The organism is Chitinophaga sp. 10T418, assembly GCF_056394125.1.
The window spans coordinates 288,358-344,668 of record NZ_JBFTHG010000001.1; the positions used below are offsets into that span (position 1 = coordinate 288,358).

The window sequence follows — 56,311 nt, forward strand, 5'->3', positions numbered from 1 at the left end:
GGAGAGTAGTACCGCCAGCAGTAGCCACACAAAAAATACCGGCCATTGGATAGAGAAAAATATCCCCAGCACTTTAGTGCTTTTGTGCAGAGAGTTTTTTAATACCGGGAAAAATTCAAGCGGATTAATACTGTCCCGGTGCGGCTTCCAGAGGTAGCGGTAATCGCGGGTAAACATGTTGGCAGAATATTGTTGCAGCCGGTAGTCCATGTCTTCATATAAATTGGAAACATCTATGTACCGGTTGGCGACTTTATTTTGCAACAGTCCTATTTTAATCAGGTTGTACTTATCGGCGCTGTCTACTGCGCGGAACTTAAGTATGAGGTTGGTCATCTGCCCCAGGTAAAAGCCGTACAGCTCATCTTCTGCAGGTATATTCCGCATGGCGGTATCATTCCGGAGGGAATGAATGGTGTCGTTGATGTTGACCAGCTTATCATAATAAGAGAAAAGGTTGCTTTGCCAGGAGGTGAGTCTGCGTTGCAGCTGTTCCAGCATTACTTTGTTGGTATAAATATCATTGATGTTAGGTGTGCGCCCCAGACTGGCAATGTTGTATTTAACGAGGGCAATAGAGGTATCTGTCAGCGGAAGACCAGCGCTGATGCTGGCGGTATCAAACCCGCGTCTGAGTGAACTCATCAGGTCATTCAGCATCAGGGTGTAGTTTTCAATACGGTTAATCAGGATGGCTACAGCCGTATCGGATTTTTTTATCCGGTTGGTGTCTTTAGACAGGGCAGCAATGTTTTTCCGGATAGTGGCGCTGTCTATGGCGACCAGGTGAATGGTGTCCGGAACTTTTTTCTGCGCAGCTGTGGAGAAGCTGCCGCTGATAATAGCCACCAGCAATATGATTTGTAGCAAAAATGGTTTAACCTTCATGAACATAAGCAACTGCATATAATTTCCTGCGCCGGCAGAAATGGATAATCCTTTTGGAGGAACATTTTTTCACGCCTAAATGTTCCTGAATTTAAAACTTTTAACCGGCTAGACCGTTAAGTTTTCTGGAATCGGCCGTTTAACTTTTGCTCGGTATATAATTCCGCTGTATTTTGTAAGTAATTGCCAGACCAATGAAAACTCGCTTATGAACAGAGAAATGCTCGTTACTGCACTTAGAAAGGATCTCGAACCCTGGGATATAGTCGTGATTGGTGGTGGTGCCACGGGGTTGGGAGCCGCTCTGGAAGCGGTAACAAGAGGCTACAGGACTTTGCTGCTGGAGCAGGTGGATTTCGCAAAATCCACATCCAGTAAAAGCACCAAATTGGTGCATGGCGGGGTGCGTTACCTCGCACAGGGAGATGTGTCCCTGGTAAGGGAAGCCAGTGTAGAACGTGGATTGCTGGCTGCTAATGCGCCTCACCTGGTACGTAACCTGGCATTTGTAATTCCTACTTTTAATTTCTGGGAGAATTTAAAATACACCATCGGCCTCAAAATGTACGATTGGCTGGCAGGACGACTCAGTCTGGGTAAGTCAGTGCATATTTCCAGGTCAGAAACGCTGAAGCTTTTATCTACGCTTAAGCAGGATAAACTCGCCGGCGGCGTACTGTATCACGATGGCCAGTTTGACGATAGCCGTCTGGCGATCAACCTGGTGCAAACCATTGCTGATAAAGGAGGTACCGTATTGAATTACATGCGGGTGACCAGCCTGAATAAGGATGCTGAAGGAAATATCAGCGGTCTAACGGTAAAGGATACACTGGATGGTGGAGAGGAGATCTATATCAATACAAGGGCGGTGATTAATGCCACCGGTGTTTTTGCGGATGATATTCTGGAGATGGATAACCCGCAGGCCCCTAAGTCTATTGCGGCCAGCCAGGGCGTGCACCTGGTGCTGGACAGTGAGTTTCTTCCCGGCCATAACGCCCTGATGATTCCTGCTACCAGCGATGGCAGAGTACTGTTTGTAGTGCCCTGGCATAATAAAGTAGTGGTAGGAACTACGGATACGCCGGTAAATCATATCAGCCTGGAGCCAAGAGCACTGGAAAATGAAATTGCCTTTATCCTCAGTACTGCCGGGCAGTATCTTTCCCGGCCACCTCAGCGCTCCGATGTGCGCAGCGTATGGGCCGGCCTTCGCCCACTGGCGGCTGCTAAAGCAGAAGGACATAAAACCAAGGAAATTTCCCGCAGCCATAAAATTATTGTCGCTAAATCAGGACTCATCACTATTATCGGTGGCAAATGGACTACCTACCGCCGTATGGCGGAAGATGTGGTACATAAGCTGGAAGAAGTATTGCGCTGGAAAGAAACGGTCACCGCTACGCCTCATCTCAAAATCCACGGTGCCACAGATAATGTGAACTGGGATGATCCCTGGTATTTTTACGGCAGCGATGTATTACATATTCATCAGATGGTCGCCCGTCAGCCGGATCTGCAGGAGGAGCTGAGCCGGGACTATCACATTATTAAAGCGCAGGTAGTTTGGGCCGTGAGAGAAGAAATGGCCCGTAATATTGAAGATTTTCTGGCTCGCCGTACCCGGCTTCTTTTCCTGGATGCAAAGGAGGCACTACGTATAGCCCCCGCCGTAGCCAGGATTATGGCAACAGAATTACATAAGGACGAACATTGGGTAGCCACACAGATAAGCAGCTTTGAAGCGGAGGCAAGAGGCTATCTATTAGTGGAAGCGTAAAGCTGAAGGCATAAAGTAAAAAGCTATAGAAGCGTATGATGAACAGTTTATCGCTAACATCATACGCTTCTATAGCTTTTTACTTTATGCCTTCAGCTTTCTGCTTACTTCCAAACAAACTTCTCAGAAGATGGCTTTACCCTTCTTCCAGGTTGCGGAGGTTCGTCTGTATAACCGAGGTAAAAGAAACCCAGTACCAGGTCTTCATCTCCCAAACCCAGGTAGTCCTGCATAGCAGGGTGGTAGGTCATACCACCGGAGCCCCAGTAGCCTGCAAGGTTAAGTGCAGTAGCTCCCAACCAGATATTTTCCACTGCGCAGGATACTGCCGCAATTTCTTCCATTGCCGGAATCTTTGGGTTGTTGCCTCGTTTCATGCAAATGGCCAGCACGTGCGAAGCGAGGTTGCCCTGGTTTTTCAGTTTGTCGTAGTTGCCCGGAATATATTTGTCTGCCGGGGTGTATTGCTTATACAGGTCCGCATGATCCGAACAAAACTGCTGCACTTTATCTCCGCTGTATACCACAAAATACCAGGGCTCCGTATAGCCGTGGGTGGGAGCCCAGTCGGCCAGATGCAATAATTGCTGAACGGTTTCATCTGCTATCTTCCTGCCGTTCATGCTGGTAGGTTTCACCGTACGACGTGCTGTAATCACTTGCTCCACAGATGTGGCTAATGTTGTTGTATCCATCATATGTTGTATTTATTTTCCTGTTTCCAGGCTGGCCTTCATGTCGGCCGGTAACTTCATTATTTTGCGAAGATGGTAATCAAAACAAATCATGCCGGTTTTGGCCTCGGCAATCGTGATCGTTTGTGCATTTCTGTTAGTAGTGATGCGATAAAATAATTCAAAGCCAAAGGCATTGAATTCTCCCGCGGCTATCGCTACTTCAAAAATATCTCCATGAAATCCTTCTCCTTTGTAAGCTACTGCCACATCTGCCATAATCAAACCTTTACCGGCTTCATGATCCAGTTCTTTGTAGCCGATGCTGTTGAGGAACTGAATCCTTGATTCGTGCATGATAGACAGTATAGCATCGTTGCCTACGTGGTTACCATAATTAATGTCCTGTATGCGCACAGGTACTTGTATAATAAAAGGAAATACTGCCGGTAAGTCTATCTTAATCCTTGCCATTATTAATTTTTAGGGAGATGCTAAACGTTTGTTGTTTGTTTCAGGAAGGCCACAAATTTTTCAAAGGCCCTGGCCCGGTGGCTGTATTTATTCTTTTCTGTCAGGTCCATTTCTGCAAAAGCCCTTGTTGTTCCTTCGGGAACAAAAATGGGATCATAGCCAAATCCTTTTGCACCTTTCGTTTCCGTAGTAATATGACCTTTGCTCACGCCTTCAAACTGATGTTCTTTACCATCCAGTATCAGGGAAATCACCGTGCGGAATTGTGCGGTGCGGTCACTTTGTCCTTCCAGCTCCTGTAATACTTTTACAATATTATCGGCTGCTTCCTTTTGTTCACCGGCGTAGCGGGCGGATAAAACACCCGGTGCGCCGTTTAATGCGGCGATTTCCAGCCCGGTGTCTTCTGCAAAACAGTTTTGTCCGGTCATCTGGTGAATGGTAGCCGATTTCTCGGTGGCATTGGCTTCCAGTGTATCGTGTGGTTCCGGAATATCGATGTCTATGCCGGCTTCCAGCAGGGTGATGATCTCAAACTGATCTCCCAGCAATGACCGGAACTCTTTTACTTTGTTTTGATTGTTGGTAGCAAATATCAATTTCATATAGTCGGATGAGAAAGCGGTTTATTGTATTAAATACCTAATAATTGTTTTAATCCTGCCCATAGTCTCGCTTTCAGCGCTTTGTCGGTGCCAATGAGTGCTAATTCATCGGAAAACAGGAGGGTGGTACCATTTACGGTTACCAGCTGATAAAGTGGAATATCGCTGAGTCCAAGTTGTTCCGGTGCAATCCCAAATACAACGCTCCGTTCTATCTTCACCGCTGTTTGCCAGTCAGGAAATGCAAGAGAAGGGTGGTGCGACACGTTAAAAAGCGACACATCCTGCATCCCCAGTTTACAGGCATTTAATATATTGGTGAGGAGGTTGAATAATTCTTCGTTTAGGTACGCTTCGTTTTCGTTTTGTATGAAGAGCGCAATGTTTTTTTGATTTTCTCCTAAATATTTGACTTTGGGCACCACTTTTTCCGCGACCTCAGCCGGCATGCTTTTCCCGGGAATGATTGGCTGGGTAAAGATTTTAGCCAGAAAGTAAGGATCCAGTTGGAATTGCTCAAGCGACATATTTATTACCGTTTAATTTAATATGAAAACCCCGGCTGGGGAAAAATCAGTTTATTTGCACTGCCTTACCGTAAAGGTTTCGGCGACACAGCGATTAAAAATGTAAAAATATTGAGATAAAATTGATTAACCATGATGGTAGATAAATCAACAGTTAAGGAAGAGGCACTAAAGAAGATCAAAGTCACCGGAACTACGCATAGCAGGCTGAGTGAAGTGGATTTCAACAACCTGGCATTTGGTAAAATGTATGCCGACCATATGCTGGTGGCTGATTTTGATGGTAAAGAGTGGAAAAATGCGCAGATTTTACCTTTTCAGAACCTGTCTGTAAGTCCTTCCAATGCCGCCTGGCACTATGGGCAGGCAATTTTCGAAGGCATCAAAGCCTATAAAGATCCTCAGGGCAACCCCATGATCTTCAGGCCATATGATAACTACAAACGCTTTAACACCTCCGCAGAAAGAATGGGAATGCCCCAGGTACCTGAATGGCTGTTTATTGGCGGTCTGGATATATTAATAGATATGGACCGCGACTGGGTACCTACCGGAGCGGGCTGTTCTCTCTACCTGCGTCCATTTATGATCGCTGCAGATGAGTTTATAGGCGTACGTCCTTCTGATACTTATAAGTTCGTTATCATCAATTCTCCTTCTGGTCCTTATTTTAATAAGCCTATTAAATTATTGGTGCAGGACAAATATGTACGTGCTTTTCCGGGCGGCGTGGGTTATGCCAAAGCTGCCGGTAACTATGGTGGTACTATGTATCCTACTATGCAGGCTAAGAAACAGGGGTATGATCAGATTTTGTGGGTAGATGGATATGAACACAAATACCTCCAGGAATGCGGTACCATGAACGTTTTTGCGATCATAGGCAATACTGCCATTACTCCGGACCTTACACAGGGAACCATCCTGGAAGGGGTTACCAGGGCCAGCGTAATGGATGTTCTCACCGATATGGGCCTCAAAGTGGAAGAAAGACCTATTTCTATTGATGAAGTAGTGGCTGCCCATAAAGATGGTACCCTTAGAGAGGTTTTTGGAACAGGAACAGCTTCCAGCGTAGCTTATGTAGAACAGCTGGATTACCTGGATACGCAAATCAAACTGGATACCACCAAATACGAAATAGGAGCAGAAGTGATCCGTCGTTTGGATGATATCCGCACCGGACGGGCTACAGATACCCGTCATTGGAATTACATAATCGACAAGAAATAAGTACTTTATATATTATTATCATCGAAAGAATAGGGTCAATAAAAAGACCCTATTTTTTTATGGTTGTTTCTAAGGGAAATCATACCTTTGCAATCCGGTTTTTGGTAATCCTGAGCTGCTACCAGAATAATAAGACCTTTCCCTGTTTATACAGAAGATCATCCCGGTAAAAATATTTTCGAAACAATTTTGTTATTCACACATATAGTTTTACCTTTGCCGTCCCAAAATCCCTTTGTGGGGAATTTGGATGTCATTGTAAACCGACATAAAAAAACTAGGTAAAGAATGCCTACTATACAACAATTAGTAAGAAAAGGAAGAGAAATTATCCGGGCTAAGTCTAAGTCCAGGGCATTAGATAGCTGCCCTCAGCGTCGTGGCGTTTGTACTCGTGTATACACTACCACGCCTAAGAAACCGAACTCCGCTCTGCGTAAAGTAGCGAAAGTGCGTTTAACCAACAAAGTTGAGGTGATTGCCTATATCCCTGGTGAAGGTCACAACTTGCAGGAGCACTCTATCGTACTGATCCGTGGTGGAAGGGTAAAAGATTTACCAGGTGTTCGTTACCACATCGTTCGCGGATCTTTGGATACTGCAGGTGTGAAAGACAGAAAGCAGAGCCGTTCCAAATATGGTACTAAAAAGGAAAAGGCTAAGAAATAACAATTATAAATAGTCGTAATTTTCAATAAATGAGAAAGCAAGCTGCAAAGAAATTGCCTCTGGCTCCAGATCCTAGGTTTAATGACAAGCTGGTAACCCGCTTTGTTAATAACGTTATGGAACAAGGAAAAAAGAGCATTGCCTATAAAATTTTCTACGATGCTGTGGATAAGGTAAGCCAAATGACCGGCGAGAACGGTTACGAGGTTTGGAGAAAAGCATTAACCAATGTTACTCCTGGTGTAGAAGTTAGAAGCCGTCGTATTGGTGGTGCTACCTTCCAGATTCCTGCGGAAGTTCGTCCTGATAGAAAGATCTCCCTGAGCATCAAATGGTTAGTACGCTTTGCCGGCGAAAGAAACGGTAAGAGCATGGCTGACAAGCTGGCGAATGAAATCGTAGCAGCAAGCAAAGGTGAAGGCGCAGCGTTCAAGAAGAAAGAAGACACGCATCGTATGGCAGAAGCGAACAAAGCTTTCTCTCACTTCAGAATCTAGTTATAGCCTTAACAGGCAACTCAATATATTCGGCAAACAGTTCCTTTGGAGCTGTTTGCCTTTTTGTGTTTATACCTTTCCGGAACGTGATACCGGGTTATCATCTCTTCACTAACCCCATCCCTCAAAAAGAGCATTTATTACAGCACCGTCAATTAGAAAGGGGATGCTGTTGAAAGTATAATCTGATCAGTTGCGCCCACTCAGCCTATCTCAAAAAAAACAGGCACCCATAACGGATGCCTGCCAATTGAAAATACCTGGATATTTAGGGAACACTGGATTACTATTTCACATTTACCAGCACGTTAATCTTACCGGCTTCACCATCAAACTCCTGTAATGCCTTGCCAATTACCTGTCCTGGCTTCACTTTATCAATATCTGCTTTCATGGCATAACCTGCTTTACTGGAAGTTACCAGTAAATCACCCCGGTGAATAATGCCATTTTCATTACATACTTTAGTCGGAATCACGCCAACTACTCCCATCGGAACTTCTGCAGAAAGGTCTGTTTCTATATCATGTTCAGTCAGCAATACACCTGGTCTGGTGGCAAATACACCTGCCACAAGGGTAGAATAGGGCTCAGCTGATTTTTCCACCATACGGTCTGTATGAGTCGAAATCACCAGTACATCCCCTGCTTCATAGGTAGCCCGTGCGCCTGATACAGCAAATGATTCCGCTAAATCCGCTCCGCCGGTTTGTGTACCGCCGTTAAAGAAACCACGTCCGGCGCTGTTGATCCTGGCCACATTTACAGTACCCGGGTCGCCGCTTTTGAATACGGCAAGATTGCCAGTACTGTGTGTTTCTACCCGTAGTACGTCAGTTGTATTTGCGTTATTGAAATTGACGAATCTGGCAGCACGACCAGTACCAAAATTAGGTACCCAACCGTAAACGGCATTACCGGAGCCATTAACGGTGCTTTCTACGCCATCACCCAGGTTGGCAGCATTGGCAGTAATACCATTTCCATTTCCCTTAGCTATAGCAACGAGTGCAGGTCCATTACCAGTTACACTGGAAGAATAGAACAATCCGCCAAATCCACCAGTCCCCGCATTTTCACCATATATGGCCGCAGTACCAAAGTTGGAAAACTGTGAATTCACCTTGCCATGTACCGCAGGAGAAGTACCGTTAGTGTTGTCCACTTCAAAATAACCCGCTGTACCATTACCTAATGTTTTAGCCGTCACTACATTGTTGGTGTTGGCATCATTGAAATTCTCAAAATCCGCCGCCTGTCCGGTACCGAAGGTAGGCACCCAGCCGTAGATTGCTTTGCCCGTACCGTTAACATTGCCTTCTATGGCATTGCCATTCTTTTTAACATTGGCCACAATAGCATTACCATTACCGTTATTGATAGACACCAATGTATTGCCGCTGCCTCCTGTATTGGAGGTATAAAATAATCCCGCAAAGCCGCCAGTACCGGCCGCTTCGGAAAATACGCCGGCAGCCCCGAAATTGCCAAATATGGTATTTACTTTAGCTTTTACAGCCGGTGCTACAGAGTTGGTATTATTTACCTCAAATGCTCCGGCAGCCCCGATGCCTACAACACCAGGATCACCGTTGGAGGTGGTGTAGGCCGTCATATTATCAACAGTGTTAGCCGAATTGTTGTTTTCAAAACGTCCGGAGGCGCCTGTGCTACCGCTTAGCCCAATCTGGCCAAATACGCCTATGGCGGTACCGGCGGCGTTGCCAGCCACAAAGCCACGTACGCCGTAACCGCCACCATCATTGCGTCCTACTACTGCACCAGCTATATCAGAGGTGGTGCGTCCAACTACGGCTTCCCCGGCACCAGTATTATCACCAATTACACCGGCAGCCGTTTGTACGCTCGTGCTACCATGTACGCCTGTGTTATTCGTGCTGCTGGCATCGATACCGAACCCTCCGCCGGCGGAGGCTGTGATCGCGGAGCCATTCCCTAAAGTGCTGACATTGAGTGCATTATTGTTATTTGCATTATTAAAGATTGAGATGGTAGCTGGTATTCCGTTGTTACTGGTGGCAGTTAAACCGGTACCACTGTTACTGTTGGCATATACGCCGGTTCCTGCTGCACTGGAGTTGCCATATACACCAAGTCCATTGGGCGTTACACCATAAACACCCCAGCCTGAACCAGCCTGGGATCCCCACACACCGATTCCCAATCCACCAGTACCATTGTTGATACCTCTTACTGCAGAGGAAAAACCGCCCGGAGAGGCGGAGCTCACAATGCCCCGTATAGCCGCGATAGAAGAAGTAGCAGTATTATTGATGCCCTCAATCGAGGTCCCATCTCCATCGTTAGTGATGCTGAAAAGGGTAGCGGCATTATTTTCTGTGGCTACAAAAGGAAGGGTAAGTCCGCCTCCGGGTGCTGCAGTTGCCAGCCACTGTGCTCCATCAAATTTTAATATCTGGTTAGCCAGCGGCGCTACATTGCTAACTGGTTTACCTTGCAATCCAGCTACTACAGGGGCGGGGTAGGTACCACTCAGATCTCCGCCGGCAGGGCCGTTAGGAGGTAAGGTAGTTGGTATAACGCCCGGAGCTATTTTTGCCAGGGTAACTTTTCCGTTTCCAATCAGGGGATTAGGGTAGGTGCCTGACAGATCTCCTCCTGCTGCAATACCATTGATGTTACCGGCAGGGCCTTGTATCCCCTGAGGCCCGGCTGGTCCCATTGGTCCGATCGGTCCTATTGGACCTATTGGTCCGGCTACACCCGCAGGTCCAGCTACACCGGGATCGCCTTTAGCACCTTGTATACCGGCAGGCCCGGCTACACCAGGATCGCCTTTAGGACCTTGTATGCCTGCAGGACCGGCTACACCGGGATCACCTTTGGCACCTTGTATACCGGCAGGACCGGCTACACCAGGATCGCCCTTAATACCCTGTATTCCGGCAGGTCCAGCCGGACCTACTGGTCCTATCGCTCCTGCCGGTCCAACGGCACCAGGGTCTCCTTTGACGCCTTGAATGCCCGCAGGACCTGCAGGTCCGGTGGCGCCGACAGGTCCGGCTGGTCCGATGGGTCCAATTGGCCCCACTGCGCCCGGATCACCTTTGGTACCCGCAGGTCCTACTGGTCCGATTGGTCCGTTAGGTCCGATGGGCCCCACTGGTCCCACTGCGCCAGGATCACCTTTAGCACCGGCAGGTCCAGCTGGACCCGGATTTCCGTTTGCTGCAAATAAAGCGTACGGTACACTCATTAATTGTGAAGTACCCAGCTCGCTGAAATTGCTTCCGTTAATGGATATTTCTACTTTCAGATATTGATTGGCATTTGCCCAGGGAACAGTACTATAAGTGCCTGTCAATGGAGTACCCTTTCCTATTTGTAAAGTAAATAAACCTAAATTATTGGTGGTAGCATTGTGTGTTTCCTGGTATTGCACAGGTCCGGCAGCAGAGCCACCCAGTACAGAAAAACGTACGGTCAGCGATTGATTGCCGAGAACAGTGCCATTCGCATTACGTGCCACAGCCTGGTAATTGGTTCCGGCAAGCCCGCTCTGAGCCTGCACATATTGGGATGATACTGCTAAGAGTAATATTGCCAGGTAGAATATCTTTTTCATAATAATCATTTTAATAGGTTACAGCAGGCTTAGCTCTTTTTCTTTACAGGTGCGCTATTTACTTCGCTGCCCTGATTGGGGATGACAATTGGTTTTACTGTCTTCGCTGCCTGCGCAGCTTTCAATTTATTTGCTGCGTCCGTAGCAGATAGGTCTGAAGACATGGGAGACGGAGTAGCACTGGTTTTCAGTAACCGCGCATTCGAATTGTTATGAACAACCGGAGCCTTGTAATTCGTGAAAAGCCGGTTTTCAATAGGTGCGGATATGATCGCCTTATCTGGTTGAGGCTTTATCTCTTTGGCCTGCAGTTTTGCAAGATCCGCCTGTAGATCAGGGAACAAAAAGTCGATCGGATTACGACCATCGTTAACAGTTTCATTCCTGGATGCCGGACGAACCTGTGCATGTGTGAATGATTGCATTCCTACAGTGACAAGGAATAAAGTTATGAGCAGTGATTTCATATGATTGAGAATTATAGATACATGAATGAAAAGTTGTTTTACCCTTTGGGGATAGTTGTTTTTTCCTTTTCCTGTTTGAGTATTTGCAGCGATCGGTAAACAGCTAATGAAGGCTATGCTAATGTTGTACAGCTTCATCACGTGTTCCGCCGATGTTATATACCAGTGAAAATTTCAGGGTTCTTTTCTGTACCAGGCTTTCTCCCGTAGGCATCTGGTAAGCAATGTCCAATGCCAGGTTAGATACCCGTACACCTACTCCGGCCGAGAAATGCTGCCGGTAACCTTTATAAGGGTGTTCATAGAAATATCCTGCCCGTACAAAAAATACCTGGCGATATCCGTATTCGATGCCGGAACCAATGGTAAATTCTCTCAGCTCTTCATGGAAGCCGTCAGGCGCGTCACCAAAAGAAGAAAACATCGCTTCCACTACTCCCCGGTTAGGATCTTTACCTTTCAGGATCTGGTTGGTTTCTATGCCATTGGAATCCAGTGCATACAATGGGGGGGTGGGTACCAGTAATTTATTAATATCAACGGAAAGGGTGAACTCATGCTCCTGGGTATGTACAAACGTATAGCCGCCACCGATACGAAGGTTCATGGGCAGAAAACTCTTCCTGGTATTGTCATCAGAGTATTGCAGCTTGGTGCCTATATTGGTAATACTTATACCAAAACAATAACGGTTACCGAAATCCAGCCGGTCTACGCTGTTCTGATAGTAGTAGCCCAGATCGCCTGCTACTGCAGATGCAGGTTTCTGTTGTAAGTTGTTGTAGGAGCCCTGTCCTAACTGGCTGCGGATATACCTGATGCTCAGTGCCAGCGACATGTGATTACCCAGTTTCCGGGCATAGGAACCATCTATCGAAAATTCTTTCGGATTATAATCCTGCAGTACTGTTCCGTTATCATCGCGGAAAGTGACAGCGCCGTAATTGAAGTATTTCATGGAAATACCCACGCCTTCGGACGCATTCCAGTTTTTATAGGCAGCTACATAAGCCATATTAGACTTATTGTTATTTAACTCCCACATCCAGGGGGAGTAATTGGCGCTTACGCCCCAGTCCCCGGCAAAAACTATTTTAGCTGCATTGGAAAACAGGGAATTGGCATCAGGTGTTAGTCCAATGCTGGCATCTCCGGTTCCACTGCTTCGGGCATCCGGATTAACCAATAAAAAACTGGCGCCTATGTTAGGCGGTTTTTGGGTGATTTTTTGTGCTGATAAAGGGATATCAGCTGTCAAAATACCTGCAAGAAGTATAATTGTATAACCGTATTTCATGTGTCATCAATTAAGTTGTGATGGGGGGCTACAGGAGCGTATTACTGCACAATGAGCTTTTCAAAAAAGACATTACCACTTACATTTAACATAACCGTGTATATGCCTGCTGCAAAGCGGTTAACGGGCAATATGACCGTATTCTTACCCGCACCCATTTGCAGATACTGATGATAAATGCTTTGGCCTGCCGGATTAATCACCTCAATGGTTACATTCACATTTGACAACAGATCAAATTGAATCTTGGTATTGGTAACTGCCGGGTTGGGGAATAAAATATAGCTCTTAACAGGACTTACACCGGGAGGGAGTTTGGGTAATTCTTCCGGTTGTTGAAATCCCTGGGTAAGTAGGGTCTTGCCATTGGTGATAGGCAATACTATTGCTTCTCCTATGGTATACTGGATCTGGATGTTCTGAACAACACCATTGCCGCCGGTACTGGCTACTACCTGCCGGTTCAGAATTACCTGGGCTTTTGATGAAGTACAGACACAGGTCAGTAACAACAGTGCACAGGAGTACCTGAGTACAAATGTTCTCATATAGAAAGGTTAATCAGTAAATGAAGATGCTGGAATAATGCTACAGCGCTATGCCGGGAATGCTATGGTAATAAATAACCTGGTTACCTGTTGAACAGGTATAGTGTAAAGTTTTTCATTCATGATAAATCTGTGTTTTAGGGGGAAACCGAATAATACTTTGCTACGTTTCTTGTTTTTTAGTGCTGGGGGAAATCTAACCTTTTAACAATTCGCTACGAATTTGATTGAAATACGGCAACCGGAAAACTATAATTTAACTTTTGGTTGTATTTGATAAAAAGGTGGTAGGTAGCAACTAAAAACTGGTTTTAGTCAGGATACTTATAAAAGACAATTATAATGTGATAGAACGCCCGTGCTTGTTAAAAAGAAATAACAATTTGGAAAAGCTGGTCGTTTTATTTATTGTCAAAAATAAGTTACCTTTGCCCCCCAAATTGCATTATTTAGTCACTTTAATATTATGGCAGACTTAAAATTTCAAAGGAACTTTGGTATTGCGGCGCACATCGATGCGGGTAAAACCACTACCACAGAACGTATCCTGTATTATACAGGTAAATCCCACAAAATTGGAGAAGTGCACGAGGGTGCTGCTACAATGGACTGGATGGCACAGGAGCAGGAGAGAGGTATTACCATCACATCTGCGGCAACCACTTGTTTCTGGAATTTTCCAACCTTACAAGGTAAAGCCCAACCTGATACCAAACAATATAAATTCAATATCATCGATACCCCGGGTCACGTGGACTTTACCGTTGAGGTAGAGCGTTCCCTGCGTGTACTGGATGGTCTGGTGGCATTGTTCTGCGCTGTATCCGGTGTTGAACCTCAGTCTGAAACCGTTTGGCGTCAGGCTAACCGCTACCGTGTACCACGTATCGGTTTCGTAAATAAAATGGACCGTTCAGGAGCTGACTTCCTGAATGTGGTTAAGCAGGTGAAAGAAATGCTGGGTGCTAACCCCGTTCCTTTGACTTTGCCAATCGGTGCTGAAGATTCCTTCAAAGGTGTTGTGGATCTGATCACCATGAAAGGTATTATCTGGGATGAAGAAGGAAAAGGTGCTACTTACCAGGAAATTCCTATTCCGGAAGATATGCAGGCTGAAGCAGAAGAGTGGAGAGCTAAACTCGTAGAAGCAGTTGCTGAATACGATGATACCCTGATGGAGAAATTCTTCGAAGATCCTAATTCAATCTCTGAAGACGAAATCCACGAAGCTATCCGCAAAGCTACTATCGATATCGCTATCATCCCGATGATGTGCGGTTCTTCCTTCAAAAACAAAGGTGTACAGAAGATGCTGGATGCGGTTTGCCGTTACCTGCCTTCTCCAATGGACGTTGAAGCCGTAAAAGGTACCAACCCTGACACCGGCGAAGAAATCGAACGTAAACCAGATGCAAAAGCTCCATTGTCTGCACTGGCATTCAAAATTGCAACCGATCCTTTCGTAGGTCGTCTGGCGTTCTTCCGGGTTTATTCCGGTCACCTGGATGCGGGTTCTTATGTACTGAACACCCGTACCGGTAAAAACGAGCGTATCAGCCGTATCATGCAGATGCACGCTAACAAGCAGAATCCTATCGATTTCATCGAAGCTGGTGATATCGGTGCTGCTGTTGGTTTTAAAGATATCAAAACCGGTGATACCCTGTGCGATGAAAAAGCACCGATTATCCTGGAATCAATGACATTCCCTGAACCAGTTATCCACATTGCCATCGAGCCTAAAACTCAGGCAGACGTTGATAAAATGGGTCTGGCTATCTCTAAACTGGTAGAAGAAGATCCTACTCTGAGAGCTAAAACTGACGAAGAAACCGGCCAAACCATCCTGAGTGGTATGGGTGAGCTTCACCTCGAAATCATCGTTGACCGTATGCGTCGCGAGTTCAAGGTAGAAGTTAACCAGGGTGCTCCGCAAGTTGCTTACAAAGAAGCATTGACTACCAAAGTTGAACACCGTGAGGTATTCAAGAAACAAACCGGTGGTCGTGGTAAATTCGCTGATATCCAGATCGAAATCGGACCTGCAGACGCAGAATGGTTGAAAGAAAACGAAGGCAAATCCTTCCAGTTCGTAAATGATATCTTTGGTGGTTCCATCCCTAAAGAATTCATCCCTGCGGTACAGAAAGGTTTTGAACAGTCCCTCAACCAGGGTGTTCTCGCAAACTTCCCGCTGGTGAACCTGAGAGTACGTCTGTTTGACGGTTCTTACCACCAGGTGGATTCTGATGCGATGTCATTCGAATTGTGCGCTAAATCTGCTTTCCGTGAAGCTGCCCGCAAAGCTAAACCAGTATTGCTGGAGCCAATCATGAAAGTGGAAGTACTGACTCCAGACCAATACATGGGTGATGTTACAGGTGATCTGAACCGTCGTCGTGGTATGCTGGAAGGTATGGACTCCAAAAACGGTGTTCAGGTAATTAAAGCTAAAGTTCCGTTGAGCGAAATGTTCGGTTACGTAACTCAGCTGCGTTCCCTGTCTTCCGGTCGCGCAAGCTCTATCATGGAATTCTCCCACTATGCACCAGCTCCGAACAACGTAGCTGAAGAAGTGGTAGCTAAAGTGAAAGGTAAAGTAAACGCTTAATCATAGCTTCTTTTATATCGGAAAGGTTGTCCTGCCAAAGCGGGACAACCTTTCTGCTTTTATCCCGGCAACTGACATGAACATGCTATTGCCATGAAAAGAATATTCGATATTTTACGTTGAAATAACCTACAACTGCAATTTACTTTTTGCTAACTGCCAGGGTCCTGTTCTACAGGACCTTTTTTATTTTTTATGCCACATGATAGGGGGAGGCCCTTCTTTTGACGTCATTGTATTGAATCTCATCCATTCAACCTATATTTTTTACAGATAGCCTTGAAATTATGTCAATAGAGTTATTGCAAGCACCTCCTACAACTGTGATTTCGACATCGGGAGAAATGGTAACACTCACCCCCGGCCTTGACTTGATTCTGCCCTGTTGGAACCCCTCGGGCCCTTGGGTGGAATCACTTATCAGGCACTATCACGAGGTAACAACGATCATGGGAAAAGTGCCTGTTCAGTTGATTCTTGTGAATGATGGTTCTGAGCGGAATTTCACTGCACAACATATAGCCTGGCTCGAAGCTGCCATTCCTGATATTATCATCGTTAGCTATACCCGCAACCGTGGTAAAGGATATGCAGTAAGAGAGGGTGTAAAACGTTCTCAACATGCTTACCAGGTGTATACAGACCTGGATTTCCCCTTTGGCATATATGCCGTGAAAGAAGCCTATGACCGTCTGCAACAAGGACTGGATGTGGTGGCAGGGGAGAGAGGGGCTGCTTATCTTCGTGCATTACCCCGCAAGCGCCGTACAATTACCCGCATCAGCCGGTTTTTAAACAGAATAGTGCTGGACCTTAAGGTGGAAGATGCCCAGGCTGGCCTCAAAGGCTTTAATGCATACGGCAGAAACATATTATTGAAAACCCGTATAGATGGCTTTTTGTATGATAGCGAATTTCTATATCATGCAGGCCGCCGCCCACATGTTAAAATTGGTGCAGTCGCAGTATCTTGCCGTCCCGGCATACAGTTCTCATCTTTCCGCTTCAAACTGTTGATGAAGGAGATGGTGAATTATTGCAAGATCATCATCGGCTCTAAAGCCGCTTAGTTTTTTATGGAACAAACGAACAGGATACTGATCAGTGTAGATGTGGAAGAATTTGATATCCCCGAAGAATTCGGTCAACAGGTATCATTACAGGAGAAGCTGGAAGTTTCCAGAAGCGGATTGCAGGCTACACTGGCACTATTTGATAAATATAATGTACGCGCTACCTTTTTCGTGACCGCCTACTGGGCCCAGCATTACCCGGAATTAATCAGGCAGATGGCGGCAAAGCATGAAATAGCCTCTCACGCATATTATCACAGCTCATTCTCAGAGGCTGATCTGGAAGGCTCCAGATTGGCCTTGCAGGAGATCAGCGGACAACATATACAAGGCTTTAGAATGCCCCGTCTGCGGAAAGTGAATATGGATGCCCTAAAGGCGGCCGGCTACCTGTATGACGCCTCTGTGAACCCTACTTGGCTTCCCGGCAGATACAATAACTGGCATCTGCCAAGAACTGTTTTTAAAGAAAAGGACACCTGGATCATCCCATCTTCCGTATCTCCCCTTATAAGATATCCAATATTCTGGCTGAGTGTTAAAAATATGCCCCTGTGGATAACCCGGTATTTCAGCAGAAGAGTATTGAAGAAAGATAATTATCTCTCTTTTTATTTCCATCCCTGGGAATTGATAGATATCAATGCTTATACATTGCCGGCTTATATCAGGCGTATTTCCGGTGAAAAGATGCAACATAAAATGGACGGATTCCTAAGTTTTTTACAAAAACAGGGAACTTTTTGTACGCATGCAGATCTGTTAAAATCCCGCTAGTAGTGTTTTGCAGCTGATAACGTTCACAACCGGATTGCCCGGATGTGAAAGAACCTGTTTTTTATGCAACAACATTTAACTTATAAATGTTGTAGTAATAATGAATAAGGATAAGTATTCATGTTGAGGGAATTTTCGAACTGTGCGGTATGAATTTTTTTAATATTTTTTTATAAGATTAGACTCTTATTATATTCATTTTCAGTAGTTTTGTAATAGACAAGAATCTATTGTCGTGTGATGTTTGTTTAACGAAGATCAAGACTACGTCCCCATTATCCCCCCTGCCTTTTATTTTTTTGGTGGCTGCTATCGACAGCTCAGTTGCAAATGGAAGCATTTGCCTGGAAATTTCTTATTCATTCAACATGTTAAATTGTTAAAACTAAAAATCAGACTATGAAAAGAATTCGTCTCTTAACCCTTGCACTTTCAGCTGTATTGTTTGGTTCCGCTGCTAACGCTCAAATTCAGAAAGGGAATATTATGGTTGGTGCGGATCTTACCAATCTTAATGTTGTTTTTCAAAAGGAAAGCACTGCTTTTAATTTCAATCTTACTCCAAAAGTTGGTTGGTTTATCAAGGACGGTCTGGCTATTGGCGGTTATGTTGCCTTTGGTGCAAATACCACAAAGAATAAAACGACTGACACCAGGGCTTCCAATACCAACTACGGTGTAGGCGCTTTTGCACGTTATTTTGTGGAAGATAAAAATGTTAGAAAACTGGAGTTCTCCAAAAGAACCCGTTTCTTCCTGGAAGCAAATGCTGGTTTTGCTGGCCAGAATCCGGCGAGTGGTGCTTCTACCAATGGTTTTAACGTGGGTATAGGCCCCGGTATCTCCTATTTTATTACTCCCAACATTGGTTTGGAAGGATTGTTTAAATATGATCTTACTGTAGGTGGAGGTAATTCAACTACCGCCAACAGGCTCAGCCTGGGCATAGGTTTCCAGATCTATCTGCCATCTGCCAAAGCAAAGGCGATCTATAAAGAAGAAAGAGGTAAATAAATTTACATATCAACTCACCAATGGTTACGGCTGCATTTTTTGCAGCCGTAACCATTTCTATTAGTGGTCCTAACCGGGGTGAGCAGCCGCTGAATAAAATGAATACACAAACCCGGAATGAACTAATTGAACGGAGGCTTTTCTGCAGGAACTGGTTATTTTAGTAGCTTGTTTGCAGAGATGCAGACAGGGGATTGCTGAAAACCCAGGATAGAGTAAGCGTTACGTCCATAAATACTCCGGTATGTTGAACACTATTCTTCAGGCTGTGCTTAAGTTTTTGCACACCGTAGCAGGAGCACTGTAGTTTTCTGCATTGTTACACAAGGATATTTCCTAATGGGATTGCCGAAAACCATATAAGAGAGTAGGCTAAAAAAACATCATCCAAAAATCATCGCCTTATGATCCTCGATGCATTAAACACATTCCTGACAGGGTTACTGGCATTGCTGGTATCTGCCCTTGGAGGTATTTGATTGTGCAGTAGCACAAGCGGCTACCTCTGCGGTAACTTTCAGACGATCCATTGTAGAGGTTCGGCAGGTATTTTATAATACTTTCCGTGGCCATTGATGTAAACCTGATAGGGTGCTGTTGTTGGTAGCCCACGAAACCACTCGTCAAAAGCATTAGCGTATTTTACAATCTATTTTAACAAAGAGAGCTTCGGTACTCCACTGAAGCTCTCTTTGATTTAAAGAAACCCTCACTGGAATGGGATTGAACAATTCAAAATTAGGATTCCGAACTGAACAAAATGAACGAACGGACTTTAGTGAATAGATTTTAATTTCGACAGGCACTTAAAAGAGTAGGTGTCCTGGGATTGCCGAAAACCAAATCAAGAGAGTAGGTATCACCCGTAGTAAAAACTATCTTATGGATTTACTGACTCAATTGCTGGCGACTATCATCGCATTGCTGAAATCTCTGCTGGGAGGTCTGTAAGAAGATTTCCTTTAGTAAGGGATTCATTTCGTACTTAAGTTATGCTATTTCCCTTACACTCATCATCCTTTTGGCTGTTCAGACCCTGGACAGCCTTTTTTTTGTATGTACGTTCCTAGTTGAACGGCTGTGGTGGCTGAATGAACAGCATGATTAAGTGCTGTTGGAATGAACAAAATGAACGACTGCATATTGAATGATAGCTTTTAATTTTAGTCCTGTTAACTGAATAACAACTGGGAATGCCGAAAACCAGACAATAGAGTAGGCAATATCTTATAAAAACCTTTTCCCATGGATTTAGTGAATCAATTGCTGGCGTTAATTCTTGGCCTGCTGAAATCTCTGCTGGGCGGTCTGTAAGCAGATTTCCTGTAAGGGATCATTTCGTATTTAGTTATGCTATTTCCTTACAAACATTATCTGAGGCTGTTCACAACGAACAGCCTCTTTTTTACCCGCAGATTCCCCGGAAATTGGCTGTGATAGCTGAATGAACAGGAAGGGTGACTGCTGTTGGAATGAACAAGATGAACGGCTGCATATTGAATGATAGCTTTTAATTTTAGTTCTGTTAGCTGAATAACAACTGGGGAATGCCGAAAACCAGACAATAGAGTAGGCAATATCTTATAAAAACCTTTTCCCATGGATTTACTAAATCAACTGCTGGCATTAATTTTAGGATTAATTCAATCATTATTGGGTGGTTTAGGCGGTGGTTTACCGCTTTAATCGGATGGTCGCCCGACCATAGATGTACTCAAACCACTTTAATTATTCAGCAAAGGGCTGTTCCAGGTAAGCAGGAACAGCCCTTTGTGTTGGATATGGGGCCGCATTATGCCGCCTGAGCCGGAAGATGTCATTCGATCTCTTTGGGTTTCCAATAAAAGTCAGGGATCTGAAGAAAGTTGGCAGTCCTTCCGCATCCTCCTTTCTGCCGGCTATGCTATTACCGTTATGGGAACGCCCGTAAAATCTTCCTGCCGATATTGTGTAGTAACCGTGGTCCTGCCGTTGATTTTGCCCTGGTTAAACCGGTTTTACCTATCTCCCGGAAAAAAAATAAAGAAATTTGCTTTTTTTGGTTTTGAAATTTGTTTTCCTATATTTGTCAAAACGAGCATGTGAAGTTACCTTAAGGCTTAACACACACACAATGAATGTTTTCTGAAGCCTTATTGCCCGATAATTTTGTTTTCACCCCCTTCCAACTGCCGCCGGAGCTAGCCTTTTGCCCGGGATCTTTTATTTTTTCCTGAGATTTATTTGCCAAATAGAAAAAACGGGTTACCTTTGCCCTCCCAAATTGTATTGGGAAAAAACAAGAAGAAGTTCATTGCATATGTCTCAGAGAATAAGAATCAAGCTGAAGTCCTACGATCATAACCTGGTAGACAAGTCTGCTGAGAAGATCGTTAAAACCGTGCGTAACACGGGTGCCGTGGTAACAGGTCCAATTCCTTTACCTACCGAGAAGAAAATATTTACAGTATTACGTTCTCCGCACGTTAATAAGAAAGCGCGCGAGCAGTTCCAACTGTGTACACACAAACGTTTACTGGATATTTACACGTCTTCTTCCAGAACTGTAGACGCGCTGAGTAAGCTCGATCTGCCTTCCGGAGTGGAAGTTGAAATTAAAGCATAGGACAACAGCAAGGCGGGCGAAAGGCCGGCCTTTTATTGATTTATGGTTACCTCGCTGATTTTCAGCAAGGTAACAATTTTAACAAGCAAACATAGGTCGCGCCTTCTGGGCGGCCGCCCAATAAATGTATTTAAACCGCCCATCCTGGGGATAGCACGAAATCCCCCAGGCGCTGGGTAAAATCATATAAAAAATGAAAGGTATTATTGGCAAAAAGATTGGTATGACCAGCATCTTCGAAGCTAATGGTAAGCAAACTGCTGTTACCATTATCGAAGCGGGTCCCAACGTTGTAACTCAGGTAAAAACCCTGGAAACAGATGGTTACAATGCAATTCAGGTTTCTTTCGGTGAGAAGAAAGAAAAACACACCACAAAAGCAGAAAGCAATCACTTCGCGAAAGCAAGCACCTCTCCCAAACGTTTTGTAAAAGAACTCCGCAACCCGGACGTACAGAAAGCCCTCGGTGAATCTATCACATGCGAAATCTTCGCAGAAGGTGAATCAATTGACGTTGTAGGCACTTCCAAAGGTAAAGGTTTCCAGGGTGTTGTAAAACGCCACGGATTCAGCGGTGTGGGTGAAGCTACCCACGGTCAGCACGATAGAAGCAGAGCTCCTGGTTCTGTTGGTGGATCATCTTATCCTTCCCGCGTTTTCAAGGGTATGCGTATGGCCGGCCAGACAGGTAACGAAAGAATAAAAGTGAAAGGTCTGAAGATCGTGAAAATATTCCCTGAAAAGAATTATATCCTGGTAAGTGGTTCCGTTCCCGGCCACATTGGTTCAATCGTTTTAATCCAGAAGTAACATGCAAATCGATATTTTAAATATAGAAGGTAAGAAAACCGGAAGGTCAATTGAACTTCCAGAGGAGATCTTTGGTGTTGAGCCTAACAACCACGTAATTTACCTGGCTGTTAAACAATACCTCGCTGCTCAGCGTCAGGGTACCCACAAGGTAAAAACCAGAGCTGAAGTACAAGGTGCTTCCCGCAAACTGCACAAACAGAAAGGTACTGGTGGTGCCCGTAAAGGTAACATCCGTAACCCATTGTATAAAGGTGGTGGTACCATCTTTGGACCAAAACCGCACGGTTGGGGTTTCAAACTGAACAGAAAAGTGAAAGATCTCGCTAAGATCTCCGCCCTGTCAGTAAAAGCTAAAGAAAACAGCATCATCATCGTTGAAGATCTGCAGCTCGAAACACCTAAAACAAAACAATTCGTTGGATTCCTGAAGAACCTGAACATCAACGTTGAAGGCAGAAAGACTATGTTCATCACGCCTGAATACAATGACAATGTTTATCTGTCTTTGAGAAACATCCCTACTGTAGACGGTACTGTACTGAGCGACGTAAACACTTACGACATCATGAACAGCAATTACATCGTTTTCACAGAAAGCGCTGCTAAAATCTTCACTGAAGAGCCTGCAGAAGCTGAAGCTTAGGATGTAAAAACCAATTAAATAACAGCTCGCGGCCAACGCCAACAGCTAAATGCTATAAAGAAAATGAAACTTTCTGACGTTTTAATCAAACCGGTGGTATCCGAAAAGGTTAATAAAGCAACCGAAAAATTCAACCGCTACTACTTCATCGTTGACAAAAAAGCCAACAAACTGGAGATCAAAAAAGCAGTAGAAGAATTTTACGGTGTAACCGTAGCAGATGTAAACACTGCTGTAATGCCAGGTAAAGCTAAATTCCGCTTTACTAAAGCCGGTTTCATCGCAGGTAAAAAACCGTCTTACAAAAAGGCGATCATTACCGTTGCAACTGGTGAAACTATAGATCTGTATGCTAACATGTAGTGCCGTTCCGGCCTGAACAGCCGGGATGTGGATGTATATACAGATCACGATTTATATTTAATAACATTTAACTTTTTAGGAAGTAATGGCACTGAAGAAGTTCAAACCAATGACGGCCGGTACCCGCTGGAAAATAGGCAACGCTTACGCTGAGCTGACATCGGATACCCCTGAGAAAAGCCTGCTGGAACCGATCAAAAGAACCGGCGGTAGAAATGCGCAAGGAAGAATGTCCATGCGCTACATAGGTGGTGGTCACAAGAAACAATACCGTGTAATTGATTTCAAACGTGATAAAGAGAATGTACCTGCTACAGTTAAAACGATCGAATATGATCCTAACCGTAGCGCATTCATCGCACTGGTAAACTATGCTGATGGTGAAAAACGTTATATCATTGCTCCACAGGGCTTACAAGTTGGCGGTACCGTTATCAGCGGCGCTGACGTAGCTCCTGAAGTAGGTAACGCTTTACCATTGAAAAATATGCCACTGGGTACTGTTGTACACAACATTGAGCTGCAACCTGGTAAAGGTGGTGCGATCGCAAGAAGCGCCGGCGCTTATGCACAGTTATCCAACAAGGAAGAAAAGTATGCCGTACTGAAAATGCCTTCCGGTGAGCTCCGCAAAGTATTAAATACTTGTAAAGCAACCGTAGGTACTGTTTCTAACTCCGACCACGCTCTGCAATCCATCGGTAAAGCAGGTGCTAACCGTTGGAGAGGTATCCGCCCCCGCAACCGTGGTGTGGCTATGAACCCTGTGGATCACCCAATGGGTGGTGGTGAAGGTAAATCTTCCGGAGGCCATCCAAGATCAAGAACTGGTAAATATGCGAAAGGTCTGAAAACCAGAAAACCGCATAAGAGTTCTGATAAGCTGATCATTAGCAGAAAAAACGGTAAAAAATTATAATATTTCGGAATTCGGGCTCCGGTAGCAGTACCGGATCTCGGGTTTGAAAAATCATAAATCAGTAAGACATGGCTCGTTCCATAAAAAAAGGTCCTTACGTAGACCTGAAATTAGAAACAAAAGTTGAGAAGATGAATACCGGTACCAAGCGTTCTGTTATCAAGACCTGGAGCCGTCGTTCTACTATCACACCTGATTTCGTTGGTCACACGTTCGCAGTACACAATGGCAACAAATTTATTCCTGTTTATGTAACAGAATTCATGGTTGGTCATAAACTGGGCGAATTTGCTCCTACACGTAACTTCAGAGGACACGTTAACAAGAAAATGTAAATTATAGTCTGAGGTTTGAGGTTTGAAGTATTCAGTTTCAAACCGATAACATCAAACATCAGGCATCAGACACTTAATAATAAAAGAAATTAATTACAATGGAAGCAGTAGCTAAGCTGAATAATAATCCTACATCTCCCCGCAAAATGCGTTTGCTGGCAGACTTAATCCGCGGTCTGGATGTAGAAAAGGCTTTGAATATTTTGAAATTCCATCCGAAACACCCGAGCGTACCTTTAGAAAAACTGCTGGTATCCGCTATCGCTAACTGGAAAGTTAAAAACGAAGGTGCAAGGGTAGAAGATGCTAACCTGATCGTAAAAACCGTTTTTGTTGATGGTGGCCGCACACTGAAAAGAATGCGTCCAGCTCCACAGGGAAGGGGTTACCGTATCCGCAAGAGAAGTAACCACGTAACGATTGTAGTTGACGGTAAAGCACAGTAATTAGTGCACATCGGAAACGAGATAGAAACAAAACTATTAAACTAATAGACAAATAACCAGAACATGGGTCAGAAAACAAATCCTATTGGTAACAGGTTAGGTATCATCAGAGGATGGGACTCTAATTGGTATGGCAGCAAAAAAGACTTTGCTGTTAAACTGATCGAAGATAACAAGATCAGAACTTATCTGAATGCCCGTATCAACAAAGGCGGTATTTCAAGAGTTGTGATCGAAAGAACTTTAGGTAAGTTAATCATCACTGTTCATACTTCTAAGCCTGGTATCATCATTGGTAAAGGCGGTAACGAAGTTGATCGCATCAAGGAAGAACTGAAGAAGCTGACAGGTAAAGAAGATGTTCAGATCAACATCCTCGAAATCCGTCGTCCCGAAATGGATGCTAACATCGTTGCTGAAACAATTGCAAAACAAATTGAAAGCCGTATTAACTACAAACGTGCTATCAAAATGGCAATTGCTACTGCTCTGAGAATGGGTGCAGAAGGTATCAAGGTTAAAATCAGTGGCCGTTTAGGTGGTGCTGAAATTGCCYGCTCCGAAGAAATGAAACAAGGTCGCGTGCCTTTACATACTTTCCGTATGGACATTGATTACGCTTCCCTGTTCGCTTTAACGGTTTATGGTAAAATCGGTATCAAAGTATGGATCTGTAAAGGTGAAGTACTGGGTAAACGCGATCTTAACCCGAACGTTTTAACCGGTAAAGAAGGCGATAACCGTGGCACTGGTCATGGTGGTGAACGCAGAGAACATCACGGTGAACGTAGAGATAACCGCGGTGGTGGCGAAAGAAGAGGCGGTGGAGAACACCGTGGCGGCGGCCGCAGATAGTATCTGGCGGTAGAGCAGACATTAACAATTACTATTAACATTAACAACATAGACGATGTTACAGCCAAAAAGAACGAAACACAGGAAGATGCACAAAGGCCGCATCAAAGGGAACGCTAAAAGAGGCGCTACCCTCTCCTTTGGTACTTTCGGTCTTAAAGCATTAGAACCTAAGTGGATCACCGACAGGCAGATCGAAGCTGCTCGTGTGGCACTCACAAGACACATGAAACGTGAAGGTAACGTGTGGATCCGCATATTCCCTGACAAACCTATCACTGCTAAGCCTTTGGAAGTGAGGATGGGTAAAGGTAAAGGTGCTCCTGACCATTGGGCAGCAGTAGTGAAGCCAGGTAGAATTTTATTTGAAGCTGATGGTGTTTCCTTACAGGTAGCAAAAGAAGCAATGGAACTCGCAGCTCAGAAACTGCCCATCAAAGTAAAATTTGTAACCAGCCGCGACTTCGTAGCTTAATTACAGGTACACAATAACTAAAAATCCGGTAATCCTGCCCCGGCAGCTAACCGAATCAAATTCAATACAATGGCAAAAGAAAAGCTGGAACTGAAAGGCCTGAGCGAACAAGATCTGAAAGAGAAAATCTCTGCAGAAGAACTCCGCTTGAAAAAAATGACCTTTGGTCACGCAATTACGCCAATCGAAAATCCAATGAGCATCCGCGCCGTAAGACGCGATATCGCTCGGATGAACACCGAACTGCGTAAAAGACAACTGGGCTTCTGATTCGTCAGTCCCGGTAACCCCGGGACTGCTGACATAGCATTAGTATAACACAATTTATGACCTCCTCACGGAGGGTTAAATACTTTCAACAATGACGACCGAAAGAAAATTAAGAAAAACCAGGATTGGTGTGGTTGCCAGCAACAAAATGGATAAAACCATCACCGTTAAGGTGGAGCGTAAGGTAAAGCACCCTATCTATGGTAAATTCGTGAAAAAAACTACCAAGTTCATGGCACACGACGATAAGAACGAGTGCAGCATTGGCGATACCGTGAAAATCGCGGAAACTCGTCCTTTGAGCAAGAACAAGTGCTGGAGACTGGTAGAAGTAATCGCTAAAGTAAAATAATTATTTATTTGTTTCAAGCTGTATCCGGCAATCCCGGTTACAGCCGCTGACTAAACAATATCAAATCTCATTTCGATGATACAACAAGAATCAAGACTGAGTGTAGCTGACAACAGCGGTGCCAAAGAAGTACTTTGCATCCGTGTGTTAGGTAACTCCGGTCAGGACTACGCTGGCGTAGGCGATAAGATTGTAGTAACCGTGAAGGATGCAATGCCAGGCGGTGGTGTTAAGAAAGGTATGGTTACTAAAGCTGTAATCGTAAGAACTAAGAACAAATTACGTCGTAAAGACGGTTCTTATATCCGTTTCGATGATAACGCAGTAGTACTGCTGAATAACTCAGACGAACCTCGCGGTACCCGTATTTTCGGTCCGGTTGCACGTGAGCTGAGAGACAAGGGTTATATGAAAATTATCTCCCTCGCTCCTGAGGTATTATAAGATATTATCGATTGAGGGATTCAGGATTTTTCAGATAAATTTCCTGAATCCCAAAATTCATAAATATTTCTTATCTTTGCAGCCCGTTTGCAAAACGAGAAAAAACATTAATCAAGCGAAACAACTGTTTCGCTTGGCGTTTATAAATAAATCAAAGTAATGAAAACTAGATTTAAGCCTAAATTCAACATTAAGAAGGGCGACCTGGTTGCGGTAATTGCCGGTGATGACAAGGACAGGACCAAAGCGCGTAAAGTGCTGGAAGTTCAGCCTGATAAAGCCCGCATTCTTGTAGAAGGCGTTAACATTATTACCAAGCACACAAAGCCTACCGCTCAGAATACCAAAGGTGGTATTGTTAAGCAGGAAGCTCCTATTGCTATCTCCAACGTGATGCTGTGGGACGCCAAAACTGGTGCTCCAACCAAAGTTAACAGGAAGAGAGAGAATGGTAAATTAATTCGTATCGCTAAAAAATCAGGGGAGGAAATTAAATAATGTCAAACACAAAATATACTCCGAGACTGCAGACCAAATACCACGAGGAAGTTAAATCTGCACTGATGAAGAAATTCAACTACAAAAGTGTAATGCAGGTTCCTCGCCTGGTAAAAATTTGCCTGAACCAGGGTATCAATGGTGCAGTAGGTGATAAGAAACTGGTAGACATCGCAGTAGACGAAATGACCCGCATCGCTGGTCAGAAAGCTATCGCTACTATGTCTAAGAAGGATATCTCCAACTTCAAACTGAGAAAGAACATGCCTATCGGTGCTCGTGTAACTTTACGCGCTACCAATATGTATGACTTCCTGGATCGTTTGATCGCTGTATCCCTCCCACGTGTACGTGACTTCAAAGGTGTGAACGAAAAAGCTTTTGACGGTCGTGGTAACTACACTATGGGTATCACCGAACAAATCATCTTCCCTGAAATCGATATCGATAAAGTAACGAAAATGTCCGGTATGGATATCACTTTCGTTACAACTGCAAACACCAACGAAGAAGCTTACGAGCTCCTGAAAGAAATGGGTATGCCGTTCAAGGGTATGAAAAAAGATAATCAGTAAATCGAAACGATAAATTAATTATGGCAAAAGAATCCGTAAAAGCCAGACAAAGGAAAAGAGAAGCTATGGTAGCAAAGTTCGCTGAAAAGCGTGCTGCTCTGAAAGCTGCCGGTGACTACGCTGCACTGGACCAACTTCCAAAAAATGCTTCTCCTGTTCGTCTGCACAACAGATGCCAGCTGACCGGTCGTCCTAAAGGATACATGCGTCACTTTGGTCTTTGCAGGAACATGTTCCGTGACCTGGCACTCGCAGGTAAAATCCCTGGCGTTAGAAAAGCCAGCTGGTAATTAAAGATTGACAGCATTTGGTTATTTATTCCATGAGGAAATAACCAGATCCGTAAATCTCTGAATGTAAGTTATTTTGATTCCCATCTTATTACGATTGGATATCGCATTGTAAACATTATCAAACTATTTCAACAATGGTTACTGATCCAATAGCAGACTTCCTGACACGTATCCGGAACGCGCAAATGGCCACCCACAGGATTGTGGAAATTCCGGCTTCCAAGCTGAAAAAACGTATTACAGAAATTCTGTACGACAAAGGTTATATCCTGAAGTACAAATTCGAAGAAGATACTAAACAAGGCGTTATCAAAATCGCTTTGAAGTACGATCCGATCTCTAAAGAGCCCGCTATCAAGGAAATACAACGCATTAGCCGTCCAGGTCTGCGTCAGTACGCTAAACCAGAAGAGTTTAAGCGCGTGAAGAACGGTTTAGGCGTGGCGATCATCTCTACTTCTAAAGGTGTAATGACCGATAAAGAAGCAAAAGCTCAAAACGTAGGTGGCGAAGTAGTTTGCTACGTATATTAATATATTGAATGATTGGTTGTTGCACAACCAGTCATTCACTTAAGTTATCTGACAATTAAGCTCTCTATACGGCGCTGAACACGGATAACCGGTACACAAATATCAAACAACTTTAAATTAAAGTTATGTCTCGTATAGGTAAAAGTCCTATCAAGTTGGCTAGCGGTGTTACAGTTTCTGTTTCTCCCTCCAATGAAGTAACCGTAAAGGGCCCAAAAGGTGAACTGAAAAGGAACATCGACAGGGATATGAAGATAGAAGTGAAGGAAGGCGTGCTGACTATCATCCGCCCAACTGAACAGATCCGTCACAAAGCACTCCACGGTTTATACCGCGCTTTGCTGGCGAACATGGTTACTGGTGTAACTGATGGCTTCAAGAAACAACTGGAACTGGTGGGTGTTGGTTATAAAGCCGCAAACAATGGTCAGTTACTCGATCTCGCGTTAGGTTATTCTCACAATATCATTTTCGAAATTCCTAAAGAACTGAAGGTAGCTACCCTGACTGAAAAGGGTCAGAACCCTAAGATCATGCTGGAAGGTATCGATAATCAATTACTGGGTCAGGTGGCTGCGAAAATCCGTGGTCTGCGTAAACCAGAGCCTTACAAAGGTAAAGGTGTTCGCTACAGTGATGAAGTGGTACGTAAGAAAGCTGGTAAATCAGCTGGTAAATAAAATTTTTAATTGGCTAATCAGCTTACAAAGCTGGTTAGCTGATTTTAACAGATATCCCGGCAGCATCGGGGTAATAAAATAAAACTCAAAATGAGCACAAAAGTTAACAGGAGACAGAAAATCCGCTACCGCATCCGTAAGAAAATCTCCGGTACTGCACAAGCACCAAGATTATCTGTATTTCGCAGCAACAGCGATATCTATGTGCAATTGATAGATGATACCAATGGCACTACCCTGGCTTCAGCTTCTTCCCGTGATAAGGACATCAAAGCCCAGCAAGGAACTAAAATCGAAAAATCTGCAATGGTAGGTAAAGCGCTGGCTGTTAAAGCACTGGCACTGGGTCTGACCACCTGCATCTTCGATAGAAGTGGTTATTTATATCATGGCCGCGTGAAAAGCGTAGCTGACGGAGCAAGAGAAGGCGGTCTTCAGTTTTAATCACGAAGTCCGAATCTTATAATTCTGAACAAGTAATTCTTATAAAATAAAATGGCAAAGAATTCATTCAATAAAGTAAAGGCTGGTGATCTGGAGCTGAAAGAAAAAGTGGTGGCGATCAACCGTGTTACTAAAACCACTAAAGGCGGTCGTACATTTAGTTTCTCCGCACTGGTAGTAGTAGGTAACGAAAACGGTGTTGTAGGTCATGGTCTTGGTAAAGCGAAAGAAGTGCAGCAGGCTATCACTAAAGGTATAGACGATGCAAAAAAGAACCTGATCAAGGTTCCTGTTATGCATGGCACTATTCCTCACGATCAGTTTGCTAAAGAAGGCGCTGCCAAAGTTTTGATCAAGCCAGCTGCTCATGGTACTGGTGTGATCGCTGGAGGTTCTATGCGTGCAGTGCTGGAAAGCGCTGGTGTAACGGACGTTCTGGCTAAATCTTTAGGTTCTGCTAACCCACACAACGTGGTGAAGGCTACCTTCAAAGCACTGGGTATGTTACGCGAGCCTATCAGCATCGCTAAAACCAGAGGCGTTTCCCTGAAGAAAGTTTTCAACGGATAATTAATACCCCCTCTCTCCGGAGATCCAGGTATTTTCCCCCGAGGAAATTTTGAAAATAATTCATTAACAATTAAATTACTCCGCCTTAGGCGGATAGGGGTTTATGGCAAAGATTAAGATCACTCAAGTGAAAAGTGGTATAGACCGTCCTGAGAGGCAGAAATTGACCTTGAAGGCACTGGGCCTGACTAAGATGCACGCTACTGTTGAAGTAGAAGCAACTCCTCAGATCCTGGGAATGGTCCGTAAAGTTAATCACCTTGTAACGGTAGAAACAGTTAACGCTTAATTTAAGTAACACTGCTGTGGGATTGTCTTTTGATAATCTTACCTTTACATTTGTGACTTTACCATTTTTATTTTAGAATAAAGCGAGCGGTTAATTTCCGCGCAAGTAAAACAATTAGATATGAATCTGCATTCATTACAGCCTGCACAAGGCGCTGTACATAAAGAAAAACGTCTGGGACGTGGTGAGGCTTCCGGTAAAGGTGGTACCTCTACAAAAGGTAACAAAGGTATCCAGCAACGTGCTGGTTACTCCAGCAAAAGAGGCTTCGAAGGTGGCCAGATGCCCATCCAACGCCGTATGCCTAAACGCGGTTTCATCAACAATAACCGTGAAGAATACAAAATCTTCAACCTGGGCCAACTGGATCAATTAGTTGAGAAATATGGCCTTCAGGAGTTTAATCTGGAAAACCTGTTCATGAACGGTCTGATTAACAGAACAGCTAAAGTTAAGATTCTCGCTAACGGAGAACTCAAAACCAAGGTTACTGTTAAGGTTAACGCGATCAGCGAAAAAGCTAAACAGGCCATTGAAACAGCAGGTGGATCAGTAGAACTGGTATAAGACTTTGACTGAGGAGACGCCTACGGAGTAGTGCGTCTTTTCATATTTAATAGCGCTATTAAACCTTTATCTTCCTGTGAAGAAATTTATCGAAACGATTAAGAATATCTGGAGTATTGAGGATTTGCGTAACCGCATCCTGACCACCCTGCTCCTGGTCCTCATCTACCGTGTAGGATCCTATATCGCTTTGCCTGGCATTGATGCAAACGCGCTGACCAACTTTGAGAAAAATTCTAATCAGGGTATCTTGGGTTTGGTGAACATGTTTGCGGGCGGATCGTTTTCAAGGGCCTCCATATTTGCGTTGGGTATCATGCCCTACATTTCTGCGTCAATTGCTATCCAGTTATTAACGATAGCCGTTCCGTATTTCCAGAAACTGCAGAAAGAAGGTGAAAGCGGCCGCAAAAAGATTAACCAGTTTACCCGTTATCTCACAGTAATAGTAACAGGTTTCCAGGCGAGTGCTTACGTAGCTTATCTGCGTAATCAATCCGGTGGCGCTATTATTGCTGAATATGGCACCTTCTTCTTCTGGCTCTCTACTACCGTTGTACTTACAGCAGGTACCCTGTTTGTAATGTGGCTTGGTGAAAAGATCACAGATAAAGGTATTGGTAATGGTACTTCCATCATCATCATGATGGGTATCCTTGCCCGTTTGCCACAGGCTTTAGTCGCAGAATTCTCCAGTAAGGTGAGTGGAGAAATGGGTGGACCCATCCTTTTCCTCATTGAAATAGCTGTCTTTATCTTAATCACGGTAGGCCTGATCCTGCTCGTTCAGGGTACCAGGAAAATACCGGTGAACTACGCTAAACGTATCGTGGGCAACAAACAGTATGGTGGTGTACGCCAGTTCATTCCCCTGAAGGTGAATGCTGCAGGTGTAATGCCGATCATCTTTGCCCAGGCTATCATGTTTATTCCAGCTACAGCGATAGGCTTTGCTACTTCTTCTGAAAGTGCTTCCGGCTTTATCCGCATCTTTAGTGACCACACTAATGGCTGGTATAACCTGATATACGCTGTGCTCGTTATCGTATTTACCTACTTCTATACTGCGTTGATCTTCAACCCCACTCAAATGGCGGATGAAATGAAACGTAATAACGGTTTCATTCCAGGTATTAAACCTGGTAAAGCTACTGCTGATTACATCGGCGCAGTAATGGACCGTATCACTTTGCCTGGTGCATTTTTCCTGGCATTGGTGGGTATCATGCCAGGTTTGGCTGCTGCCTTCAAGGTTAACAGTAACTTTGCTACCTTCTTTGGTGGTACCTCCCTGTTGATCATGGTAGGAGTTATCCTGGATACACTGCAACAGATTGAAAGCCAGCTCCTCATGCGCCATTACGATGGTCTGATGAGCACCGGCCGTATCAAAGGCAGAACTGCCCCGGCTAACGCATAAGTAATTGAACACGAAAGTGTTACAATAACAATAAAATAGCCACAGAAGCTTTCCCGCTTTAGTGGCTATATTATTTAGAAGCTACTAGTCGTTAGCATTTAGCTATTAGTTTTAAAAGCTACGTGCTAATCTAAAAGCTAATGGCTAACAGCTAAAAGCTGAATGTATGATTCACTATAAGACGAAGGAAGAAATAGAGCTGATGCGCAAAAGTGCCTTGCTCCTGAGTGCTGCGCTGGCAGAAGTAGCCAGAACCCTGAAGCCAGGTATGAGCACATTGGATGTAGACGCAATTGCAGATAAGTTTATCGTGGAAAATGGTGCAACTCCTTCTTTCAAAAATTACAAAGGTTTCCCAAATGCCTGCTGCATTTCAGTGAATGAAGAAGTTGTGCATGGTATTCCCAATAAGTATGTGCTGAAAGATGGTGATATCCTCACTGTAGATGTAGGCGTTTACATGAATGGTTATCATTCTGATAGTGCTTATACTTTTGCTATTGGTAATGTGCCTGAGAATGTGCTCCGATTGATGACGGCTACCAAGGCATCCCTTTACAAAGGCATCGAAAAAGCCATTGTGGGAAACAGGATAGGTGACATCTCCTATGCAATACAGGAGTATACCGAAAAAGAACGTGGTTACGGCGTTGTAAGAGAACTGGTGGGGCATGGCCTTGGCCGCAACCTCCACGAGGATCCTCAGGTGCCTAACTACGGTAAAAGGGGAAGTGGTCCGGTAATGAAAGAGGGGCTGGTGATTGCCATCGAACCTATGATCAATCTCCGCTCCAAGGACGTTGAATACCTGGAAGATGGTTGGACCGTAGCAACCCGCGACGGCAGTCCTTCTGTTCACTTTGAACATACAGTGGCTGTTGGAAAAGGGAAGGCAGATGTATTATCTACCTACGTGGACATAGAAAGAGAAGAGAAAAATAACCCTGAATTGAACTCGAATTACTAGTTTGAGCATTTGGAATTGTCTAATATAAGAGGGGTTTTAACGGTAAAAAAGACAGGTTTTAGTATAAAAACTGGCAATAATAATAATAATCACGGTAAATTTTTCTATTTCAAAAGATAAATGCTATCTTTGCAGTCCTAAAAATTTTTATGGCAAAACAGGCACTCATTAAACAGGATGGAATTATATTAGAAGCCTTGTCGAACGCTATGTTCCGTGTAAAATTGGAAAACGGGCATGAGATCCTGGCCACCATTTCTGGAAAAATGAGAATGCACTACATCCGCATTCTGCCAGGAGATAAGGTTGGCGTAGAGATGAGCCCATACGATTTGTCAAGAGGCCGTATAATTTTCAGATACAAATAAGACGGAACAGGGTAGAGGGGATTGAAAGTACAATTTAATAAATATCATAACCTTTTATAAAGTATTAATCATGAAGGTAAGAGCTGCAATCAAAAAAAGAAGTGCGGATTGTAAAATAGTTCGTAGAAAAGGTGTTTTGTTGGTAATCAACAAAAAGAATCCTCGTTTTAAACAACGCCAGGGTTAATCGATTCCCCTAACGGAATTTGATTTTTTAATCAGAATCATAAAATCTAAAATAGAAATATGGCACGTATAGCCGGTATAGATCTTCCTAAAAATAAAAGAGGAGAAATTGGCCTCACCTATATCTTTGGTATAGGCCGTTCTACCGCCCAATATATCCTGAACAAGGCGGAAATTGATTTCAATAAAAAAGTGCGGGATTGGAATGACGATGAACAAGCTGCCATCCGTAACGTTATCAACGGTGAGTTTAAGGTAGAGGGTCAACTGCGTTCTGAAGTACAAATGAATATCAAGCGTCTGCTGGATATCGCTTGCTACCGCGGTCTGCGTCACAGGAAAGGCTTACCGGTAAGAGGTCAGCGTACACGTACCAACAGCCGTACCCGTAAAGGTAAACGTAAGACAGTGGCTGGTAAGAAAAAAGCAACTAAGAAATAATAAATAAAATCCCAGGTTGAAATCCCACATTCCGAATCAGAGGGGTTTCAATGACCGTGAGTCGTGTAAATTTGGGATCTGGAATTTCATATTTGGAATTTAAATCATTATGGCAAAAGCAAATAATACAAAAACTGCTGCTAATAAAAAGAGGGTAGTAAAAGTAGATAACTACGGAGACGTTCATATCTCCGCTAGCTTTAACAACATCATTGTTAGCATCACCAACAAGCATGGTCAGGTTATTTCCTGGTCTTCTGCTGGTAAAATGGGCTTCAGAGGTTCTAAAAAGAACACTCCATACGCAGCTCAGCTGGCTGCACAGGATGCTGCTAAAGTTGCTATGGACTCAGGTCTGAAAAGAGCAGATGTTTTTGTGAAAGGACCGGGAGCTGGTCGTGAAAGTGCTATCCGCGCTATCGCCAACTCTGGTATCGAAGTGAATATGATTAAAGACGTTACGCCTTTACCTCACAACGGTTGCCGTCCTCCTAAGAAGAGAAGAGTATAGTAATATATATTTACAATATCCAGATACCAGATTTCATTAGAAGTTTGGTATCTGGACGTTGTAATTTATTATTAGATAAATGGGTGTATGATCAGGTTTTCAGATTTTTTGAAGAGCATGCACCATTAACTAAAAAATCTAAAGTATATTTAAAACATGGCAAGGTACACAGGACCAAAGACCAAAATTTCCAGAATTTTTGGTGAACCCATTCTCGGTAATGGTAAGTATTTAAGTAAGAACAGCAACCCTCCGGGTCAACACGGTGCTAACCGTAAACGCAAACAATTAGGCGAATACGCACTGCAGCTGAGAGAAAAACAAAAAGCAAAGTACACTTACGGTTTGCTGGAGCGTCAGTTCCGTAACCTGTTCGATGAGGCTACCCGTAGAAAAGGTGTTGCCGGTGAAGTATTGATCAAATTGCTCGAAGCCCGTCTGGATAACACTGTGTTCCGTCTGGGTATCGCACCTTCCCGTCCTGCTGCCCGTCAGCTGGTTTCTCACAAACACGTTACTGTTAACGGTGTTGTGGTTAACACTCCTTCTTTCCAACTGAAACCAGGAGACGTTATCAGCCTGAAAAATAAAACTGCAAACAATTCTGCACTGACCAGCGTTATCCGTGGAAAAAATCCAAAGTTCAGCTGGTTGGATTGGAGCGAAAAAGAAATGAAAGGTATATTCATTGCTTATCCTGAGAGAGAGAGCGTTCCTGAAAATATCAAGGAACAACTGATCGTAGAATTGTACTCTAAGTAATAAATAATTAGTCCATGGCCAAAGGTCATGGACTAACCTCATATTTAACAAATAAATCTATCACATCAATGGCAATTTTAAATTTCCAGAAACCTGATAAGATCGTATTGCAGAAGTCTACCGACTTTGAAGCTCAATTCGAATTCCGTCCATTAGAACCAGGTTATGCTGTGACAGTCGGTAATGCGTTACGTCGCGTACTGTTGTCTTCTTTGGAGGGCTATGCCATTGTGGGTATTAAAATTGAAGGAGCAGATCACGAGTTCGCTACACTGAAAGGTGTTACTGAAGACGTTACTGAGATCATTCTGAATCTGAAACAAGTTCGTTTCAAAAGGATCTCTGAGAGTGATGTAACGAACGAAAAGATCACGCTGTCGATCAAAGGTAAAACAGAATTCCGCGCAGACATGATCGAAAAAGCCACCAGTGCTTTCCAGATCATGAACCCTGAGCTGTTAATCTGCACCTTGGATCCTTCTGCCAAGCTGGATATCGAACTGACTATCGGTAAAGGCCGTGGTTATGTTCCAGCTGAGGAAAACAAACCCAAAGATGCAATATTTGGCTACATCGCGATCGACTCTATCTTTACGCCTATCAAGAACGTAAAGTACAGCATAGAAAATACACGTGTGGAGCAAAAAACTGACTATGAGAAGCTCGTAATGGAGGTGATCACAGACGGTACTATCCACCCGGAAGAAGCAGTGAAACAAGCTTCCCGCATCCTGATTCAGCACCTGATGATCATTACTGATGAAAACATCAGCTTTGATACTAAAGACACTGAAAAAGAAGATGTAGTGGATGAACAAACACTGCAACTGCGTAAGATACTGAAAACACCACTGGAAGATCTCGATCTGAGCGTACGTGCATTCAACTGTCTGAAAGCAGCTAAAATTAATTCCCTCAGCGAACTGGTACAATACGAACAGGAAGAACTGATGAAGTTCAGAAACTTCGGCCAGAAATCACTCAGCGAAATTGAACAGGTATTAGGCGAAAGAGGTCTGCACTTCGGTATGGATCTGTCTAAGCTGAAACTCGAAGAAGAATAGTAAAAAGCATTTAGCCTTTAATCCTTAGCTTCAAAAGCAGAGGGTCAAAGGCTAAAATTTTTATATCAATCAGCTAATAGCCAACTGCTGTTAGCTTATGTCTAAACAAGACCTTGCAATTCCTGACACGGTGTAAGGGTTAAAACAAAAATGTCATGCGTCACGGAGTTAAATTAAACAAATTAAGCAGAACTGCTTCCCACCGTAAAGCCCTGATGTCCAATCTGGCTTGCGAACTGATCAGCCACAAACGTATCAACACTACACTGGCAAAGGCGAAAGCCCTCCGCGTGTACGTTGAGCCGCTGCTGACAAGAGGCAAAAGCGATACTACCCATAACCGTAGAATCGTGTTCAGCTACCTGCAGGATAAAGAAGCTATCAAGGAACTGTTCAGCACGATCAGTGAGAAAATAGCTACCCGTCCTGGTGGTTACACCCGTATCATTAAACTGGGTAAACGTCATGGGGATAACGCGGAAGTTGCAATGATTGAACTGGTAGATTTCAACGAAATCTATGGTAAATCAGAAGAAAAAGCAGCTGCGAAGAAAACCCGTCGTGCCGGTGGTGCTAAGAAGAAAGCAGAAGAAGCAACTGAAACTAAAGCTGCTGATACTGCAACAGAAGAAAAATCTGCTGAGTAATCTTATTTCGACGATACGAAAAAAGAGGGTGTCATTTTTAATGACACCCTCTTTCCGTTTTATACCATTACAGTTATTTTCTTTTTTCAACGGTAACATCATCTATCACTACATTAGCATTCCCCATATTCCTAAAGTGAATACGCACCGTTTTCATATTATCTCCATACTCTTTACCCGTACGGAAGTCCAACGTTTTATGTGCAAATGAGGCGCTGGCCCCGGTCGTTTGTTCCGCCACTTTCTCCAGATCTCCTGCTACCAGTTTCACATTTTCAATGGACGCATACAACTGACCATGCCCATTTTCCCAATAAGCCAGTTGATAAGGCTCATTGTTATTCAGATAAACATATTGCTCTATTTCCTGACCTGGCGCCAGTAACAACGCCTGTTTACCACTCCGTTTTATATTATCAGATAAGGTAGCCGTACCTTCCCACGGAAGCAGACTTTTATTGGCTTCAAATCCTGAATTAGGCAATTCATTATTACCCGTCAATGGCCACTGGTAACCCCTGATATCGTCCACTTCCATATCTACAGATCCGCCACCACCATAACTTCCCAGGAACAAATTCATGAAATGATTAGGAGAATGGACCTGATGTTTGTTCGTATAGGCTTTGATCAGTTGACCATTGATATAATGTTTGATACTATTCGGCGTCCAGAGGATACCATGTACTACCCAGTTGTTATCATGCGTAAAGCCCTCCGCAATATGTGTGGCCAGGTTATGAACAAATCTTCCATTGGTATCAACATGCCCATGCAATACAAACTGGGCATCCAGGTTTTCAAATACCTGTCCCTTTGGCCTTATACCTGTTGTCCCTTCATACGTTGTTCCTTCCTGTATTTGAGATCAGGACCAGGAGAATCTAACCAGAAGGCAGTATTAAGCCCCTGGGGATACCCGGTATAACTCCGCCTTACTCTTACCTCGAAATACCCTCCGCGGCTGTTATCGAGCTTATTTTCATTGGTTCTCCAGTCATACGTCTGGATAGAGGAAATTTTTCTGCCATTGCCTGGATAAAAGGCTTTTGCTGGCAGGGAATCGTTGGTGAACAGGTGAATAGAATGTCCTGTAAATGTATAGGCGCTTCGGGCAGACTATCTCCCAGCATCGCCTGCAGAGGAGCATGCCAGGCATATAAGATGGGATACTCGCTTTATCTCCCTTGTAAATGCCAATAGATTCATATCCATATATCGGATTGTGAATAGCCCAATAATTGGCCCGGGCTATTTATGAGTGGAGAACAGGAAGTTTCCAGCGGAAACGCTTCTGTGATAAATTGATGAACCTATAGGACTTGTTCCAGAAAATAAATCTCCCGAATATTAAATAAATATATTTCGTAATATTACACTTGTTGCACTTAACGATATTCCTATGAAATACCTGCACTGTGATAGTTGTGGACATGCCAATCCACTGAAATCCGAATACCTCACTTTCTGTGATAGCTGTGGTAAAAAGTTACCGCAGACTTTTGCCGATTGGCGGAAAACGCATCCCATGGCCTCCTTTTCAGAGTATACACAGCAGGTGGGCATCTCCCTGAAAGCGGATAAAACCAATGTCCTGCTCAGCTGGATGAAAAAACAAGCCCAGCCGACTAACAGAGGAAAAGTGATCCTGTTTTTTTCTCTTTTCATTGTATTGATTGCTGTTACTGGTACATTGTTCGGTAAAAGGGCCATGTTTACCTTCATATATCCGAAGGTGCCGGCCAGTTCCCTGTATAATAGCTGGCAAACAGCTACCATAGGCCGGCAGGCCCTGGAGATAAGCACACCTGTGAAGTTGTGGGTACATGACCAGCCATTGGAAGGAGAAGAAGCTAAAGTGATAGAATACGCCAAGAGTTATAGAAATGAAGATGGGGGAGGAATTCGCATAGCCGTGAATATGTTCAGCTACCAGGGGAATGTGGCAAACGACCTGGAAGCCGCCGTGGCAGCCTCGCATAACAGTATGGAATTAAGTGAAACTGCCAGCGAAATGGACTGTAAGTCAGTACCGGTGCTCATTTCCGGTATGAAAGGTATTTTGGAAGAAGGCAATTATTTATATAAAGGAGGTATCCGTTTGGCCTTTTGTAACCTGGTAATGATTAAAGGCAGCAGCCGTTGGCAGATACAGATCAACTACCGGGATGATGACCAGGTGGGCCACCTGGTGGCTCAGAGAATACTGAAGTCTGTAAAAATTAAGTAACATCTCTATTTGTGGCAAAAAAAATCTGCAATTAACTGTTGCATTTCATACCTTTGCACGGTTTTTTATCCGAACCTTCAGGGCTTTTTGTACCCTTGAAGGTTTTTTTTAAAATATAAAACAAGACAGATACCAGAAATGCCTCAGACAAGAACCATCCAACCTGCCATACTGCTGTTAGACGACGGTACGGTTTTTCAGGGAAAAGCTTTTGGGAAAATTGGCACTGCTGCCGGTGAATTAGCTTTCAATACCGGTATGACGGGTTACCAGGAAGTGTTTACGGACCCTTCTTATAAAGGACAGGTACTTATAATGAACAACTGCTACATCGGGAACTACGGCACCAAAAAGGATGACGTGGAGAGCAGCAGTGTTAAGATCAATGGTTTGATCGCAAAAAATATCGCGTATAACTATTCCAGGAAGATGGCCGATGAGTCACTGGAAAAGTTCCTGACCGATAATGAGCTGGTTGCCATTTATGATGTAGATACCCGTGCGCTCGTTTCCCACATCCGCAGCAAAGGTGCTATGAACTGCATCATTTCTTCTTCCGTTCTGGACATAGAGCAGCTGAAAGCTGAACTGGCTAAGGTTCCTTCTATGGAAGGTCTGGCTTTGTGTAAGGAAGTAACCACTCCGGAAGTATACAATGTAGGTGATCCGGCAGCGGAAATCCGTATTGCGGTACTGGACAATGGGGTGAAAAGAAATATGCTGAAATGCCTGTCTGACAAAGGAGCTTACCTGCAGGTATATCCTACTGACACTACTTTTGAAGTATGCGAGGAATTTAAACCGCATGCCTACTTTATCTCCAATGGTCCCGGCGATCCGGCTCCGCTGACATATGCAGTGGAAACGGTAAAGCAGATCCTGGCGGCAGAAAGACCAATGTTTGGTATCTGCCTGGGTCATCAGCTGCTGGCACTGGCCAATGGTATTCCAACTTACAAAATGCACCATGGTCACCGCGGATTAAATCATCCGGTAAAGAACCTGAAAACTGGTCTTTGCGAAATCACCACCCAGAATCATGGTTTTGCCGTAGATCCTGCCGCAGTAGCAGCCAGCGAAAATGTGGAAATTACCCACATCAACCTGAATGATAATTCTGTAGAAGGTATCCGTATCAAAAATAAACCAGCGTTCAGTGTACAGTATCATCCGGAATCAACACCTGGTCCGTTCGATAGCCGTTACCTGTTTGATGACTTTTTTGAGATGATTAAGGAGCATAAGTCTTAAAGCATAAAGCAAAAAGCTATAAAAGCGAATGACCGAAGCGATTATAATATCCGCTTCGGTCATTTGCTTTTATAATTTTATGTGCCCGCAAAAAATGGACGGTCCCGAGGAATCGGGACCGTTGCATTTTAAAATTCCACGTTATGAAAACAAACGAAATAACGATAACACATGGTGTTAGTTTTTCCGCCCGTTTTATTACATAACAATATTATAGAAAAAAGGTAAACGAGAAAGGGAATATTTTCAGATTATTTATAAAGCAAATGTTGATTTTGCCTGTTTTTTGGAAAAAACGAACGAAAAAGGCAAAAAAATACGGCTCTGTGATCAGAGCCGTTTGCCTTTATAAATTCCACGTTATGAAAAACTGATACAAAAATACGATATTTTGCTAAAACGTTTTAGTTAATCTTTGAGTTTTACAGAAGAGTGATAATTCTTCTTTGTATAACGATTCAAAGGTCGGACCAAATAAACAGTCTAAGAAATAAAGCAGGTTAAATTTTTCTTAAACAAGTTTAGATTTTGCTGTCCATCGTATCTGTAAATATTTTTATAATTTGATTTTTTTTGTCGTTGTTGTTATTTATGTATCAAATATACGAAACAAAACATTGAAATTCCAAGCACTTGATGTTAAATAATTGCATTTTTCTATAAAAAAATAAACATTAAATTATTTATAATATGTTTCATGTCTATTTTATTGAATCTTACACTTCACCTCGCTGGAAAAAATTATTTGGAAATTCTACCTGGGTATACCTCAAGTGCTTTTTCCAGGCAGACCATTGCATGACTAATGTCTGTTGTATTTAATACATAAGCCAGGCGAACTTCATTTTTACCCAGTCCAGGTGTCGCATAAAACCCGGTAGCCGGTGCCATCATCACGGTCTGGCCTTCATAATTGAAGGATTCCAGCATCCACTGACAGAATTTATCGGAATCATCAATAGGTAATCTCGCCATGGCATAGAAAGCACCACCCGGATTTGGACAGTATACGCCCGGAATCTCGTTCAGCATCTTCACCAGGATATCTCTGCGACTCAGGTATTCCGCTTTGATACCATCAAAATAGTCAGCCGGCAGATCTACCGCCGCTTCACCTGCTATCTGTGCAAAGGAAGGAGGGCTCAGACGGGCCTGCGCAAACTTCATGGTAGCATCCAGTACTGACTGGTTTTTGGTGACAAAAGCACCTATACGTCCGCCACAGGCGCTGTATCTTTTTGAAATGGTATCCATCAGGATCACATTATCTTCCATCCCTTCCAGGTTCATGGCAGAGAAATGCTGACCGGTGTAGCAAAACTCACGGTAAGCCTCATCAGAAAACAGGAACAGGTTATATTTCAGGCACAGCTGCTTCAGTACTTCCATTTCTTCCTTACTATATAAATAACCGGTAGGGTTATTAGGATTACAAATAAGGATCGCTTTGGTCCGTGGAGTAATGGCTTTTTCAAAATCAGCCATCGCCGGTAACGCAAAGCCGGTTTCAATACTGGCCGTGATTGTTTTAATTTTTACTTCTGCTTCTACTGCAAATCCATTGTAGTTGGCATAGAATGGCTCCGGAACGATTACTTCATCTMCCGGATCCAGGCAGGCCATAAATGCAAATACAATGGCTTCGGAGCCACCAGTAGTTACAATGATCTGGTTATGATTAAGAGAGATGTTGAATCTTTCATAATAGGTAACCAGTTTACGGCGGTAACTTTCATTGCCTGCGCTGTGGCTGTATTCCAGGATTTTGAAATCGGAATGGCGCACCGCATCCAAAACCGGCTTTGGTGTTTCAATATCCGGCTGACCGATGTTCAGGTGAAATACCTTCACACCTCTTTTCTTGGCTGCTTCGGCGAATGGGACAAGCTTTCTGATGGGAGACGGCGGCATTTGCTCACCTCTCTGGCTAATGGTAGGCATAAAATTGTTTTGATTCTTGGTGTGCAAAGATAGGGGATCGTATGGGCAACAAAAAACCTTACAGCACATTGTGCTGTAAGGTCTTAGTATGTTTAAAGTGTGGAGTATTATTTGTTGTTGGAACCAACTGTACCTGTCAGGTGCAGTTCTTTATCCTGATCCACGCCTCTGAACTTAACCCAGATGGTTTTATTCTGTTGACCTACACCGTTAGCGCTGTATGTCGCGGTAACTTTACCTTTTTTACCAGGCAGAATAGGCTCCTGTGTCCATTTAGGAGTAGTGCAACCGCAACTTGCGCGGGCAGCTTCAATCAGAATTGGTTCTTTGGAAATGTTGGTAAATTCGAAATCAGCGGTTACTGGTTTGTTTAACTCAGTTTTGCCAAAATCTACCGTTTCTTTCACAAATTTTACTTTAGTATCGGGAGTGCTCTGTGTCGGTGTGGTCTGAGCCCACAGCGCTGTAGTCAGCAGCATGCTCGCAAACAGGGATAAGATAAACTTTTTCATTTTCATATGATGGTTTTAAAGCGACCGGTTAAAAAATATTGATATCTTTCTTGGCTAGAACAAATTTACGGCCAAAAAGCATTACAAACCTTACAATTTATTAAATTCTTATTAAAAAAAATCAGATTATTTTAAATGTAGGTTTCCGTTCGTTTTTCTACTGTATAATTAACCTTACTTTTGTACTTTAACCATGAGGCATGATAGAAAATAACGAACTAGCTATGAATTTAGAAAGCCGGTTATCATTCGAAGAGTTCCGTAAGGAAGTGCTAAATGATTACAGGTTGGCCTGTGATAGCAGGGAAATTAGTCTGCTGGCCCGTAAGGAAGTGCTTACAGGTAAGGCAAAGTTTGGCATTTTTGGAGACGGAAAGGAAGTGGCGCAGATAGCGATGTCAAAATACTTTCAGCCAGGGGACTTCCGTTCCGGTTATTACCGCGACCAAACTGTTGCATTTGCTACAGGTATCGCAACTCCCGAACAATTTTTTTCGCAGTTATATGCAGATCCTGATCTGGAAAATGATCCTTTTTCAGGTGGCCGTCAGATGAATTCCCATTTTGCTACCCCCAACCTCGGTAAGGACGGCAACTGGCTCAATCTGACCGAAATGAAAAACTCGGCTGCGGATATGGCGCCTACAGCCGGACAGATGCCCCGTGCACTGGGATTGGCGTATGCCTCCAAAATGTTCCGTGAAGTAGAAGGATTACATCAATATAAAGGTCTCTCTAACAACGGTAGTGAAATATGTTTCGCTACTATCGGTGACGCCTCTACGTCTGAAGGGCATTTCTGGGAAACCATGAATGCTGCGGGTGTACTGCAGGTACCCCTGGCCGTATTTGTATGGGATGATGGTTATGGCATTTCCGTACCACGTAAATACCAGACAACGAAAAATTCTATCAGCGCCGCCCTGGAAGGATTCCGTAAAACGGAAGATTCCAACGGTTTTGATATCTATAATGTAAAGGGCTGGGATTATGCCGGTATGTGTGAAGTGTTTGAAGCGGCTATCCGCAAAATCCGTGAAACACATATCCCTGCACTGTTTCATGTAGAAGAGATTACGCAGCCGCAAGGTCACTCCACCAGCGGTTCTCACGAACGTTACAAAAGCAAGGAACGTCTTTCCTGGGAAAGAGAATTTGACTGTAACGTAAAAATGCGTTCCTGGATTATTGAAAACGCTTTATGTGAAGAAGAAGCACTGCTCGCCGTGGAAGCAGAAGCAAAAGTAAAAGCACAGGAAGCCCGCAAAAATGCCTGGGATAAATATGTATCACCTATCAAGGAACATGTTCAGTCGTTTATTGCACTGGCCACTCCACTGGCTGCCACCGCCGGCGCCGATGCCAATATGATCAACCTGGCTATCCGCGATTTGCAGAATAACCGCGAACCAGTTCGGCGGGATATTTTAAAAGCATCTGCCATCATCCTGCTGAAACATAAGCATCTGAAATCAGATGCCAACATTCAGGCATTGCAGCAGTTTTATGATACCTATCTACAGGAACAGAAAGATACTTACAATACTTATTTACATGCCACCGGTGTAAACTCTGCACTGAATGTTCCCATTGTTCCGGCTGCCTACGAAGCAGACGGCATCACCGTGAACGGCTACGAAATACTGAATAAATATTTTGATCAGCTGATTACCAACAACCCTAAAGTATTTGCTTTTGGAGAAGATGTTGGTAAAATAGGTGATGTAAACCAGGGCTTCGCAGGCCTGCAACAGAAACATGGTAAAGATCGTATAGCCGACACCGGTATACGCGAACTCACCATCATGGGACAAGGTATTGGTATGGCATTACGTGGCCTTCGCCCGATTGCCGAAATACAATATCTCGATTACCTGTTGTATGGCTTACAACCACTCAGCGATGATGTGGCGTCTCTGCAGTACCGCACCAAAGGAATCATGCATTGTCCGATCATTGTGCGTACCCGTGGCCATCGCCTGGAAGGTATCTGGCACAGTGGTTCTCCAATGGGTATGATCATTAACGCGCTCCGCGGTATGTACGTATGTGTGCCCCGTAACATGGTGCAGGCAGCAGGTATGTACAACACACTCCTGCAGGCAAATGAACCAGCCCTCGTAATAGAATCTTTAAACGGTTATCGTTTAAAAGAAAAATTACCTGCTAACCTGGAATCTTACACCGTACCATTAGGCATCCCGGAAATACTGCACGAAGGAACAGATGTAACCATTGTTACCTATGGTTCTATGACGCGCATTGTAGAAGAAGCCATGGTAACATTAAGCGAAGTGGGTGTTTCCTGTGAACTGATCGATGTGCAGACATTGCTGCCTTTCGATATCAACCACAGCATTGTGGAGTCACTGAAGAAAACCAACCGCATCCTTTTTATTGATGAAGATGTACCAAGTGGTGGTACTGCTTATATGTTCCAGCAGGTGATAGAAACCCAGGGTGGTTACCGCTTCCTGGATGTAGCACCACGCACCATGAGTGCACAGGCACATCGTCCGGCATACGGTTCTGATGGAGATTATTTCTCTAAACCAAACACAGAAGAAGTCGTAAAAGTAGTAATGGAGATGATGCAGGAATAGCATCTGACTAAAATAATACGAAGCCGGTTCTGATAAAAGAACCGGCTTTTTTATTGTATTAAGACAATTGGCGAAGCCATCATAACAGCATTTATCTGCTGAAATGATGGCTCCTTTAAAATTAAGCAGTTGGTAGGCTTAGTAGTATTTTGCTATTATGGCGCAGCAAAGGTGTGGGGATTTTTTGGATGTAAGAAGGGGTGGAAGCGGAGTTAATGATTATTTCATGTAGGCGATGTGATGGTGGAAACCAACCTCATTTCTATGTTTCCATCATCATTAATTTCGCGCCGGCAATTCTTCTCGCCATGATTTGAAAAAGTGTTTTGCCCTCATCGCGTGTATTATATTGCTGATTGGCGAGCGTCCCAAAATAGTAGCAGGTGTTAATGCTGTTATGGTTATCTATTATCTCAATTCCCTGTAGCGGATTTTCTATGATGTACAGCAGTTGTTCATTTGTAATCATAAACAGATTGCCTTTCCTGTCGTCCATTCTATGACCTTCTATCTGGAAGCGATATCTGATAGTATGCTCATTTTCGAAATGAAAAATAATCTCATCTCCGGCCAGTAGTTGAGTACGATGGTAAAGCGTGGATATTTGCACCATGTTGTACTCGACAGTAGTTTGCAGAATAATGCCGAGATAAGAAACATCCGTTTGCTCGTTGATGGGATATAAGGCTATTTCCTCTTTACCCATCACGCCGGAAAGTTTTATAATCCGGGCATGGGGCTTGCCCTCGCTATCTTCTATGATACCGGCTTCTGTATTTTCTATATCCGGACAGACCATCATATGCCGACTGAATTTAAAATAAACGGGGCGTTAGTTTTTGTGAAATACTGGCCTTGCAAAACAGTAATTTTTTTAGTGAGAGTGATAGAATCTGTAAAAACCAAGGTTATTCCCTCACTTTTATCTCTCCCAATCTTTCCTGCAATTCTGCTTCAAACTTATCACAGCAACATCCTATCATTTTAAACGTCAACTGTTTTTCACCGAGACCGAGATAGTCTACCTGCACCGTCACAACAGCATCTCTATGATCGCTGCATTTCACCTTACTATAATGTTTGTTGAGTGTGTCTACGAGATTATTCAGCACAGGACTACTGATACGTGCATCGAGGTTATCAATTAAATCTCCGAGGGAGTCAGCATCCATTACGGAGGCATGGGATTTTGAAATAAATTTCAGCATAGAATATAGTGTATAAAGCATAAATATAGTGGATAATTAGAAGTGAATGAAGGCACATTTTATTTGATATCTTTGCCACTTATCATCCTATATAATGAGTAGTAAGAAGACCGTTATCTTGACCCAGCCATACGGACAAACGAGTAACATTTATTTTCAGCATCTTAATTTTGATGCCTTCTGCAGAGAGAATCAGATAAAATTCGTGAATCCTTTTATGCGGCGATATTATAAGAATTATCCGAATCTTAATGAGCATAAACGGAGCTGGTTAGCGGATTGGCTAACCAGGAAGCTTGTCAAGAAGGGATTGAAATTCAAAATAATTAAGTCGGTTGATTTCGATGATCTTGAAAAGATGCCGGAGTATAATGCCTTCATGCTGGATCGAGATCGGTCTAAAATTTATTGCGAAGGCTGGTATTTCAGACATGAGGATATGGTGGGCGGAAAGTACCGGAAAATCTATCAGCATTTATTTGATCCGAAGTTGAATAAGGAAGAACTGGCGAAGCAGTATCTTGTTAAAACGKAAGATCAATTAAATATTGCGGTGCATATCAGAAGAGGAGATTATAAAGAGTACCTGAATGGTATTTATTTTTATGATGATGCCGTGTATATTGAAAAGATCCGGGAGCTGATAGCTGCATTGAATAAGGATTGCAAGCTGGTCATTTTTTCAAATGATACGGCACTTAATGAGGACCTTTATCATCAGCATTTTAAGAACGTGATTGTTTCGAGGAATAATGTGATTACGGATCATTACCTCATGTCGCAATGTGACTATATCATTGGACCTCCCAGTACTTTTTCTATGTGGGCCAGTTTTATGGGAGATAAGCCGTTTTATCATATTGATGATAAAGAAGCCCCTGTGGATATGAATAAATTTAAAATTTGCTTTGCTTAAACTAAGGTCATGAAAAATATAGTGGTATTGGATGGTAATACGTTGAATCCCGGAGATCTTAACTGGGCAGCTTTACAGGCATTGGGAAATGTGAAAGTATATGCCCGTACACCCGAATCGGGGGTAGCGAACAGGATCATGGAAGCGCATATTGTATTAACCAACAAGGCCATTATTAATGCAGCCGCTATCCAGGAAGCCACTAACCTGGAATATATTGGTGTAACAGCTACCGGATATAATGTGGTAGATATTGCGGCTGCCCGTGAGCGGCATATTCCTGTGACCAATGTACCGGCTTACAGTACGGATTCGGTAGCGCAGTTGACGTTTGCTTTGATACTGGAATTATGTCATCATACCGGTTTGCATGCGGATAGTGTGCGGGCAGGGGAGTGGGGCAAGAGTATTGATTTCAGCTACTGGAAAACGCCTTTAATTGAATTATCCGGCAGCACACTGGGCATAGTAGGATTGGGACAGATAGGGCAGGCAGTGGCGCGTATTGCGCTGGCGTTTGGCATGAAGGTGATTGCTAATCATAAACATCCTGACAGAGATGAGATACCGGGTGTTACTTTTGTGGACCTGGCCACCTGCTTTAAGCAGGCGGATATTGTATCCCTGCATTGCCCGTTGAATCCGGCCAATAAAGAGTTTGTAAATGCGGAGTTGTTAAGCACCATGAAGAAAACAGCTTTCCTGGTGAATACTTCGCGCGGGCCATTGATCCGGGAAGCGGATCTGGCGGAGGCGCTGGAAGACGGCGTTATTGCCGGGGCAGCACTGGATGTATTGTCTTCAGAACCACCATCTGGTAACAACCCATTAATTACCGCACCTAATACGATCATCACACCTCATATCGCCTGGGCTACACAGGCAGCCAGAAAAAGATTGATGCATACCGCAGTTGAAAATGTAAAAGCCTTCCTTGAAGGAACTCCTCAAAATATTATCAGCTAGCCATACCCCGCCAGGCGAATAAATATGTTATTAGTAATGTAGAGTGCATTAAACCGAAAATGATAACTCCTGGGGTATACGATGACCCACAATGGTTAAAATGAACGCCCGATTCAGAATGAATAGGGATGAATGAACAGGGTTATAATTATGTTATTTATTTTTGAATAAACGTACCGGATACGCTCATTAAGGTATCTACAACTAAAATCTCATATTTACTCGCTTTAAAACCAACGTACATGCAACCAAGCATTCTTTTGGCGGAGGACGATATCTTTTTTGCCAAGGTGGTAAAAAGACAACTGGAACGCGCCGGTTATAATGTTACCCTTTGTGAAAACGGCCAGGAAGGCTGGGAGAAATTTCAAAAACATGTTTTTGATCTCTGTTTACTTGATGTCGTAATGCCAAAGAAAGATGGCTTTGCACTGGCAGAAGATATCCGCTCTATGGATGTTAACGTGCCCATCATCTTTACTTCTTCCCGCTATATGGAACAGGACAGGCTGCAAGGCTTCGAGTCAGGGGCAGATGATTATATTGTGAAGCCCTTTAACATGCAGGAATTATTATGCCGGGTGGAAGTGTATATGAAACGTAGCCGTCTCCTGAAGAGCGAGCGTCGTATTGTATATACCATCAGCAACCTTGTATTTGACTATTCTCAATATCATATTAGGCATAAATCCGCCGATTCCCATGTTCGTATGGCCCCAAAAGAAGCGGAATTGCTTCGCTTTCTGTGTGAGAACTCTAACAAAAAACTGAAGAAAGATGACATCCTGGCCTGCATCTGGGGACAGGACGATTTCTTCGCATCACGTGTAATGGACGTCTACCTGACACGTCTCCGTAAACATATAGCACAAGACCCTGCCGTAAAACTTGAAACCTACCATGGCAAAGGATTGATGTTTATAGCGGATGACCTGGACCGTTCACACACCATCGCTAAAGTTTAGCTGTTTTTGGTTTAGAAAGTTAACCGTATCCAATGAAAAAAACGTCCGCTGTACAGGCGGACGTTCTTTTTTTATATGCTATAGTGGCCACTTTACGTGACCATCCATTTATTTCAGATTATAGAAAACTGCCTGCACGTCATCATCCTGCTCCAGACGATCCACTAACTCCAGTACTTCTTTCGCCTGCTCGTCATTCAACTCTACCGTAGTAGCCGGGATACGTTTCAGCTCTGAGCTGATTACTTCAATGCCTTTATCATCCAGGGCTTTCGCCATATTACCGAATTCACTGAATGCAGCACGGATAATGATATTGCCTTCGCTATCTTCCCCTACTTCTTCCAAACCAAAATCTATCAACTCCAGTTCCAGCTCTTCCAGATCCTGTCCTTTATTTTTTATTTTGAATTCACCTACGCGGTTAAACAGAAATCCTACGGATCCGCTGTTACCCAAACTGCCTCCACCTTTGGTGAAGTGCATGCGCAGGTTAGCCACGGTACGGGTGGTATTGTCAGTAGCTGTATCAATAATCACTGCCACGCCGTGAGGAGCATAGCCTTCATAGACAACTTCTTCGTAATCAGTCTTGTCTTTACCCATAGCACGCTTGATGGCGGCATCTACACGGTCTTTAGGCATGTTCACACTCTTTGCATTGAGTATGCAACGACGGAGCGCAGGGTTGTTGTCCGGATCAGGGCCGGAAGCCTTTACAGCTATGGCTATTTCCTTTCCTATTCTTGAAAATGCTTTCGCCATCTTATCCCAGCGGGCAAACATGGTCGATTTTCTTACTTCAAATATTCTTCCCATTTTGGTGGTATATAATTATAGTTACTTGTAAAAACAGAACGCAAAAATAAGGATTTTCAGATTTAGGCGTAGCGGGATTTAGGGATTTAACGAAAGCGGAGAACAAAACGAATGATTGAATACTTCGCTTTGTTCTCCGCTTTGATGGAATGACTATATCTAAAAAAGACTATTTATTATCTTCCAACGCCTTACGGGCTTTACTATGCTTCACGCTGTAACGGAAGTAAATGATAAAGCCAATACCCAGCCATACAAACAAACGAGCCCAGTTTTCAAAGCCAAGACTGATGATCATGGTAAGACAGATCAGCGCTCCCAGGATTGGAACAAATGGTACCCAAGGTGTTTTAAAGGCCCTTGGTAAATCAGGATTGCTCTTACGCATCACGATGATGCCCACACATACCAGCACAAAGGCAAATAAAGTACCGATACTGGTCATTTCACCTACCACGTTATCCGGAATAAAGGCAGCAAACAGGGATACAAATACGAAGAACATCCACTGTGAGCGGTAAGGCGTACGATATTTAGGGTGCAGTTTTGCAAATACTGAAGGCACCAGACCATCGTTACTCATAGAGTAGAATACCCTTGTCTGACCCAGTAACATCACCAGGATAACGGAGGAGAACCCTGCCAGAATAGCCACAGTAATGAAGGTAGACAACCAGCCGTAACCAGGCATGTAAGTATCAATCGCATAAGCAACAGACGCTTCACCACCTGCTTTCAGGAAGTCGGTGAAAGGTGCAATACCTGTGAGCACAAAGGAAAACAGGATATACAGCAACGTACAAATGGCCAGTGATACGAGAATGCCGATAGGCATATTCCTTTTAGGATTCTTTGTTTCCTGGGCTGCAGTAGATACCGCATCAAACCCGATGAAAGCAAAGAACACCACGCCGGCGCCCCTTAGAACGCCTGCCCATCCGTGATTCCAGAAGTGGGAATAGTCAACAATCTGACCATTGTGCATTTTTACCGTACCGGCAGTAGCAGGAATGGTAAATGGTGTATGGTTGGCAGGATTGATATATTTCCATCCCAGGAAAATGAATAACAATACGATCGCTACTTTCGTAATTACGATAATGTTGTTAACAATAGCAGAACTCTGGGTACCTCTGATCAACAGTAAAGTGAGGGCCAGCAGGATAAACAGTGAAGGCACATTCATGATACCCTGTATACCTGCGTCAGAAGTCTCAAAAGGGCTATGACACCACTCATAGGGTATGGTGACATGAAAGACGCTTGTGAGCAATTTATTGAGATACTGTGACCATCCGATAGCTACGGTTGCAGCTCCCAGCGCGTATTCAAGCACCAGGTCCCAACCAATAATCCAGGCAACAAATTCTCCCAGTGTGGCGTAGGAATAAGTATAGGCGCTTCCGGCGATAGGGATCATGGAAGCAAATTCGGCGTAGCATAAACCTGCCAGCGCACAGCCTATAGCGGCAATAATAAAAGAGATAGTAACAGCAGGGCCGGCATGTTGCCCGGCAGCTGCGGCTGTTCTAACAAAGAGTCCGGCACCAATAATAGCACCGATCCCAAGGGCTACCAGGGAACCAGCTCCAAGCGTCCTTTTCAGACCCTTTTCAGATTCTCCAGCTTCGGCCATTAAAACAGACAGTTGTTTTTTAGCAAAGAGTTTGCTCATACGCAGTCGTATTGTGGTTGATGTTTTAAGGTAGTTTAGTTATGTTGTTGTTGTCGATCGCCAAATATAATATCTAAAATCAAAAACAGATACTTTTATTTTGCCCGCTAAAGCGCATGTTTAGCTGCTTAACCTTATTTTTGGGAAATTTTCCGGTTACAACTTTTAATTATTACAAGATAAATTTTTGCTCTGCATGAAGAAATCATCGAATCTGCTTACCTTATATATATTCATTGCTATGGTAATCGGAATAGGTACCGGCTACGGCGTATTCCTGGCTTATGGCAATGCAGCTCCTGCTCCCACAGGAACTAAAGACACCCCGCAGATCTTCGCTGATAATATCTCCATTCTCACAGATATCTTCCTGCGCCTCGTTAAAATGATCATAGCCCCGCTAGTATTCTCTACCCTGGTGGTAGGGGTAGCCAAGCTGGGAGATATAAAAGCAGTAGGACGTATTGGTGGTAAAACCATGCTGTGGTTTATCAGTGCAACCTTTGTATCATTGTTCCTGGGTTTAATTCTGGTAAACCTGATGAAGCCAGGCTTATCCCTGCAGTTACCCTTACCGGACGAACATGCTTCTTCCGGTATTGCCAAAGCAGATATGACGCTGAAAGGCTTCTTTCAGCATGTGGTACCTGATAGTGTGGTAAATGCAATGGCACACAATGAAATATTGCAGATCGTGGTATTTGCTATTTTCTTTGGTGTGGCCGCTGCTGCGCTTGGTGAAAAAGCAATGCCGGTGGTAAAGTTCCTGGATAGCGTGGCGTATATCATGCTGAAAGTAACTGGCTTTGTAATGAATTTTGCCCCTTTCGCCGTATTTGGCGCCATGGCAGGTATCATTGCTTTAAAAGGCCCCATTGTACTGGTTACTTATGGTAAGTTCATATTACAGTTCTATCTCGGACTATTCAGTTTATGGGTAGTTATCGCTTTTGTGGGATGGCTGATACTCGGTAAATCCGTGTTCCGCCTGCTGGGTTTGATCAAAGATCCGCTGTTACTGGCATTTGGTACAGCCAGCAGTGAGGCTGCTTACCCACGTACCATGGAAGAACTGGAAAGATTTGGCTGTGATAGCCGCATTGTTAGTTTTGTATTACCCCTGGGCTACTCCTTTAACCTGGATGGCTCTATGATGTATATGACCTTTGCCAGTTTATTTATTGCCCAGGCATACGGTATGCACCTGAGCATTGATCAGCAGATTACGATGTTATTGGTATTAATGATTACCAGTAAAGGGATTGCGGGTGTGCCGCGTGCTTCCCTGGTGGTAATTGCCGGTACCCTGTCTATGTTCCACATCCCTGAAGCAGGCCTGATTCTGCTACTGGGGGTAGATCATTTGCTGGATATGGGCCGTTCTGCTACCAACGTAATCGGGAATGCAATGGCTACTGCCGTTGTTTCCAAATGGGAAAATAAACTTACACCCGGAGATGCCACTAACGCCTAACTTAACAAATGCGTAACAGATTAATGTTTATTTTACCACTTCAGAAATAGAAATAGCGTACTAGCATGGACCAGATTATTGAGTTTTTTAAACACCTCATTAATCCCTCGTGGATTATTGAACATGGTGGCCTTTACCTGTTACTGGCGATTATTTTCGCAGAAACCGGTTTATTTATTGGTTTCTTTCTGCCGGGAGAMTCCCTGCTCTTTGTGGCAGGTATCTACAGCGAAGACCTTTGCCGCAGCTTCTTTGATCTGCCCTTTGTAGTCATTATGTTCCTTATAGCCACCGCTGGTGTGCTGGGTAATATGGTAGGTTTTTGGTTTGGTAAAAAATCCGGCCCATTATTATTTAAGAAGAAAGACACTTTCTTTTTCAAAAAGAAACACCTGCATCAGGCCCATGAGTTTTTTGTAAAGTATGGCGGCGGCGCAATTTTCTTCGCCCGCTTTCTGCCTATCATCCGTACCTTTGCCCCTATAGTAGCGGGTATTGTGGGGATGGAAGCAAGAAAATTTATGTTCTTTAATATCATCGGGTCTTTCGCCTGGGTATTTTCCATGATGCTGGCAGGTCATTACCTGGACAAATTGTTCCCTAATCTGAAAGATCACCTGGAGCTGATTATCCTGGTAATAGTATTGATCACCACTTTACCGGTATTGATTAAAGTGATTTTCGGAAAGGTGAAACATCAGCATGTACACGAAGAACACAAGGAAACAACAGAAAAAACAGATTCTCCATTATAATTTTTTATATCTTTAAAAGGGCCTTGAAAAAGGCCCTTTTTTTTATTTATTCCCGTTATTATTATCGTCAACCAAATTAAAATGAAAACCGACAATCGTCCTGTTTCTATTTTCAACATAGCCGTAATAGTGGCTTCACTGGGCTATTTCGTGGATATCTACGATCTTTTGCTGTTTACCATTGTGAGAGTACCGAGTTTAAAATCACTGGGATTGCCCCAGAGTGAAATTGACGCGGGTGCAGGTATGTTACTGATTAATATCCAGATGATTGGTCTGCTCGTAGGTGGTATTTTCTGGGGTATTATCGGAGATAAAAAAGGTCGTTTAAGTGTATTGTTTGGATCCATCCTGATTTATTCTGTTGCAAATATTGCCAATGGTTTTGTGCATGGGATCAATGGATACATGCTATGGCGCTTTGTTGCCGGCTTTGGTTTGGCAGGGGAGCTGGGCGCAGGTATTACGCTGGTATCAGAAATACTACCCAAAGAAAAAAGGGGATACGGCACCATGATAGTGGCAACTGTAGGCGTTTCCGGCGCGGTAGCTGCCAACCTGATTGCAAAACTGGTGGGCGACTGGCGTATTTGTTATTTTATAGGAGGTGGACTGGGACTGGCTTTGCTGGTGTTGCGGGTAAGTGTGATGGAGTCGCATATGTTCAATGCGGTAAGGGCGTCTGCTGCCTCCAGGGGTAGTTTTATGGCGTTGTTTACCAATAAGGAGCGCTTTATTAAATACCTGAAATGTATGCTGCTGGGCACTCCTACCTGGTTTGTGGTAGGTATACTCATTGCGTTTTCCAATAAGTTTGCTACGGTGATGAATGTTAAGGGCGCTATCAGTCCGGGGGATGCGGTGGCATTTTGCTATGCAGGCCTGGTATTGGGCGACTTCACCACAGGCTTTCTCA

General features: G+C 43.7%; 63 protein-coding genes (2 of these 63 running past the window's edge). 47 read left to right on the forward strand and 16 right to left on the reverse strand.

The window, feature by feature from the left end:
- Positions 1 to 894 carry the start of a mechanosensitive ion channel family protein gene (locus AC1DCV_RS01105; RefSeq protein WP_477021482.1) on the reverse strand. It extends 1,620 nt beyond the left edge of the window, so only the first 894 of its 2,514 coding nucleotides appear in the window; it begins with the start codon at positions 892 to 894; its stop codon lies off the left edge, out of view.
- A 202-nt stretch (positions 895 to 1,096) separates the two neighbouring features.
- On the opposite strand from AC1DCV_RS01105, the gene AC1DCV_RS01110 reads away from it, so the two are divergent.
- Positions 1,097 to 2,671: a glycerol-3-phosphate dehydrogenase/oxidase gene (locus tag AC1DCV_RS01110; protein WP_477021483.1), complete on the forward strand. Its 1,575-nt coding sequence runs from the start codon at positions 1,097 to 1,099 to the stop codon at positions 2,669 to 2,671.
- Positions 2,672 to 2,775: 104 nt separating this feature from the next.
- On the opposite strand, the gene AC1DCV_RS01115 is transcribed toward AC1DCV_RS01110, so the two are convergent.
- From AC1DCV_RS01115 to AC1DCV_RS01130, 4 genes are read right to left on the reverse strand one after another with little or no spacing between them, the layout of a single operon-like run.
- Entirely contained in the window at positions 2,776 to 3,369 is a 594-nt protein-coding gene (locus AC1DCV_RS01115) for a nitroreductase family protein (protein WP_477021484.1), read from the reverse strand.
- A gap of 9 nt (positions 3,370 to 3,378) precedes the next feature.
- Positions 3,379 to 3,819, reverse strand: a complete 441-nt coding sequence (locus tag AC1DCV_RS01120) for an acyl-CoA thioesterase (protein WP_477021485.1) — start codon at positions 3,817 to 3,819, stop codon at positions 3,379 to 3,381.
- Between the two features lie 20 nt (positions 3,820 to 3,839).
- Positions 3,840 to 4,424, reverse strand: a complete 585-nt coding sequence (gene rdgB / locus AC1DCV_RS01125) for an RdgB/HAM1 family non-canonical purine NTP pyrophosphatase (protein ID WP_477021486.1) — start codon at positions 4,422 to 4,424, stop codon at positions 3,840 to 3,842.
- A gap of 29 nt (positions 4,425 to 4,453) precedes the next feature.
- Positions 4,454 to 4,951, reverse strand: a complete 498-nt coding sequence (locus AC1DCV_RS01130) for a hypothetical protein (protein WP_477021487.1) — start codon at positions 4,949 to 4,951, stop codon at positions 4,454 to 4,456.
- 132 nt (positions 4,952 to 5,083) lie between these two features.
- On the opposite strand from AC1DCV_RS01130, the gene AC1DCV_RS01135 reads away from it, so the two are divergent.
- The 3 genes from AC1DCV_RS01135 to rpsG all read left to right on the forward strand — a co-directional run bounded on the left by AC1DCV_RS01135 (position 5,084) and on the right by rpsG (position 7,350).
- Entirely contained in the window at positions 5,084 to 6,184 is a 1,101-nt protein-coding gene (locus AC1DCV_RS01135) for a branched-chain amino acid aminotransferase (protein WP_477021488.1), read from the forward strand.
- A 288-nt stretch (positions 6,185 to 6,472) separates the two neighbouring features.
- Entirely contained in the window at positions 6,473 to 6,853 is a 381-nt protein-coding gene (rpsL, locus tag AC1DCV_RS01140; RefSeq protein ID WP_012789278.1) for a 30S ribosomal protein S12, read from the forward strand.
- A gap of 29 nt (positions 6,854 to 6,882) precedes the next feature.
- Entirely contained in the window at positions 6,883 to 7,350 is a 468-nt protein-coding gene (rpsG, locus tag AC1DCV_RS01145; RefSeq protein ID WP_089903272.1) for a 30S ribosomal protein S7, read from the forward strand.
- A 286-nt stretch (positions 7,351 to 7,636) separates the two neighbouring features.
- Here the strand turns inward: rpsG and AC1DCV_RS01150 are convergent, their stop codons facing one another.
- The 4 genes from AC1DCV_RS01150 to AC1DCV_RS01165 all read right to left on the reverse strand — a co-directional run bounded on the left by AC1DCV_RS01150 (position 7,637) and on the right by AC1DCV_RS01165 (position 13,269).
- Entirely contained in the window at positions 7,637 to 10,957 is a 3,321-nt protein-coding gene (locus AC1DCV_RS01150; protein ID WP_477021489.1) for a hypothetical protein, read from the reverse strand.
- Between the two features lie 29 nt (positions 10,958 to 10,986).
- Entirely contained in the window at positions 10,987 to 11,424 is a 438-nt protein-coding gene (locus tag AC1DCV_RS01155) for a hypothetical protein (protein WP_477021490.1), read from the reverse strand.
- Between the two features lie 118 nt (positions 11,425 to 11,542).
- Positions 11,543 to 12,721, reverse strand: a complete 1,179-nt coding sequence (porV, locus tag AC1DCV_RS01160; RefSeq protein WP_477021491.1) for a type IX secretion system outer membrane channel protein PorV — start codon at positions 12,719 to 12,721, stop codon at positions 11,543 to 11,545.
- 41 nt (positions 12,722 to 12,762) lie between these two features.
- On the reverse strand, positions 12,763 to 13,269 hold the full coding sequence (locus AC1DCV_RS01165; protein ID WP_477021492.1) for a T9SS type A sorting domain-containing protein: 507 nt from the start codon (positions 13,267 to 13,269) through the stop codon (positions 12,763 to 12,765).
- Positions 13,270 to 13,735: 466 nt separating this feature from the next.
- Here AC1DCV_RS01165 and fusA point away from each other — a divergent pair, with 466 nt between their 5' ends.
- From fusA to rplQ, 34 genes are all read left to right on the forward strand, one after another.
- Entirely contained in the window at positions 13,736 to 15,880 is a 2,145-nt protein-coding gene (fusA, locus tag AC1DCV_RS01170) for an elongation factor G (protein ID WP_441572611.1), read from the forward strand.
- 287 nt (positions 15,881 to 16,167) lie between these two features.
- Positions 16,168 to 16,950 (forward strand): glycosyltransferase, encoded by a 783-nt coding sequence (locus AC1DCV_RS01175; RefSeq protein WP_477021493.1) that lies wholly within the window; start codon positions 16,168 to 16,170, stop codon positions 16,948 to 16,950.
- A 6-nt stretch (positions 16,951 to 16,956) separates the two neighbouring features.
- Positions 16,957 to 17,730: a polysaccharide deacetylase family protein gene (locus AC1DCV_RS01180; RefSeq protein WP_477021494.1), complete on the forward strand. Its 774-nt coding sequence runs from the start codon at positions 16,957 to 16,959 to the stop codon at positions 17,728 to 17,730.
- Positions 17,731 to 18,129: 399 nt separating this feature from the next.
- Positions 18,130 to 18,744, forward strand: a complete 615-nt coding sequence (locus AC1DCV_RS01185; RefSeq protein WP_477021495.1) for an outer membrane beta-barrel protein — start codon at positions 18,130 to 18,132, stop codon at positions 18,742 to 18,744.
- A gap of 2,299 nt (positions 18,745 to 21,043) precedes the next feature.
- Positions 21,044 to 21,349, forward strand: a complete 306-nt coding sequence (rpsJ, locus tag AC1DCV_RS01190) for a 30S ribosomal protein S10 (protein ID WP_012789286.1) — start codon at positions 21,044 to 21,046, stop codon at positions 21,347 to 21,349.
- Positions 21,350 to 21,542: 193 nt separating this feature from the next.
- Positions 21,543 to 22,160, forward strand: coding sequence for a 50S ribosomal protein L3 (rplC, locus tag AC1DCV_RS01195; RefSeq protein WP_133808646.1), 618 nt, complete (start codon positions 21,543 to 21,545; stop codon positions 22,158 to 22,160).
- 1 nt (position 22,161) lies between these two features.
- On the forward strand, positions 22,162 to 22,806 hold the full coding sequence (gene rplD / locus AC1DCV_RS01200; protein ID WP_133808647.1) for a 50S ribosomal protein L4: 645 nt from the start codon (positions 22,162 to 22,164) through the stop codon (positions 22,804 to 22,806).
- Between the two features lie 63 nt (positions 22,807 to 22,869).
- Positions 22,870 to 23,169, forward strand: a complete 300-nt coding sequence (gene rplW / locus AC1DCV_RS01205) for a 50S ribosomal protein L23 (RefSeq protein WP_133808648.1) — start codon at positions 22,870 to 22,872, stop codon at positions 23,167 to 23,169.
- A gap of 85 nt (positions 23,170 to 23,254) precedes the next feature.
- Positions 23,255 to 24,088, forward strand: coding sequence for a 50S ribosomal protein L2 (gene rplB, locus AC1DCV_RS01210; RefSeq protein ID WP_133808649.1), 834 nt, complete (start codon positions 23,255 to 23,257; stop codon positions 24,086 to 24,088).
- 68 nt (positions 24,089 to 24,156) lie between these two features.
- Positions 24,157 to 24,423: a 30S ribosomal protein S19 gene (rpsS, locus tag AC1DCV_RS01215; protein WP_079470771.1), complete on the forward strand. Its 267-nt coding sequence runs from the start codon at positions 24,157 to 24,159 to the stop codon at positions 24,421 to 24,423.
- Positions 24,424 to 24,521: 98 nt separating this feature from the next.
- On the forward strand, positions 24,522 to 24,869 hold the full coding sequence (gene rplV, locus AC1DCV_RS01220; protein ID WP_106527845.1) for a 50S ribosomal protein L22: 348 nt from the start codon (positions 24,522 to 24,524) through the stop codon (positions 24,867 to 24,869).
- Between the two features lie 63 nt (positions 24,870 to 24,932).
- On the forward strand, positions 24,933 to 25,724 hold the full coding sequence (rpsC, locus tag AC1DCV_RS01225) for a 30S ribosomal protein S3 (RefSeq protein ID WP_477021496.1): 792 nt from the start codon (positions 24,933 to 24,935) through the stop codon (positions 25,722 to 25,724).
- A 55-nt stretch (positions 25,725 to 25,779) separates the two neighbouring features.
- The gene (gene rplP / locus AC1DCV_RS01230; protein ID WP_106527847.1) at positions 25,780 to 26,199 is read left to right on the forward strand and encodes a 50S ribosomal protein L16; all 420 of its coding nucleotides are present in this window, start codon (positions 25,780 to 25,782) and stop codon (positions 26,197 to 26,199) included.
- A 69-nt stretch (positions 26,200 to 26,268) separates the two neighbouring features.
- Complete coding sequence (gene rpmC / locus AC1DCV_RS01235) at positions 26,269 to 26,469, forward strand: 50S ribosomal protein L29 (RefSeq protein WP_079470767.1); 201 nt, start codon at positions 26,269 to 26,271, stop codon at positions 26,467 to 26,469.
- Positions 26,470 to 26,560: 91 nt separating this feature from the next.
- The gene (rpsQ, locus tag AC1DCV_RS01240; RefSeq protein WP_079470766.1) at positions 26,561 to 26,821 is read left to right on the forward strand and encodes a 30S ribosomal protein S17; all 261 of its coding nucleotides are present in this window, start codon (positions 26,561 to 26,563) and stop codon (positions 26,819 to 26,821) included.
- A 75-nt stretch (positions 26,822 to 26,896) separates the two neighbouring features.
- The gene (gene rplN, locus AC1DCV_RS01245; protein ID WP_079470765.1) at positions 26,897 to 27,265 is read left to right on the forward strand and encodes a 50S ribosomal protein L14; all 369 of its coding nucleotides are present in this window, start codon (positions 26,897 to 26,899) and stop codon (positions 27,263 to 27,265) included.
- Between the two features lie 159 nt (positions 27,266 to 27,424).
- Complete coding sequence (gene rplX / locus AC1DCV_RS01250) at positions 27,425 to 27,763, forward strand: 50S ribosomal protein L24 (RefSeq protein ID WP_133808650.1); 339 nt, start codon at positions 27,425 to 27,427, stop codon at positions 27,761 to 27,763.
- Positions 27,763 to 28,338, forward strand: a complete 576-nt coding sequence (gene rplE / locus AC1DCV_RS01255; RefSeq protein ID WP_133808651.1) for a 50S ribosomal protein L5 — start codon at positions 27,763 to 27,765, stop codon at positions 28,336 to 28,338. The genes rplX and rplE overlap by 1 nt, the downstream gene beginning before the upstream one ends.
- Before the next feature lie 20 nt (positions 28,339 to 28,358).
- The gene (rpsN, locus tag AC1DCV_RS01260) at positions 28,359 to 28,628 is read left to right on the forward strand and encodes a 30S ribosomal protein S14 (protein ID WP_079470762.1); all 270 of its coding nucleotides are present in this window, start codon (positions 28,359 to 28,361) and stop codon (positions 28,626 to 28,628) included.
- Between the two features lie 137 nt (positions 28,629 to 28,765).
- Positions 28,766 to 29,164, forward strand: coding sequence for a 30S ribosomal protein S8 (rpsH, locus tag AC1DCV_RS01265; protein WP_133808653.1), 399 nt, complete (start codon positions 28,766 to 28,768; stop codon positions 29,162 to 29,164).
- A gap of 125 nt (positions 29,165 to 29,289) precedes the next feature.
- Complete coding sequence (gene rplF / locus AC1DCV_RS01270; RefSeq protein WP_441572607.1) at positions 29,290 to 29,844, forward strand: 50S ribosomal protein L6; 555 nt, start codon at positions 29,290 to 29,292, stop codon at positions 29,842 to 29,844.
- Between the two features lie 90 nt (positions 29,845 to 29,934).
- Positions 29,935 to 30,288 carry a 50S ribosomal protein L18 gene (rplR, locus tag AC1DCV_RS01275; protein WP_477021497.1) on the forward strand — a complete coding sequence of 118 codons (354 nt, stop codon included), beginning with the start codon at positions 29,935 to 29,937 and terminating at the stop codon, positions 30,286 to 30,288.
- A gap of 51 nt (positions 30,289 to 30,339) precedes the next feature.
- Positions 30,340 to 30,858: a 30S ribosomal protein S5 gene (rpsE, locus tag AC1DCV_RS01280; RefSeq protein WP_133808656.1), complete on the forward strand. Its 519-nt coding sequence runs from the start codon at positions 30,340 to 30,342 to the stop codon at positions 30,856 to 30,858.
- 103 nt (positions 30,859 to 30,961) lie between these two features.
- Positions 30,962 to 31,147, forward strand: coding sequence for a 50S ribosomal protein L30 (gene rpmD / locus AC1DCV_RS01285; RefSeq protein WP_079470757.1), 186 nt, complete (start codon positions 30,962 to 30,964; stop codon positions 31,145 to 31,147).
- 120 nt (positions 31,148 to 31,267) lie between these two features.
- Positions 31,268 to 31,714, forward strand: coding sequence for a 50S ribosomal protein L15 (gene rplO / locus AC1DCV_RS01290; RefSeq protein ID WP_133808658.1), 447 nt, complete (start codon positions 31,268 to 31,270; stop codon positions 31,712 to 31,714).
- A 76-nt stretch (positions 31,715 to 31,790) separates the two neighbouring features.
- A complete protein-coding gene (gene secY, locus AC1DCV_RS01295; RefSeq protein WP_133808659.1) occupies positions 31,791 to 33,134 on the forward strand; it encodes a preprotein translocase subunit SecY in 1,344 nt (447 codons plus the stop codon).
- Between the two features lie 166 nt (positions 33,135 to 33,300).
- The gene (gene map, locus AC1DCV_RS01300; RefSeq protein WP_441572606.1) at positions 33,301 to 34,101 is read left to right on the forward strand and encodes a type I methionyl aminopeptidase; all 801 of its coding nucleotides are present in this window, start codon (positions 33,301 to 33,303) and stop codon (positions 34,099 to 34,101) included.
- A gap of 149 nt (positions 34,102 to 34,250) precedes the next feature.
- Positions 34,251 to 34,469 carry a translation initiation factor IF-1 gene (infA, locus tag AC1DCV_RS01305; RefSeq protein ID WP_012789309.1) on the forward strand — a complete coding sequence of 73 codons (219 nt, stop codon included), beginning with the start codon at positions 34,251 to 34,253 and terminating at the stop codon, positions 34,467 to 34,469.
- Between the two features lie 70 nt (positions 34,470 to 34,539).
- Positions 34,540 to 34,656 (forward strand): 50S ribosomal protein L36, encoded by a 117-nt coding sequence (gene rpmJ / locus AC1DCV_RS01310; RefSeq protein WP_073083232.1) that lies wholly within the window; start codon positions 34,540 to 34,542, stop codon positions 34,654 to 34,656.
- 59 nt (positions 34,657 to 34,715) lie between these two features.
- Positions 34,716 to 35,096 carry a 30S ribosomal protein S13 gene (gene rpsM / locus AC1DCV_RS01315; RefSeq protein WP_106527861.1) on the forward strand — a complete coding sequence of 127 codons (381 nt, stop codon included), beginning with the start codon at positions 34,716 to 34,718 and terminating at the stop codon, positions 35,094 to 35,096.
- A gap of 109 nt (positions 35,097 to 35,205) precedes the next feature.
- On the forward strand, positions 35,206 to 35,607 hold the full coding sequence (gene rpsK, locus AC1DCV_RS01320; protein WP_079470752.1) for a 30S ribosomal protein S11: 402 nt from the start codon (positions 35,206 to 35,208) through the stop codon (positions 35,605 to 35,607).
- A 156-nt stretch (positions 35,608 to 35,763) separates the two neighbouring features.
- Positions 35,764 to 36,369, forward strand: a complete 606-nt coding sequence (gene rpsD, locus AC1DCV_RS01325) for a 30S ribosomal protein S4 (RefSeq protein ID WP_106528791.1) — start codon at positions 35,764 to 35,766, stop codon at positions 36,367 to 36,369.
- 68 nt (positions 36,370 to 36,437) lie between these two features.
- Entirely contained in the window at positions 36,438 to 37,433 is a 996-nt protein-coding gene (locus tag AC1DCV_RS01330; RefSeq protein WP_331969494.1) for a DNA-directed RNA polymerase subunit alpha, read from the forward strand.
- Positions 37,434 to 37,588: 155 nt separating this feature from the next.
- Positions 37,589 to 38,080 carry a 50S ribosomal protein L17 gene (gene rplQ, locus AC1DCV_RS01335; RefSeq protein ID WP_441572604.1) on the forward strand — a complete coding sequence of 164 codons (492 nt, stop codon included), beginning with the start codon at positions 37,589 to 37,591 and terminating at the stop codon, positions 38,078 to 38,080.
- A gap of 73 nt (positions 38,081 to 38,153) precedes the next feature.
- On the opposite strand, the gene AC1DCV_RS01340 is transcribed toward rplQ, so the two are convergent.
- Positions 38,154 to 38,858 (reverse strand): family 16 glycosylhydrolase, encoded by a 705-nt coding sequence (locus AC1DCV_RS01340; protein WP_477021498.1) that lies wholly within the window; start codon positions 38,856 to 38,858, stop codon positions 38,154 to 38,156.
- Between the two features lie 624 nt (positions 38,859 to 39,482).
- On the opposite strand from AC1DCV_RS01340, the gene AC1DCV_RS01345 reads away from it, so the two are divergent.
- Entirely contained in the window at positions 39,483 to 40,310 is an 828-nt protein-coding gene (locus tag AC1DCV_RS01345; RefSeq protein WP_477021499.1) for a hypothetical protein, read from the forward strand.
- 138 nt (positions 40,311 to 40,448) lie between these two features.
- A complete protein-coding gene (gene carA / locus AC1DCV_RS01350) occupies positions 40,449 to 41,561 on the forward strand; it encodes a glutamine-hydrolyzing carbamoyl-phosphate synthase small subunit (protein WP_477021500.1) in 1,113 nt (370 codons plus the stop codon).
- A 741-nt stretch (positions 41,562 to 42,302) separates the two neighbouring features.
- Here carA and AC1DCV_RS01355 read toward each other — a convergent pair.
- Together AC1DCV_RS01355 and AC1DCV_RS01360 are read right to left on the reverse strand one after the other, a co-directional pair.
- On the reverse strand, positions 42,303 to 43,502 hold the full coding sequence (locus AC1DCV_RS01355; protein WP_477021501.1) for a pyridoxal phosphate-dependent aminotransferase: 1,200 nt from the start codon (positions 43,500 to 43,502) through the stop codon (positions 42,303 to 42,305).
- 107 nt (positions 43,503 to 43,609) lie between these two features.
- Positions 43,610 to 44,014, reverse strand: coding sequence for a DUF1573 domain-containing protein (locus AC1DCV_RS01360; protein WP_441572595.1), 405 nt, complete (start codon positions 44,012 to 44,014; stop codon positions 43,610 to 43,612).
- 224 nt (positions 44,015 to 44,238) lie between these two features.
- Here AC1DCV_RS01360 and AC1DCV_RS01365 point away from each other — a divergent pair, with 224 nt between their 5' ends.
- A complete protein-coding gene (locus AC1DCV_RS01365; RefSeq protein ID WP_477021502.1) occupies positions 44,239 to 46,617 on the forward strand; it encodes an alpha-ketoacid dehydrogenase subunit alpha/beta in 2,379 nt (792 codons plus the stop codon).
- A gap of 262 nt (positions 46,618 to 46,879) precedes the next feature.
- Here the strand turns inward: AC1DCV_RS01365 and AC1DCV_RS01370 are convergent, their stop codons facing one another.
- Together AC1DCV_RS01370 and AC1DCV_RS01375 are read right to left on the reverse strand one after the other, a co-directional pair.
- Positions 46,880 to 47,419 carry a hypothetical protein gene (locus tag AC1DCV_RS01370; RefSeq protein ID WP_477021503.1) on the reverse strand — a complete coding sequence of 180 codons (540 nt, stop codon included), beginning with the start codon at positions 47,417 to 47,419 and terminating at the stop codon, positions 46,880 to 46,882.
- A 106-nt stretch (positions 47,420 to 47,525) separates the two neighbouring features.
- Positions 47,526 to 47,825 carry a hypothetical protein gene (locus AC1DCV_RS01375; RefSeq protein WP_477021504.1) on the reverse strand — a complete coding sequence of 100 codons (300 nt, stop codon included), beginning with the start codon at positions 47,823 to 47,825 and terminating at the stop codon, positions 47,526 to 47,528.
- Positions 47,826 to 48,042: 217 nt separating this feature from the next.
- Here AC1DCV_RS01375 and AC1DCV_RS01380 point away from each other — a divergent pair, with 217 nt between their 5' ends.
- From AC1DCV_RS01380 to AC1DCV_RS01390, 3 genes are all read left to right on the forward strand, one after another.
- Entirely contained in the window at positions 48,043 to 48,741 is a 699-nt protein-coding gene (locus AC1DCV_RS01380) for an alpha-1,2-fucosyltransferase (RefSeq protein ID WP_477021505.1), read from the forward strand.
- A 9-nt stretch (positions 48,742 to 48,750) separates the two neighbouring features.
- A complete protein-coding gene (locus tag AC1DCV_RS01385; protein ID WP_477021506.1) occupies positions 48,751 to 49,707 on the forward strand; it encodes a D-2-hydroxyacid dehydrogenase in 957 nt (318 codons plus the stop codon).
- A gap of 242 nt (positions 49,708 to 49,949) precedes the next feature.
- Positions 49,950 to 50,672 (forward strand): response regulator transcription factor, encoded by a 723-nt coding sequence (locus AC1DCV_RS01390; RefSeq protein ID WP_441572589.1) that lies wholly within the window; start codon positions 49,950 to 49,952, stop codon positions 50,670 to 50,672.
- A gap of 108 nt (positions 50,673 to 50,780) precedes the next feature.
- Here AC1DCV_RS01390 and AC1DCV_RS01395 read toward each other — a convergent pair whose 3' ends face one another.
- The gene (locus AC1DCV_RS01395; protein ID WP_441572588.1) at positions 50,781 to 51,491 is read right to left on the reverse strand and encodes a YebC/PmpR family DNA-binding transcriptional regulator; all 711 of its coding nucleotides are present in this window, start codon (positions 51,489 to 51,491) and stop codon (positions 50,781 to 50,783) included.
- 169 nt (positions 51,492 to 51,660) lie between these two features.
- Positions 51,661 to 53,166: an amino acid permease gene (locus AC1DCV_RS01400; protein ID WP_477021507.1), complete on the reverse strand. Its 1,506-nt coding sequence runs from the start codon at positions 53,164 to 53,166 to the stop codon at positions 51,661 to 51,663.
- Between the two features lie 196 nt (positions 53,167 to 53,362).
- On the opposite strand from AC1DCV_RS01400, the gene AC1DCV_RS01405 reads away from it, so the two are divergent.
- From AC1DCV_RS01405 to AC1DCV_RS01415, 3 genes are all read left to right on the forward strand, one after another.
- A complete protein-coding gene (locus AC1DCV_RS01405; RefSeq protein ID WP_441572586.1) occupies positions 53,363 to 54,640 on the forward strand; it encodes a dicarboxylate/amino acid:cation symporter in 1,278 nt (425 codons plus the stop codon).
- A 65-nt stretch (positions 54,641 to 54,705) separates the two neighbouring features.
- The gene (locus tag AC1DCV_RS01410) at positions 54,706 to 55,395 is read left to right on the forward strand and encodes a DedA family protein (RefSeq protein WP_477021508.1); all 690 of its coding nucleotides are present in this window, start codon (positions 54,706 to 54,708) and stop codon (positions 55,393 to 55,395) included.
- Between the two features lie 81 nt (positions 55,396 to 55,476).
- Positions 55,477 to 56,311: the 5' portion of an MFS transporter gene (locus tag AC1DCV_RS01415; RefSeq protein WP_441572584.1), read on the forward strand. 401 nt of this gene lie beyond the right edge of the window; 835 of the gene's 1,236 nt are visible here — the first part of the coding sequence; it begins with the start codon at positions 55,477 to 55,479; its stop codon lies off the right edge, out of view.

Coding starts and splice junctions, on each gene's coding strand:
- AC1DCV_RS01390 (WP_441572589.1), top strand. CDS start 49,950: ATGCAACCAAGCATTCTTTTGGCGGAGGACGATATCTTTTTTGCCAAG.
- AC1DCV_RS01175 (WP_477021493.1), top strand. CDS start 16,168: ATGTCAATAGAGTTATTGCAAGCACCTCCTACAACTGTGATTTCGACA.
- AC1DCV_RS01360 (WP_441572595.1), bottom strand. CDS start 44,014: ATGAAAAAGTTTATCTTATCCCTGTTTGCGAGCATGCTGCTGACTACA.
- AC1DCV_RS01330 (WP_331969494.1), top strand. CDS start 36,438: ATGGCAATTTTAAATTTCCAGAAACCTGATAAGATCGTATTGCAGAAG.
- AC1DCV_RS01165 (WP_477021492.1), bottom strand. CDS start 13,269: ATGAGAACATTTGTACTCAGGTACTCCTGTGCACTGTTGTTACTGACC.
- rpsE (WP_133808656.1), top strand. CDS start 30,340: ATGGCAAAGAATTCATTCAATAAAGTAAAGGCTGGTGATCTGGAGCTG.
- rplR (WP_477021497.1), top strand. CDS start 29,935: ATGAGCACAAAAGTTAACAGGAGACAGAAAATCCGCTACCGCATCCGT.
- rplC (WP_133808646.1), top strand. CDS start 21,543: ATGAAAGGTATTATTGGCAAAAAGATTGGTATGACCAGCATCTTCGAA.
- AC1DCV_RS01370 (WP_477021503.1), bottom strand. CDS start 47,419: ATGATGGTCTGTCCGGATATAGAAAATACAGAAGCCGGTATCATAGAA.
- rplW (WP_133808648.1), top strand. CDS start 22,870: ATGAAACTTTCTGACGTTTTAATCAAACCGGTGGTATCCGAAAAGGTT.
- AC1DCV_RS01120 (WP_477021485.1), bottom strand. CDS start 3,819: ATGGCAAGGATTAAGATAGACTTACCGGCAGTATTTCCTTTTATTATA.
- rpsL (WP_012789278.1), top strand. CDS start 6,473: ATGCCTACTATACAACAATTAGTAAGAAAAGGAAGAGAAATTATCCGG.
- map (WP_441572606.1), top strand. CDS start 33,301: ATGATTCACTATAAGACGAAGGAAGAAATAGAGCTGATGCGCAAAAGT.
- rplP (WP_106527847.1), top strand. CDS start 25,780: ATGTTACAGCCAAAAAGAACGAAACACAGGAAGATGCACAAAGGCCGC.
- carA (WP_477021500.1), top strand. CDS start 40,449: ATGCCTCAGACAAGAACCATCCAACCTGCCATACTGCTGTTAGACGAC.
- rpsM (WP_106527861.1), top strand. CDS start 34,716: ATGGCACGTATAGCCGGTATAGATCTTCCTAAAAATAAAAGAGGAGAA.
- rpsK (WP_079470752.1), top strand. CDS start 35,206: ATGGCAAAAGCAAATAATACAAAAACTGCTGCTAATAAAAAGAGGGTA.
- AC1DCV_RS01130 (WP_477021487.1), bottom strand. CDS start 4,951: ATGTCGCTTGAGCAATTCCAACTGGATCCTTACTTTCTGGCTAAAATC.
- porV (WP_477021491.1), bottom strand. CDS start 12,721: ATGAAATACGGTTATACAATTATACTTCTTGCAGGTATTTTGACAGCT.
- rplE (WP_133808651.1), top strand. CDS start 27,763: ATGTCAAACACAAAATATACTCCGAGACTGCAGACCAAATACCACGAG.
- fusA (WP_441572611.1), top strand. CDS start 13,736: ATGGCAGACTTAAAATTTCAAAGGAACTTTGGTATTGCGGCGCACATC.
- rdgB (WP_477021486.1), bottom strand. CDS start 4,424: ATGAAATTGATATTTGCTACCAACAATCAAAACAAAGTAAAAGAGTTC.
- rplQ (WP_441572604.1), top strand. CDS start 37,589: ATGCGTCACGGAGTTAAATTAAACAAATTAAGCAGAACTGCTTCCCAC.
- AC1DCV_RS01365 (WP_477021502.1), top strand. CDS start 44,239: ATGAATTTAGAAAGCCGGTTATCATTCGAAGAGTTCCGTAAGGAAGTG.
- rpmC (WP_079470767.1), top strand. CDS start 26,269: ATGGCAAAAGAAAAGCTGGAACTGAAAGGCCTGAGCGAACAAGATCTG.
- rplN (WP_079470765.1), top strand. CDS start 26,897: ATGATACAACAAGAATCAAGACTGAGTGTAGCTGACAACAGCGGTGCC.
- rpsJ (WP_012789286.1), top strand. CDS start 21,044: ATGTCTCAGAGAATAAGAATCAAGCTGAAGTCCTACGATCATAACCTG.
- infA (WP_012789309.1), top strand. CDS start 34,251: ATGGCAAAACAGGCACTCATTAAACAGGATGGAATTATATTAGAAGCC.
- AC1DCV_RS01150 (WP_477021489.1), bottom strand. CDS start 10,957: ATGAAAAAGATATTCTACCTGGCAATATTACTCTTAGCAGTATCATCC.
- AC1DCV_RS01375 (WP_477021504.1), bottom strand. CDS start 47,825: ATGCTGAAATTTATTTCAAAATCCCATGCCTCCGTAATGGATGCTGAC.
- rplF (WP_441572607.1), top strand. CDS start 29,290: ATGTCTCGTATAGGTAAAAGTCCTATCAAGTTGGCTAGCGGTGTTACA.
- rplB (WP_133808649.1), top strand. CDS start 23,255: ATGGCACTGAAGAAGTTCAAACCAATGACGGCCGGTACCCGCTGGAAA.
- rpsN (WP_079470762.1), top strand. CDS start 28,359: ATGGCAAAAGAATCCGTAAAAGCCAGACAAAGGAAAAGAGAAGCTATG.
- rpmJ (WP_073083232.1), top strand. CDS start 34,540: ATGAAGGTAAGAGCTGCAATCAAAAAAAGAAGTGCGGATTGTAAAATA.
- rplX (WP_133808650.1), top strand. CDS start 27,425: ATGAAAACTAGATTTAAGCCTAAATTCAACATTAAGAAGGGCGACCTG.
- AC1DCV_RS01185 (WP_477021495.1), top strand. CDS start 18,130: ATGAAAAGAATTCGTCTCTTAACCCTTGCACTTTCAGCTGTATTGTTT.
- AC1DCV_RS01405 (WP_441572586.1), top strand. CDS start 53,363: ATGAAGAAATCATCGAATCTGCTTACCTTATATATATTCATTGCTATG.
- rplO (WP_133808658.1), top strand. CDS start 31,268: ATGAATCTGCATTCATTACAGCCTGCACAAGGCGCTGTACATAAAGAA.
- AC1DCV_RS01395 (WP_441572588.1), bottom strand. CDS start 51,491: ATGGGAAGAATATTTGAAGTAAGAAAATCGACCATGTTTGCCCGCTGG.
- AC1DCV_RS01345 (WP_477021499.1), top strand. CDS start 39,483: ATGAAATACCTGCACTGTGATAGTTGTGGACATGCCAATCCACTGAAA.
- AC1DCV_RS01110 (WP_477021483.1), top strand. CDS start 1,097: ATGAACAGAGAAATGCTCGTTACTGCACTTAGAAAGGATCTCGAACCC.
- AC1DCV_RS01115 (WP_477021484.1), bottom strand. CDS start 3,369: ATGATGGATACAACAACATTAGCCACATCTGTGGAGCAAGTGATTACA.
- rpmD (WP_079470757.1), top strand. CDS start 30,962: ATGGCAAAGATTAAGATCACTCAAGTGAAAAGTGGTATAGACCGTCCT.
- AC1DCV_RS01385 (WP_477021506.1), top strand. CDS start 48,751: ATGAAAAATATAGTGGTATTGGATGGTAATACGTTGAATCCCGGAGAT.
- rpsQ (WP_079470766.1), top strand. CDS start 26,561: ATGACGACCGAAAGAAAATTAAGAAAAACCAGGATTGGTGTGGTTGCC.
- AC1DCV_RS01180 (WP_477021494.1), top strand. CDS start 16,957: ATGGAACAAACGAACAGGATACTGATCAGTGTAGATGTGGAAGAATTT.
- rplD (WP_133808647.1), top strand. CDS start 22,162: ATGCAAATCGATATTTTAAATATAGAAGGTAAGAAAACCGGAAGGTCA.
- rpsH (WP_133808653.1), top strand. CDS start 28,766: ATGGTTACTGATCCAATAGCAGACTTCCTGACACGTATCCGGAACGCG.
- rpsG (WP_089903272.1), top strand. CDS start 6,883: ATGAGAAAGCAAGCTGCAAAGAAATTGCCTCTGGCTCCAGATCCTAGG.
- AC1DCV_RS01155 (WP_477021490.1), bottom strand. CDS start 11,424: ATGAAATCACTGCTCATAACTTTATTCCTTGTCACTGTAGGAATGCAA.
- AC1DCV_RS01400 (WP_477021507.1), bottom strand. CDS start 53,166: ATGAGCAAACTCTTTGCTAAAAAACAACTGTCTGTTTTAATGGCCGAA.
- rpsS (WP_079470771.1), top strand. CDS start 24,157: ATGGCTCGTTCCATAAAAAAAGGTCCTTACGTAGACCTGAAATTAGAA.
- rplV (WP_106527845.1), top strand. CDS start 24,522: ATGGAAGCAGTAGCTAAGCTGAATAATAATCCTACATCTCCCCGCAAA.
- rpsD (WP_106528791.1), top strand. CDS start 35,764: ATGGCAAGGTACACAGGACCAAAGACCAAAATTTCCAGAATTTTTGGT.
- AC1DCV_RS01135 (WP_477021488.1), top strand. CDS start 5,084: ATGATGGTAGATAAATCAACAGTTAAGGAAGAGGCACTAAAGAAGATC.